Source organism: Candidatus Falkowbacteria bacterium, assembly GCA_026396835.1.
Lineage (GTDB): Bacteria > Patescibacteriota > Patescibacteriia > Patescibacteriales > Patescibacteriaceae > Patescibacterium.
The window spans coordinates 1-57,671 of sequence record JAPLWA010000005.1; the positions used below are offsets into that span (position 1 = coordinate 1).

General features: G+C 35.3%; 61 protein-coding genes, 3 tRNA genes and 2 pseudogenes (1 of these 66 running past the window's edge). 37 read left to right on the forward strand and 29 right to left on the reverse strand.

The annotated features are described in order from the left end of the window. Window positions 1-15: 15 nt before the first annotated feature. The 17 genes and pseudogenes from NTY12_04295 to NTY12_04375 form a co-directional block, all read right to left on the reverse strand. The gene (locus NTY12_04295; protein MCX6793220.1) at window positions 16-138 is read right to left on the reverse strand and encodes a hypothetical protein; all 123 of its coding nucleotides are present in this window, start codon (window positions 136-138) and stop codon (window positions 16-18) included. A gap of 8 nt (window positions 139-146) precedes the next feature. Then, complete coding sequence (locus NTY12_04300) at window positions 147-1,244, reverse strand: prepilin-type N-terminal cleavage/methylation domain-containing protein (protein MCX6793221.1); 1,098 nt, start codon at window positions 1,242-1,244, stop codon at window positions 147-149. Between the two features lie 25 nt (window positions 1,245-1,269). Further along, window positions 1,270-2,337, reverse strand: coding sequence for a prepilin-type N-terminal cleavage/methylation domain-containing protein (locus NTY12_04305; GenBank protein MCX6793222.1), 1,068 nt, complete (start codon window positions 2,335-2,337; stop codon window positions 1,270-1,272). Continuing rightward, window positions 2,324-3,463, reverse strand: a complete 1,140-nt coding sequence (locus NTY12_04310; GenBank protein ID MCX6793223.1) for a prepilin-type N-terminal cleavage/methylation domain-containing protein — start codon at window positions 3,461-3,463, stop codon at window positions 2,324-2,326. Before NTY12_04310 ends, NTY12_04305 begins: the two co-directional genes overlap by 14 nt. Then, the gene (locus NTY12_04315) at window positions 3,450-4,436 is read right to left on the reverse strand and encodes a hypothetical protein (GenBank protein ID MCX6793224.1); all 987 of its coding nucleotides are present in this window, start codon (window positions 4,434-4,436) and stop codon (window positions 3,450-3,452) included. The genes NTY12_04310 and NTY12_04315 overlap by 14 nt, the downstream gene beginning before the upstream one ends. Window positions 4,437-4,439: 3 nt before the next feature. Beyond that, window positions 4,440-4,505: pseudogene (locus NTY12_04320) on the reverse strand (prepilin-type N-terminal cleavage/methylation domain-containing protein). Between the two features lie 10 nt (window positions 4,506-4,515). Further along, entirely contained in the window at window positions 4,516-5,520 is a 1,005-nt protein-coding gene (locus NTY12_04325; protein ID MCX6793225.1) for a hypothetical protein, read from the reverse strand. A 502-nt stretch (window positions 5,521-6,022) separates the two neighbouring features. After that, window positions 6,023-6,364, reverse strand: a complete 342-nt coding sequence (locus NTY12_04330; GenBank protein MCX6793226.1) for a hypothetical protein — start codon at window positions 6,362-6,364, stop codon at window positions 6,023-6,025. Between the two features lie 192 nt (window positions 6,365-6,556). Next, complete coding sequence (gene ftsH, locus NTY12_04335) at window positions 6,557-8,401, reverse strand: ATP-dependent zinc metalloprotease FtsH (protein MCX6793227.1); 1,845 nt, start codon at window positions 8,399-8,401, stop codon at window positions 6,557-6,559. A gap of 30 nt (window positions 8,402-8,431) precedes the next feature. Next, a complete protein-coding gene (locus NTY12_04340) occupies window positions 8,432-8,644 on the reverse strand; it encodes a hypothetical protein (GenBank protein ID MCX6793228.1) in 213 nt (70 codons plus the stop codon). Between the two features lie 367 nt (window positions 8,645-9,011). Next, on the reverse strand, window positions 9,012-10,256 hold the full coding sequence (locus tag NTY12_04345; protein MCX6793229.1) for a S1 RNA-binding domain-containing protein: 1,245 nt from the start codon (window positions 10,254-10,256) through the stop codon (window positions 9,012-9,014). A gap of 237 nt (window positions 10,257-10,493) precedes the next feature. Beyond that, window positions 10,494-10,865: a hypothetical protein gene (locus NTY12_04350; protein ID MCX6793230.1), complete on the reverse strand. Its 372-nt coding sequence runs from the start codon at window positions 10,863-10,865 to the stop codon at window positions 10,494-10,496. A 61-nt stretch (window positions 10,866-10,926) separates the two neighbouring features. After that, window positions 10,927-11,382 carry a hypothetical protein gene (locus tag NTY12_04355; protein ID MCX6793231.1) on the reverse strand — a complete coding sequence of 152 codons (456 nt, stop codon included), beginning with the start codon at window positions 11,380-11,382 and terminating at the stop codon, window positions 10,927-10,929. Between the two features lie 203 nt (window positions 11,383-11,585). Then, the gene (locus NTY12_04360) at window positions 11,586-12,650 is read right to left on the reverse strand and encodes a hypothetical protein (protein MCX6793232.1); all 1,065 of its coding nucleotides are present in this window, start codon (window positions 12,648-12,650) and stop codon (window positions 11,586-11,588) included. Between the two features lie 180 nt (window positions 12,651-12,830). Further along, window positions 12,831-15,356 carry a DNA gyrase subunit A gene (gene gyrA / locus NTY12_04365; protein MCX6793233.1) on the reverse strand — a complete coding sequence of 842 codons (2,526 nt, stop codon included), beginning with the start codon at window positions 15,354-15,356 and terminating at the stop codon, window positions 12,831-12,833. 11 nt (window positions 15,357-15,367) lie between these two features. Beyond that, window positions 15,368-15,904, reverse strand: coding sequence for a hypothetical protein (locus NTY12_04370; GenBank protein MCX6793234.1), 537 nt, complete (start codon window positions 15,902-15,904; stop codon window positions 15,368-15,370). A gap of 3 nt (window positions 15,905-15,907) precedes the next feature. Further along, entirely contained in the window at window positions 15,908-16,555 is a 648-nt protein-coding gene (locus tag NTY12_04375) for an MBL fold metallo-hydrolase (GenBank protein MCX6793235.1), read from the reverse strand. Window positions 16,556-16,707: 152 nt separating this feature from the next. Here NTY12_04375 and NTY12_04380 point away from each other — a divergent pair, with 152 nt between their 5' ends. From NTY12_04380 to pth, 4 genes are all read left to right on the forward strand, one after another. Beyond that, the gene (locus NTY12_04380; protein MCX6793236.1) at window positions 16,708-18,195 is read left to right on the forward strand and encodes an LCP family protein; all 1,488 of its coding nucleotides are present in this window, start codon (window positions 16,708-16,710) and stop codon (window positions 18,193-18,195) included. A gap of 120 nt (window positions 18,196-18,315) precedes the next feature. Further along, a complete protein-coding gene (gene der, locus NTY12_04385) occupies window positions 18,316-19,719 on the forward strand; it encodes a ribosome biogenesis GTPase Der (protein MCX6793237.1) in 1,404 nt (467 codons plus the stop codon). A 143-nt stretch (window positions 19,720-19,862) separates the two neighbouring features. Then, window positions 19,863-21,530 carry an HD domain-containing protein gene (locus tag NTY12_04390; GenBank protein ID MCX6793238.1) on the forward strand — a complete coding sequence of 556 codons (1,668 nt, stop codon included), beginning with the start codon at window positions 19,863-19,865 and terminating at the stop codon, window positions 21,528-21,530. Continuing rightward, complete coding sequence (gene pth, locus NTY12_04395) at window positions 21,530-22,072, forward strand: aminoacyl-tRNA hydrolase (protein MCX6793239.1); 543 nt, start codon at window positions 21,530-21,532, stop codon at window positions 22,070-22,072. The genes NTY12_04390 and pth overlap by 1 nt, the downstream gene beginning before the upstream one ends. A 71-nt stretch (window positions 22,073-22,143) precedes the next feature. On the opposite strand, the gene NTY12_04400 is transcribed toward pth, so the two are convergent. From NTY12_04400 to rpsO, 7 genes and pseudogenes are all read right to left on the reverse strand, one after another. Further along, window positions 22,144-23,007, reverse strand: a complete 864-nt coding sequence (locus tag NTY12_04400) for a hypothetical protein (protein MCX6793240.1) — start codon at window positions 23,005-23,007, stop codon at window positions 22,144-22,146. 172 nt (window positions 23,008-23,179) lie between these two features. Then, window positions 23,180-23,869: a fibrobacter succinogenes major paralogous domain-containing protein gene (locus NTY12_04405; GenBank protein MCX6793241.1), complete on the reverse strand. Its 690-nt coding sequence runs from the start codon at window positions 23,867-23,869 to the stop codon at window positions 23,180-23,182. Window positions 23,870-23,903: 34 nt separating this feature from the next. Continuing rightward, entirely contained in the window at window positions 23,904-24,308 is a 405-nt protein-coding gene (locus NTY12_04410) for a type II secretion system protein (protein ID MCX6793242.1), read from the reverse strand. Between the two features lie 237 nt (window positions 24,309-24,545). Further along, window positions 24,546-25,598, reverse strand: coding sequence for an AI-2E family transporter (locus NTY12_04415; protein MCX6793243.1), 1,053 nt, complete (start codon window positions 25,596-25,598; stop codon window positions 24,546-24,548). Between the two features lie 129 nt (window positions 25,599-25,727). Then, window positions 25,728-27,962 carry a polyribonucleotide nucleotidyltransferase gene (locus NTY12_04420; GenBank protein MCX6793244.1) on the reverse strand — a complete coding sequence of 745 codons (2,235 nt, stop codon included), beginning with the start codon at window positions 27,960-27,962 and terminating at the stop codon, window positions 25,728-25,730. Between the two features lie 175 nt (window positions 27,963-28,137). Then, window positions 28,138-28,638: an NYN domain-containing protein gene (locus NTY12_04425; protein ID MCX6793245.1), complete on the reverse strand. Its 501-nt coding sequence runs from the start codon at window positions 28,636-28,638 to the stop codon at window positions 28,138-28,140. 148 nt (window positions 28,639-28,786) lie between these two features. Then, window positions 28,787-29,047, reverse strand: a pseudogene (gene rpsO / locus NTY12_04430) (30S ribosomal protein S15). Between the two features lie 211 nt (window positions 29,048-29,258). Here rpsO and NTY12_04435 point away from each other — a divergent pair. From NTY12_04435 to NTY12_04450, 4 genes are all read left to right on the forward strand, one after another. Further along, entirely contained in the window at window positions 29,259-30,212 is a 954-nt protein-coding gene (locus NTY12_04435) for a tyrosine-type recombinase/integrase (protein ID MCX6793246.1), read from the forward strand. Window positions 30,213-30,312: 100 nt separating this feature from the next. Then, window positions 30,313-30,384: transfer RNA gene (locus tag NTY12_04440), tRNA-Arg, on the forward strand. Between the two features lie 22 nt (window positions 30,385-30,406). Further along, a complete protein-coding gene (locus NTY12_04445) occupies window positions 30,407-30,946 on the forward strand; it encodes a hypothetical protein (GenBank protein ID MCX6793247.1) in 540 nt (179 codons plus the stop codon). Between the two features lie 6 nt (window positions 30,947-30,952). Continuing rightward, window positions 30,953-31,023 (forward strand) — tRNA-His (locus NTY12_04450). Between the two features lie 120 nt (window positions 31,024-31,143). Here NTY12_04450 and NTY12_04455 read toward each other — a convergent pair. Together NTY12_04455 and NTY12_04460 are read right to left on the reverse strand one after the other, a co-directional pair. Then, the gene (locus NTY12_04455) at window positions 31,144-31,725 is read right to left on the reverse strand and encodes a hypothetical protein (GenBank protein MCX6793248.1); all 582 of its coding nucleotides are present in this window, start codon (window positions 31,723-31,725) and stop codon (window positions 31,144-31,146) included. A 5-nt stretch (window positions 31,726-31,730) separates the two neighbouring features. Beyond that, the gene (locus NTY12_04460) at window positions 31,731-33,017 is read right to left on the reverse strand and encodes an AAA family ATPase (GenBank protein MCX6793249.1); all 1,287 of its coding nucleotides are present in this window, start codon (window positions 33,015-33,017) and stop codon (window positions 31,731-31,733) included. Between the two features lie 296 nt (window positions 33,018-33,313). On the opposite strand from NTY12_04460, the gene NTY12_04465 reads away from it, so the two are divergent. The 5 genes from NTY12_04465 (at window position 33,314) to NTY12_04485 (ending at window position 36,027) form a co-directional block, all read left to right on the forward strand. Next, on the forward strand, window positions 33,314-33,625 hold the full coding sequence (locus NTY12_04465) for a hypothetical protein (protein ID MCX6793250.1): 312 nt from the start codon (window positions 33,314-33,316) through the stop codon (window positions 33,623-33,625). Window positions 33,626-33,741: 116 nt separating this feature from the next. Continuing rightward, a complete protein-coding gene (locus tag NTY12_04470; GenBank protein MCX6793251.1) occupies window positions 33,742-34,002 on the forward strand; it encodes a SemiSWEET family transporter in 261 nt (86 codons plus the stop codon). Between the two features lie 52 nt (window positions 34,003-34,054). After that, window positions 34,055-34,372, forward strand: coding sequence for a hypothetical protein (locus NTY12_04475; protein ID MCX6793252.1), 318 nt, complete (start codon window positions 34,055-34,057; stop codon window positions 34,370-34,372). Window positions 34,373-34,493: 121 nt separating this feature from the next. Next, window positions 34,494-35,063, forward strand: coding sequence for a hypothetical protein (locus NTY12_04480; GenBank protein MCX6793253.1), 570 nt, complete (start codon window positions 34,494-34,496; stop codon window positions 35,061-35,063). A gap of 187 nt (window positions 35,064-35,250) precedes the next feature. Beyond that, window positions 35,251-36,027, forward strand: coding sequence for an HD domain-containing protein (locus NTY12_04485; GenBank protein MCX6793254.1), 777 nt, complete (start codon window positions 35,251-35,253; stop codon window positions 36,025-36,027). A 139-nt stretch (window positions 36,028-36,166) separates the two neighbouring features. Here NTY12_04485 and NTY12_04490 read toward each other — a convergent pair whose 3' ends face one another. Next, window positions 36,167-36,463, reverse strand: coding sequence for a hypothetical protein (locus NTY12_04490; protein MCX6793255.1), 297 nt, complete (start codon window positions 36,461-36,463; stop codon window positions 36,167-36,169). Window positions 36,464-36,722: 259 nt separating this feature from the next. Here NTY12_04490 and NTY12_04495 point away from each other — a divergent pair. The 8 genes from NTY12_04495 (at window position 36,723) to NTY12_04530 (ending at window position 42,597) form a co-directional block, all read left to right on the forward strand. Beyond that, window positions 36,723-36,794, forward strand: a tRNA-Cys gene (locus tag NTY12_04495). A 2-nt stretch (window positions 36,795-36,796) separates the two neighbouring features. After that, window positions 36,797-37,747, forward strand: a complete 951-nt coding sequence (locus tag NTY12_04500; GenBank protein MCX6793256.1) for a hypothetical protein — start codon at window positions 36,797-36,799, stop codon at window positions 37,745-37,747. Window positions 37,748-37,750: 3 nt separating this feature from the next. Beyond that, entirely contained in the window at window positions 37,751-38,506 is a 756-nt protein-coding gene (locus NTY12_04505) for a nucleotidyltransferase domain-containing protein (protein ID MCX6793257.1), read from the forward strand. A gap of 3 nt (window positions 38,507-38,509) precedes the next feature. Continuing rightward, on the forward strand, window positions 38,510-38,839 hold the full coding sequence (locus NTY12_04510; GenBank protein ID MCX6793258.1) for an HIT domain-containing protein: 330 nt from the start codon (window positions 38,510-38,512) through the stop codon (window positions 38,837-38,839). A 5-nt stretch (window positions 38,840-38,844) separates the two neighbouring features. Beyond that, a complete protein-coding gene (locus NTY12_04515; GenBank protein ID MCX6793259.1) occupies window positions 38,845-39,174 on the forward strand; it encodes a hypothetical protein in 330 nt (109 codons plus the stop codon). Window positions 39,175-39,187: 13 nt separating this feature from the next. Beyond that, complete coding sequence (locus tag NTY12_04520; GenBank protein ID MCX6793260.1) at window positions 39,188-39,442, forward strand: hypothetical protein; 255 nt, start codon at window positions 39,188-39,190, stop codon at window positions 39,440-39,442. 88 nt (window positions 39,443-39,530) lie between these two features. After that, window positions 39,531-40,949, forward strand: a complete 1,419-nt coding sequence (locus NTY12_04525; GenBank protein MCX6793261.1) for an FAD-binding protein — start codon at window positions 39,531-39,533, stop codon at window positions 40,947-40,949. A gap of 103 nt (window positions 40,950-41,052) precedes the next feature. After that, window positions 41,053-42,597 (forward strand): hypothetical protein, encoded by a 1,545-nt coding sequence (locus tag NTY12_04530; GenBank protein MCX6793262.1) that lies wholly within the window; start codon window positions 41,053-41,055, stop codon window positions 42,595-42,597. 74 nt (window positions 42,598-42,671) lie between these two features. Here NTY12_04530 and NTY12_04535 read toward each other — a convergent pair whose 3' ends face one another. Beyond that, window positions 42,672-43,382, reverse strand: a complete 711-nt coding sequence (locus tag NTY12_04535; protein MCX6793263.1) for a class I SAM-dependent methyltransferase — start codon at window positions 43,380-43,382, stop codon at window positions 42,672-42,674. A 104-nt stretch (window positions 43,383-43,486) separates the two neighbouring features. On the opposite strand from NTY12_04535, the gene NTY12_04540 reads away from it, so the two are divergent. From NTY12_04540 to NTY12_04595, 12 genes are all read left to right on the forward strand, one after another. Further along, the gene (locus NTY12_04540; GenBank protein MCX6793264.1) at window positions 43,487-43,972 is read left to right on the forward strand and encodes a peptidoglycan-binding domain-containing protein; all 486 of its coding nucleotides are present in this window, start codon (window positions 43,487-43,489) and stop codon (window positions 43,970-43,972) included. 63 nt (window positions 43,973-44,035) lie between these two features. Continuing rightward, window positions 44,036-44,947, forward strand: a complete 912-nt coding sequence (locus NTY12_04545) for a hypothetical protein (GenBank protein ID MCX6793265.1) — start codon at window positions 44,036-44,038, stop codon at window positions 44,945-44,947. Window positions 44,948-45,049: 102 nt separating this feature from the next. Next, a complete protein-coding gene (locus tag NTY12_04550; protein MCX6793266.1) occupies window positions 45,050-45,418 on the forward strand; it encodes a hypothetical protein in 369 nt (122 codons plus the stop codon). Window positions 45,419-45,566: 148 nt separating this feature from the next. After that, window positions 45,567-45,965 (forward strand): hypothetical protein, encoded by a 399-nt coding sequence (locus NTY12_04555; GenBank protein MCX6793267.1) that lies wholly within the window; start codon window positions 45,567-45,569, stop codon window positions 45,963-45,965. Then, a complete protein-coding gene (locus NTY12_04560; protein MCX6793268.1) occupies window positions 45,962-46,519 on the forward strand; it encodes a gamma-glutamyl-gamma-aminobutyrate hydrolase family protein in 558 nt (185 codons plus the stop codon). The genes NTY12_04555 and NTY12_04560 overlap by 4 nt, the downstream gene beginning before the upstream one ends. Further along, entirely contained in the window at window positions 46,516-46,836 is a 321-nt protein-coding gene (locus NTY12_04565) for an SMR family transporter (protein MCX6793269.1), read from the forward strand. Before NTY12_04560 ends, NTY12_04565 begins: the two co-directional genes overlap by 4 nt. A gap of 6 nt (window positions 46,837-46,842) precedes the next feature. Next, the gene (locus NTY12_04570; GenBank protein ID MCX6793270.1) at window positions 46,843-47,748 is read left to right on the forward strand and encodes an EamA family transporter; all 906 of its coding nucleotides are present in this window, start codon (window positions 46,843-46,845) and stop codon (window positions 47,746-47,748) included. A 133-nt stretch (window positions 47,749-47,881) separates the two neighbouring features. Then, window positions 47,882-48,706: a hypothetical protein gene (locus NTY12_04575; GenBank protein ID MCX6793271.1), complete on the forward strand. Its 825-nt coding sequence runs from the start codon at window positions 47,882-47,884 to the stop codon at window positions 48,704-48,706. Window positions 48,707-48,765: 59 nt separating this feature from the next. Beyond that, complete coding sequence (locus tag NTY12_04580) at window positions 48,766-49,359, forward strand: RNA polymerase sigma factor (protein ID MCX6793272.1); 594 nt, start codon at window positions 48,766-48,768, stop codon at window positions 49,357-49,359. Then, window positions 49,346-50,077: a hypothetical protein gene (locus NTY12_04585; GenBank protein MCX6793273.1), complete on the forward strand. Its 732-nt coding sequence runs from the start codon at window positions 49,346-49,348 to the stop codon at window positions 50,075-50,077. The genes NTY12_04580 and NTY12_04585 overlap by 14 nt, the downstream gene beginning before the upstream one ends. Before the next feature lie 75 nt (window positions 50,078-50,152). After that, entirely contained in the window at window positions 50,153-50,791 is a 639-nt protein-coding gene (locus NTY12_04590) for a phosphatase PAP2-related protein (GenBank protein MCX6793274.1), read from the forward strand. A gap of 4 nt (window positions 50,792-50,795) precedes the next feature. Next, window positions 50,796-51,323, forward strand: coding sequence for a hypothetical protein (locus NTY12_04595; GenBank protein MCX6793275.1), 528 nt, complete (start codon window positions 50,796-50,798; stop codon window positions 51,321-51,323). A gap of 59 nt (window positions 51,324-51,382) precedes the next feature. Here NTY12_04595 and NTY12_04600 read toward each other — a convergent pair whose 3' ends face one another. Beyond that, window positions 51,383-52,054: an HD domain-containing protein gene (locus NTY12_04600; protein ID MCX6793276.1), complete on the reverse strand. Its 672-nt coding sequence runs from the start codon at window positions 52,052-52,054 to the stop codon at window positions 51,383-51,385. 221 nt (window positions 52,055-52,275) lie between these two features. On the opposite strand from NTY12_04600, the gene NTY12_04605 reads away from it, so the two are divergent. From NTY12_04605 to mgtA, 4 genes are all read left to right on the forward strand, one after another. Continuing rightward, a complete protein-coding gene (locus NTY12_04605; GenBank protein MCX6793277.1) occupies window positions 52,276-52,821 on the forward strand; it encodes a leucine-rich repeat domain-containing protein in 546 nt (181 codons plus the stop codon). Between the two features lie 91 nt (window positions 52,822-52,912). Beyond that, the gene (locus tag NTY12_04610; GenBank protein ID MCX6793278.1) at window positions 52,913-53,851 is read left to right on the forward strand and encodes a DUF475 domain-containing protein; all 939 of its coding nucleotides are present in this window, start codon (window positions 52,913-52,915) and stop codon (window positions 53,849-53,851) included. A gap of 201 nt (window positions 53,852-54,052) precedes the next feature. Beyond that, window positions 54,053-55,090 (forward strand): polyprenol phosphomannose-dependent alpha 1,6 mannosyltransferase MptB, encoded by a 1,038-nt coding sequence (mptB, locus tag NTY12_04615; protein ID MCX6793279.1) that lies wholly within the window; start codon window positions 54,053-54,055, stop codon window positions 55,088-55,090. A 91-nt stretch (window positions 55,091-55,181) separates the two neighbouring features. Beyond that, a protein-coding gene (gene mgtA / locus NTY12_04620) for a magnesium-translocating P-type ATPase (protein MCX6793280.1) crosses the window boundary here: on the forward strand, window positions 55,182-57,671 show its 5' portion. The gene runs 39 nt beyond the window's last position; 2,490 of the gene's 2,529 nt are visible here — the first part of the coding sequence; it begins with the start codon at window positions 55,182-55,184; its stop codon lies off the right edge, out of view.

Consider the following 57,671-nt stretch of genomic DNA (forward strand, 5'->3'; position numbering starts at 1 on the left):
GTTTAGATGAAATGACTATTCAACGCTATGTTCTAAACCAACAACATCACCAAGTAGAAATGCCAAGACTTCCACTACCGACTTAGCCCGCGTAGCGGGCAAGAAAGAAACCGCCAGCTTATTGCTGGCGGTTTTCATTTTTTTAATTAATTTTTTATACAGCGGATAGACATCGCTGATAATTTACTATGGAGAGCTCGATAAACTAAGCCGGAGAAATACATCGTTGAAATTTCACGGTGATAGGCATTTGCGCCAGACTGAGTTGATGACCAATATATAACATGCGTTGTTCTAGCACCAAAGGTTGAACCGTCAACTAGTCGATAACCAGCTTTAATTGCTTCATACCCGCTTGTACCGCCAACTCCGAGCTTAGTTCCAGCGCCAAAACATCCATTTATAGAACTAGATCTATTTGCATCACACACCTGACCTGAGTCAGTCAAATATTGATCTAATGTATTATATTCCACATCGCTTGGCAAGTGCCATCCATTAGGACAAATACCCTGAGCGCCTGCTATAGTTGAACCATTCATTGCGGCCGTCCAGGTATATAAGGCTCCGTCAGTATCACAACCACCAGCCGAGAAAGGCGAAGGATTAACTTCGTTATTTCCGTAACAAGATCTGCCTAGACCATTATCAGATGCTGAAGCATTTGGGCAGCCAGAATTTATGCAAGATCCATCAGGGTATTTTTTTGTTCTAAGATTCTGTTTCATCCAACACTGTGAACCTACTTGGACAGTGTCATACTGAGTGCCCTCAACGTCCGACATCTTCTGACCACAATTAAAGCTTCCCTCAGGGGAGTACGATACCACACCGGCGTTAATATTACTTGAACTAGATCCTAGACAAGTAGAGACTGAAAATGATGAATTATTACTATTGCTTGAGTAAGAGTAATCTGAGTTAGAACAGTTACCATCATTTCTCGGAGTAGGGTTAGACGGAATAGCGCTCATATAAGTAATAGAGCCGGAGGGAGAAGTAAGACTATTGCCTGGAGTAATAATAGTAGGATAGCTATTATTATCAGCGTAATATAATTCTAACGCTGTGCTTATTTGTTTTATATCAGCAACTCTTTTTGCATCTCTAGCTTTAGCTCTAGCATTACCTAGAGCTATTATAGCCATAGTAGAGAGTACACCAATAATGGCTATTACGACGAGTAGTTCGATGAGAGTGAAGCCTTTCTTGCTATAAGATTTTTCCAATACACTATGAATCATAATAATCTCGTTAACTCTGCAATAATTAATTAACTATCGATAAATTATATTTATTGCCTAAATAGTTTTCTACCTGTTTTCTTTCTGAGTTACTCAGACTTATGTCATAAATAATAATCTCAGCAACATCGCCATTTAGATTTCTCGTTGGTATTGATCGATCCGATGATATATTATCAGTCCTTACGTCACTAGTTGTTTGAAATTCGATCAATTGAAAATTTGATCTATCTTTTGCTATAGATAATGGATCTATGCTTACTCCGTTATTCCAGGCTAACCCATTCTTTATATATGCCGAAGTATACAAGGAATCGAAAACATATACACTTGACGCAGTGCCGTGAAAATCATAATAAGACAAAGAACCTAAAAGTGGAACATATGACGTCATTTGACCATCCCACTTAATCAAAAAGAACACTGTTCTTGCGTTATTTATCGCTGAAGATAAAGTCAAAACATCGTCTATACCGTCAAAGCGAACAATCGGCTTAGAATTAATAACACCAGTTTTATATATCGGCCTAACAGTTGAAGAAATAGCCGTTGCTATTCTACTGGCTGGGCCAGAATCACTCCAGGCAGCAACCTGATCTCCATTATTAAGATTAATAGAGTCTGCCTTTAGCCACAGCGACAGATTTCTTGTAGGTACTGAACTAAAAAAGCCCTCATTAGTAGCCATATTAAAACCTGAGCTAAAATTTGAAAAACTACCACCCAAACAAAAGCCAAGGGAATATTTATTAGTAGTAGTACTATAGATATAGCTATAATCATTGCTAGGGCAGTCACCATCATTCCTTGGCGTAGGGTTAGATGGAATAGATCCCATATAAGTAACGCCTGATGGTGAAACTAAGGCACCACCAACTGTCATGGTAGTGGGATAATTACTATTGTCTGCATAATATAATTCTAGGGCTGTAGATATTTGTTTTATATCAGCAACTCTTTTACTATCCCTGGCTTTAGCTCTAGCGCTACCTAGCGCAATGATTGCCATGGTAGATAAAACACCGATTATTGCTATGACAACCAGAAGTTCAATTAAGGTAAATCCTAATTTTATTTTTTTACTTTGTAGCATTGTATAAAGCTATAACTTCGGCGGCCGATAATGCACGATTATAAATTCTAACATCATCAACCTTCCCACTAAAACACAAACTAGGACAAGAAACATAGGCCGTACCGATTGCTAGAGCATAAGAACTACTAGTCGCCCAACCGGTCTTTAAAGTGTTTGCATTGTAAGTTCCATATGATGTTCCATCATAATAGATTGTTCCTTTAGTATAGGTTGGTCCACTTGAAGCATCATAAACAATTACAATATGATGCCACAAACCATCATTTAAAGCAGGTATAGCCGGATTTCCAGTAGAATAGTTATTTCCAGGAGCACTATCAATGGTAAACCCAACTTTATTATCCATGCCAGAACCATTAACGTTGCCAACTGTAATTGCGTAGGCAGATGTTGCGCCAACAATGGCCTTACCTAGAATATCCGCTCCAGTAGTTCCTGCGCCAACGTAACTGCTTGTGGTATTAACATATAAGCTAATTGTCCAATAATTGCCCTCTTGAAAAACAAAATCTGAGTTAGCGCCAATCCTGACAAGATTGGTTCCAGTAAATTGTAAGGCATTGCCGCTTTTACCAGCAACATAAGTAGGGCTACCAACCAATGTTCCTGATTTATTATTTCCACTTGAATCAATCGCGGTTGTGCCAGATCCCTCATCAAATTTCCACCAGCCAATGAGACCCGGAGCAGTTCCAAAACCAGTGTTTGAAGCACTGTTGATACTAGCTGGTGTAGAGCTTACAGCATTACCGAGACAAAAATTTAAACTGTAATTTGTATTATCAGAAGTAGAGGCGTAAGAATAATTATTGTCTCCGCAAGTTCCATCATTCCGCGGCGTTGGGTTTGTTGGTATTTTACCCATATAGGTTTTAGTACCATCTGGTGAAGCTAGGCTGTTACCTGGAGTAATAATAGTAGGATAAGTATTATAGTCACTATAATATAGTTCTAGTGCCGTAGATATTTGTTTTATATCAGCAACTCTTTTACTATCTCTAGCTTTAGCTCTAGCATTACCTAGAGCTATTATAGCCATGGTAGAGAGTACGCCAATAATTGCTATTACCACGAGTAGTTCGATGAGAGTGAAGCCAAGTTTTAATCTTTTATTTTGTAGCATTGTAGAGAGCTGAAATTTCAGCAGCTGATAGTGCGCGATTATAAATACGCAGATCATCAATATAATTAACGCTCCCGCCTGGCCATCCTATATAACAACCGGTCTTTGCAACTGGCGCTGTACCATTAGCTGGACCAGAGCCGGTTTCTTCTTGCCCATCAACATACATTTTTGAATTCACAATATCATTTACACCGTTTCCAGTAATAACAAAAGCCACATGATGCCAGTTACCATCTAAATAATTAACAGGAGTTGTTGTAAAATATTCATAGTTAGCACCTGCTAAATAAATAATAGCTGAATCATAGTAATGTTTAACCTCTACACCAGGAAGACCTGGGCTCCAGTTAAAAAGATAAAAATAAGTTCCACCAAGAGTAAATTTTTCCCAGGCAGTAATAGTCCCAGTACTAATCATAACCGAAGCTGATATTCCGCAATTTATATAGTCACTAGTACCATTAAAACTTCCTGCATAGGCTCCGACTCTACCTGCTATATAATGAGTGCCACCCGTAGCCCATGTTCCGGTATTTCCGTTGCCACTACTGTCATAAGCCGTTGTACCAGAACCTTCATCAAGCTTCCACCAAGCAACTAGACCGGATAAAGGCTCATTGGTGATCGGACTATCTGGTTTAACAGTAACAGCACCGGCCGTTAAACTACCGACAGTGGAGTTAGTACAAGAATAAAGATAATAGCTATTTGTATTAGTAATATACATGTAGCCGTAGTTAGCGTCAGGACAATTTCCATCATTTCTGGGGCTAGGGTTATTAGGAATGCTAGCCATATATGTCTTAGTACCATCTGGTGATGTTATGCTATTACCTGGAGTAATAATAGTAGGATAGCTATTATTATCTGCGTAATATAATTCTAGAGCAGTAGATATCTGTTTTATATCAGCAACTCTTTTACTATCTCTAGCTTTAGCTCTAGCGTTGCCTAGGGCTATTATAGCCATGGTAGATAAAACTCCGATTATCGCGATGACAACCAGAAGCTCTATTAGAGTAAAGCCTTTATTTTTAATAAATTACAATCTAGAGAACATCAGAGAAAACTCTTTCTAGCTTGCTTTCTGGAGCCTTACCGGCGTTAAGCTGAGTAAACAAATGAACCCAAGCTGTTGTCTGAACTACTGTTACGAAAGCACCTCCAATAACAATGATTGCCAAAGAGATTATTATGCCAAAAATTAACATTGTTAAAAAGAGCGGGAAAGAATTTAATAACAAGCCAATTATGTATACAAAGGTAACGGGAATAGCTACCACCATAACACCCAAAATTAAAGCTAGGCTGAAAAGGATACTAATTGCAAAAAGTATAAAAGTCATTTCTAGACTAACCAGCCAATTGTCCATGAATAATTTATAAGCTGATTTAATGGCTTTACCTAGAGATTGATTTTTCAAAACAATATAAGCAATAGCATACTTAGTAATAAAAGCTAAGACCAAAGCTACGGCCAATAGAACAATGAAAACTACAAAATAAACAATTGCTAAAGTAAGACTGACGGTCGAACCATTGAAAATAGGGACAAGTGTAACTAGGGCCAAAATATAGACAGCTACTCTTACTAAAACATTAACCCACAACACTGGCCAAAAGCTTTTACGTCCCTGTTTAAAGCCAACAGCAGTATCGTGTTTTCTTTCAGCTGCTGTAGAAGTTTTACTACCTTCAGCTAAAGCCTTTAGCGAATTATTAACTAGTGCACCCTGAGAAGTAACTGACAACCAAAGCATTGCCAATAACAAAATTATTAAAACAATAAAGACAACAAGTAGTGAGATGAAAGCCGTTGTATCAGCCTTGGCTAAGTCAATAAAACTATACCAAGCTCGTGAACTAAAAATACCAGTATCTGCCCAACGCTTCCAGTCATACATGGTTGAGTTGTCGCGATTAATAAAACGATTAACTAATTCAATTTCAAAATTGCTAGCTAATAAAGTAGCAAACAAACCAAAGAGCCAAAGATATTTATGCTTCCAGGCAACTACGAAAGATTGCCTGATAATAGAACGATATAGTGACATAGGGATTTGTTAAGATAATATGCTTTTATTATAACATTAAAGCGGATATTAAAAAAGCCCCATGTAAGTTTATACATGTGGCTTTCCTGGAATTATTATATTAAAGGAACGAAAACGGCTACTATTAATAGTAAAATATATACTATATATACTATTATCATTACAAATATAGTAACAGCTTCGAGACAGGCAAATATTTTTAGCAGCCATATAGGAAAATGCATTATTTCATTATAATACATTTGATCATGGTGTAATTCATTTGCCTCACGATTGATACTTTCTTTTACGGACCAGTTGGTGCTTTTAAGATAATCATAAATGATAAAAAGCCCCTTAACTGGAAATGCAAGCCATAGTAAACCGAGTATTACGGCAAATACAAATGATGGTATCAAGTACTGATGATGAATAACTACGAGAACACTGTAAATCTCTTCCACTGTAGATTCCTTTTCTCCCTTATTTAGGGTAAATTTTATTAATTTTAGTTTTAATTAATTTATATAATATTACATTTATCGACTTTCTTATTGCTACCATCAAACCAATTGAGAATATCAAAAAGTTTCGAAAATGCTCTAGAAAGCGGATGTGTTTTTTCTATTGGTACTCCAACAAAAATCATTATACAATTAAACACTATAAAAAGAGACACAACCCAAATGAGTGCAAGCATTGCAAAAATTGCAGATGATCCACCGAAGGTATACAGTACACTTATTTTTAAAGGAAAACCCATTACAAAAAAAGTGAACAAAAAAATAATTAAAGCCTGTGCTGCAAAATAAACAAAAATTGGTGTTTTTATTTTTTGCGCGATGAATGCTACTAATTTTTTCATTATTTTATTTAAGGTTAATATTTATTAGATTAATTAATAGGCTGACCTGGAACAGGCAAACTTATTAATTAATCCAATAAAACCCTATTTTCAATGAACTATTTTAATAATGATATTATATCATATATTATAGATTTTGTCAATAATAACTAAAAAGACCCCGTATTTGGGGCCTTTTTAACAGCTTTTTGATTAATCTTTTGTTGTCTCAACCAACTTCTCTTTTTCTCCTACTAAGACATTAAATTCATCTTGCTCAATAGTCTCCTGCTTTAGTAATAGTTGAGCCACCTTCTCAATCACGGCTCTTTGTTCTTTAATTATCTTTTCAGCCTTAACTCTTCCTTGACTAATGAAATTATTAATTTCAACATCAATTTCTTCGGCGACCTTTTCACTATAATCTCTTTGTTCATGAATTTCACGACCAAGGAAAACCATTTCTTCTTTTTCACCAAATGTTCTTGGACCAAGTTTATCAGACATACCAAAATCAGTTACCATACGACGGGCTAAAGCTGTAGCACGGCGCAGATCAGAGGTTGCACCAGTTGTCACTTCGTGGAAAATCATTTCTTCAGTTAGGTAACCACCGAGCAATACCGCAATCTCGTCAATGAAATAAGCTTTAGTGTGCATGTGACGATCCTCGGTTGGGACTTTAATTGTATAACCACCAGCCATGCCGCGTGAGATAATAGAAATCTTATGAATCGGATCTGAGTTAGGAGAAAAGTGCCCAACAATAGCGTGACCTGCTTCATGATAAGCCGTAACTTCTTTTTCACGCACATTTAGAACACGAGATTTTCGCTCCGGTCCTAGTAAAACTTTTTCAATGGCTTCAAAAAGTTCAGCCATAGAAATAATTTTTTTATCATGTCGCGCTGCTAAAATCGCACCTTCATTTAAAACATTAGCTAAATCCGCACCAGAAAAACCAGGTGTGCGTTCAGCAATCTTGCGCAAAGACACATCTTTAGTTAAAGGCTTTTTACGAGCGTGAATTTCTAAGATTGCTTCGCGGTCAGCAATATCTGGTTCATCTAAAATAACCTGACGATCAAAACGTCCAGGACGCATTAAAGCAGGATCTAGCACATCGGGACGATTAGTTGCTGCCATGACAATAACGCCGTCGTTAATTTCAAAGCCATCCATTTCTACTAAAATTTGGTTTAGGGTTTGTTCGCGTTCATCGTGTGAGCCACCGATACCGGCGCCGCGCTTACGACCAACCGCATCAATTTCGTCAATAAAGACAATGCAAGGAGCACTCTTTTTCGCGCGCTTAAATAAATCACGAACACGAGAAGCACCAACACCAACAAACATTTCAACAAATTCAGAACCGGAAATGCTAAAGAAAGGTACATTAGCTTCACCCGCGACGGCACGAGCCAAAAGCGTTTTACCGGTTCCAGGACTACCTAATAATAAAACTCCGCGCGGAATACGCGCACCAAGGGCAGTAAACTTTTGCGGTTCTCGTAAAAAATCAACCACTTCTGATAATTCTTCTTTAGCCTCCTTAACACCAGCTACATCTTTAAAGGTAACGCGATCCTTAGCTTGAGTATTTGTTTCTCTGGCTTGTGATTGGCCAAAAGTCATAGCTTTATTATTAGCCCCTTGAACTGAACGCATCATGAAGAAAATAAAGACACCAATCAAAAGTAATGGGACAAGAAAGGGAACTAAAATTGCTACCCAATTATCAAAACTAGATGGCGTATCAACTTTAATTTGTACAGCTGATATTTTATCTGAGGGAACACCAAAACCAGCTAATAATTCTGTTAATGGTTGACCAGTTTCTTTGGTGGCAATTTGCTTACTACCATCTTTTAAAGAGATATTTAGCTCATCTTTATTAATATCAATTTTATCAACCTTACCATCTTTAATTTCGCTAGCAACCTGGCCCAATGCAATTGAATCAGGCTTCTTAGTATTTCCGTTCCATAGCGAAAGCAGCGCTCCTAAGAAAAGGAACGCTACCAAGAGAATAAGAAAATTTTTAACTAAAGGTTTCATAGTGGGAACATTTTACAGCCTTTAGCTTGCCTAGTCAAGTATCTTGCGAATCGCATGGACCTTGTAGGCCACGTAAAATAAGCTGTAAGAAATTAGAAGAATAACCAAGCCAACAAGTAGTTTTAATAAAGCATCGGTCCAAACAATTAGCACAGCTAAAATCAACATGATAATACCTGTGACAATGAAGAAACGCTGAATATCGCTTAACTTGCGACGAGACACCTCAAGTAAATTGGCCATATAATATAAATTAAATTCAATTAATGTACTTATACTATAGCAAAATTAATCTCCTTTAACAAACCATAAAAGGTAACTGCCTATAATTTTAGATTAACTCACCCCTGACCCCTCTCTACCCGCCAGTCGGCGGGCAAAGAGGGGAAATTATAAATAATAGTTTTATTATCTAATAACATTTTGCACTCTTATCCACCTGGTGATTGCTCATAATTTATTTTGACACTATTACTAAAAATTTTTTAATATAAAAACTTAATATTAAGATTTCCCCTCTTTACGCGTCAGCGTAGAGAGGGGCCAGGGGTGAGTTAATTTACAAAAAATCACCCACCAAGTTGGCGGGTGATTTTTATCAGCATCTAAATTACTCTGTAACTGTTTCTTCTTTATTATCTTCTTTTACTTCTTCCACAACCTCCTTGCCTTCTGTAGCTTCAGCGGAGGATGATTCTTTCTCATCTTTGTCTTCGCTGGTCTTATCCTTAGACTTAGATTTCTTACCAGCTTTTTTATCTTTAGCTTTTCCAGGAATAGCTAAACCAAGACGATGCTCATTGCTATCAAGTGAGATAATAGAAAAGTCCATTACTTGACCAGACTTATAGATATCATCAATCTTTTCACCAGTCGTAACGCCTAGTTGGCTAACGTGAGCTAGACCATGAATATCTTTGTCTAATTCAACAAATAAACCAAATGGATTTACTTTTAGAATTGTACCTTGGACAGTTTGACCAACAGCATATTTCTTTTCAACACCTTCCCAAGGATCAGCCATGAGTTTTTTGGCTGACAAGAAAATCTTAGCGCCTTCGATGGCAATAATTTGTGCATTAACCATGTCACCTACTTTATAAACTTCAGATGGATCTTCAATTCTCTGCCAAGCTAATTCACTAATGTGAATCAAGCCTTCGAGATTGCCGCCGAAGTTAACGAAGACACCAAAGCTAGTAACAGCAATAATGCGGCCTTCAACAGAATCACCAACCTTAAACTGAGAAATAACATCTTTCTGTTTTTCTTGCCAAGCATCTTTTTCACTAACAACCAACTTACCTTCTTTTTTGTCAAAAGTAATAATCTTAACTTCACACTCTGTACCAACTAAAGATTTTAATTTTTCTAAAATCTTTGTTTTATCTCCGCCGGAAACACGAGGATAATTTTCTGGTGATAATTGTGAGACTGGCAAGAAAGCAGGAATTTGAGCGTAGCTAACTAACAAACCACCACGGTTGGCCGCATTGATGCGTACCATGATAGGCTTTTTCTTTTCAAATGATTCTTCCAATAACTGCCAAGTCTTTTCTTCGCCAGCATGACGGAAGGAAAGTTCTAATTCTCCATTTTCATTTTCAACGTCAATAATAGTAGCATCGATTTTGTCGCCGGGTTTAAGCTTGGCGTATTCACCAGCTTCAAAATATAATTCACGACCGCGGACAACACCAATTAAACGACCACCAATATCAAGACGAACCTCAGCTTTTGAAGAAGCTAAAATTGTGCCAGTGACAGTATCACCAACCTGAGGAATCTTAAATTCATCATCTTTAATTAAATTTGCAAAATCACTCATGGAATTTGCGTTTGTTTTATCTGACATAGATATAAAAAAAGACTGCTTTAACCAACTTGATCTCTAATTGAGAGCTGGTCTTCTAGTCGCCTTAGCTAGAAGTTTAATTACAGGCGATATTCAGTTACTTTTTAGTACGCTATTTATATCATAAAGCTTAATAAAAATCAAGAGTAGCTGAAAATAAGCGGTACATCTAATGATTCTAGAAAAAAGTAAAAAGAGCTGTTGAAAATTAATTCAACAGCTCCTAAAATTTTATAACTATTCAAAGCCCATAGATTTTTTCCATTCTATAAACTCTTTTTGTTTCATTTCCCACTCTACCGCACTTACAAAAACTGGTACATGATTAGGAACAATTTTCCCAGAACTCATATAAGCTACGTCGCCGACTCTTTTAGTTGTATAATCAATTTTACAAAAATTATAGAAAAGAGCATCTTCACTATAAACCATCGAAAACATAAGAAGTCCGCTACTATTTGGGCAGTATGCTACATCCGGCAAAAATTCAGTAGATATAATTCTCAGAAAAACTTCACCCTCTTTAACTCCAGGGTAATTTTTACTTCCTTCATTATAGTCGATTGATTTTTGCTCCAAAGAACAACCGGATAGTAGAACAAGCAACACAAAAATAAATGCTAAATTTTTCAATTTAATTACCTTTCTTTAAAATTAATATTTTAGTTTTTTAATAGTGTATTATTTTCTTGCAGATAAGTCTTTCCCCCGCAACCAAACATTCTTTGAAATTTTTTTCCCATTCAGTTGGAGTTGAAAAGACTACTAAGTCATGATCTTCTAAAGGAACCGTCCTTGAATTGCAGCTATCAAGAGCATAAAGTCGTTTTTTACAATCAACAGTTTTACCGGGTAATGTAGTAGTACCATTTACCTCTGTAAATGGCTCATCTGTTACTAACCATCCACCCCAGGAATACCAAAAACTACTTGATGTTAATTTTGCAGCTAAGCTACTGTCAGCTTCGTTCTGAATTTTATGTTCTTGAACCATCGGAGTAAATTTAATTATTGTCAGAGATTGTTCTTCGATAATATTAGATTGATTCCATATGGTATACAAGGAACACGGCAACCCCACTACCATGAAAATATTCACTAAAATACCTAGGTTTTTAAAGTTCATTTTTCCCCTTCAAGTTAAGTTTATTATTAAGTAATTTATTAAAACCCTGAAACTCAGGAATTCAATAAATTACTTAATACTTTTTAATGAACTTTCTATATTATATCATATATATGATAAATTGTCAATATATACCCCCCAGAAATGGCTAATATAACAAAAAACCCCGCACCATATAGGGCGCGGGGTTTAAAATCTAAACCTTAATTGGCTGGCGCGCAATTAGCAGCTGAGCCACTGGTATCAGTTCCTTCGCCAAAACCGGCTGAAGGAGAGGCGCTAGCTAACTTAGTATCACACTCAGCTGGCTTCTTATTAAAGCCCGCGCAGACGGCTGCTAATAAATTAGCGCTATCTCGACCAACCTCAACTTGTTTACCGTTAATAACTAGAGTTGGAGAACCTTGAACGCCGTAAGCCTTGTTCTCAGCTTCGTTAATCGAAAACGGAGGGAAGCTTCCGTTCCAAGTTGATTTATCATTAAAGCTCTTCAATAGATTATATTTAGAGTCAGTTGCCTTAAAACATGAGTCTAGTTTACCTTGATCTATGCCAGTACTTGAAATGCAACCCTTATAATCACCGGCCTTAAGAAAACATGACAAGTATTTTGTATATTTATCATTCTGTTCCTTACTGATACAGTACTGACGAATATTATCTTCAACTTCAACTTGGCCATGCATAGCATAGTTAACAAATTTAATTTGAATATCAGCCTTGTTACCAAGAGTTTCCATAACAGGAACAATACCCTTTTCAATCTGAGTACCATATGGGCAATGACTCATAACAAAGACTTCAACTTTTGGCTTATCTGATTTAACAATATCGGCAGGAGTTACTGGAGTCTGTGTGTTAGTGGCGGCCGTATCGGTCTTAGTGCCGGTTGATGCAGCAATATCATCGATCTTCATTGACTGTGGGAAAAATTCTTTACCATCCTTTGAGATGTAAGAATCAATTTCGTTTGTACCAACTTTAACTTTTAGTTTATACAAACTACCACTATAGTCTGTTACTTCAGTAACAGAAGCAGTTGTACCTTGAACAAGATTCTTATTAATAAATTCTTCAGCCTTGGCTTTAGCCTGGTCTGGCGAAAGATTTTTATTAAACTTGAAGATGCCGCCGCCAAAATTAATACCTGCGACAACAACTAAAATAACAACCACGGCGCCTAAGGCAATAATTAGGTTTGACTTACCATCAAACTTTTTCTTAAGACTGCCTCCAGCATGGTGGACGACTGGTGTCTCGTGTTCCATATAAAATAATTAATAATAATTAAAACAATTATAAATTTTAAATTCTAAATTTCAAAACAATTTTTAATGCTTAAATTTAAAAAATTGAAAATTAAAGCATTATTTAAAAATTTGAAATTGAAAATTTGAAATTATTATAGTTTCCCTATTATACGCTAGTTGTATTTTAGGGTCAATTTACTAACTCCAGGTTACACAAGCTACGGCGTCCCCCTCCTCTTTAAAGCGCATCAAACGGATACCTTGCGTGTCACGTCCAAGCTCATTAACCGTCTTAAATGGTAGTCTAATAACCTGTCCTTTATTGGAAATAATAATAATATCTTTGTCAGTCATCATTTCACTACTAATCACGAAGGCGTTAGTTAGCTGTCCGGTTTTATCGGTTATCTTGGCTGTTTTAATACCAGAACCACCACGAGCCTGAACCTTATAAAGTCCAATTGGAGTTCGCTTTCCAAAGCCGTTAGCCATGACTGAAAGCACCTGATATTTTTTAACTTTTTCTTTGTCGCTAGGAATAATTCCCATACCAACTACAGTATCACCCTTCTTTAAACGCATACCCCAAACACCAGAAGCATTACGTCCCATTGGTCTAACATCGCTTTCCTTAAAACGAATCGCTTGACCATGTGCTGTAATTAACTGAACTTCATCTTTGCCTGAAGTTGGTTTAGCCCAAATTAATTTATCATCAGGACGCATTTTAATAGCAATCAAACCAGTGCGTCTAACTTTTGAAAACTCATCTAAAGGAACTTTTTTAACTACACCTTTTTCAGTGGCGAAGAATAAGAAAGCGCTCTTAGAAATTTTATCTAATGGCAAAACTGAAGTAACTTTTTCATCACTTGGTAATTGCAAGAAGTTAACAATGGCTTGTCCTTTAGTCGTACGAGATGAAGCAGGAATTTCATAAGCTTTGAGTTGGAAGACACGACCACGAGTCGTAAAGAAAAGAATATCATTATGAGTCATGGTAGTGAACAAAAATTCAACCATGTCTTCTTCTTTGGTAGTTAAGCCGATAACGCCTTTGCCGCCGCGAGCTTGAACTTTGAAAGTATCAGGTGGCAAGCGCTTAATATAACCATCGCGGGTCATTAAGACCATTGATTCTTCATTTGGTACTAAATCTTCAGTACTGAATTCGCCGATACCATGCTCCATAACAGTAGTCTTTCGATCGTCGCCGAATTTTTCAGTTGATTCGGCCAATTCTTTTTTAACAATACTTAAAATCTTAACGCGTGATTTCAAAATGGTTTCTAATTCTTTAATCAAGGCTTGTTTTTCTTTTAATTCTTTTTCAATATTTAATCTTTCTAAGTTAGCCAAAGAACCAAGCTTCATTTCTACAATGGCAAAGGCTTGACGATCTGATAACTTAAACTTTTTCATTAAGTTAAGCTTGGCGGTTTCGCGATCTGGAGAAGCTTTAATAACTTTAATAACCTCATCAATATGAGTCAAAGCAATCATTAAACCTTCTAAGATATGAGCGCGATCGCGAGCTTTTTCTAATTCAAATTCTGTGCGGCGTCGGATAATCTCTTCACGATGTTTAATGTATTCCTCTAAAACCGCCTTAAGGTTAAGTACCTTAGGCTGAATACCATCGACCAAAGCTAGCAAGTTAAGGTGGAAGGTTTCTTGTAATTGAGTTTGCTTATACAAACTATTCAAAATCTTTTTAGGGAAGGCGTCTTTCTTTAATTCAATCACAACGCGGACACCGTCTTTGTCAGATTCATCACGCAAATCTCTAATGCCTTCTAATTTTTTCTCTTTAACTAAATCAGCGATCTTTTCTACTAAAGTTGCTTTGTTAACTTGATATGGCACCTCAGAAATAATAATGGAAAAACTACCGGTTTTAGTTTCTTCAACTTCGGCTCGGCCGCGCATAACAATGCCGCCCTTGCCAGTTGCATAAGCTCGAATTATTTCAGCGCGATTATAAATAATACCACCGGTTGGGAAATCTGGTCCTTTAACAAAATTCATTAAATCTTCAACTGTCGCTTCTGGATTTTCAATCAAATGAGAAATAGCGGCGGAAACTTCACGTAAGTTATGTGGTGGAATATTTGTGGCCATACCAACCGCAATACCCATGCTTCCGTTCAAAAGCAAGTTTGGTAAGCGGGCTGGTAAAACTCTTGGTTCTTGGTGTGAGCCGTCAAAGTTAGGCAAAAAATCAACTGTCTTTTTATCGATGTCAGAAAGTAGTTCTTCAGAAATTGAAGCTAATTTAGCTTCGGTATAACGCATAGCCGCGGCGTTGTCACCGTCCATGGAACCAAAGTTTCCTTGGCCCCTTACCAGGGGATAGCGCATAGCAAAATCCTGTGCCATACGAACCATGGAATCATAAACAGCCGTATCACCGTGAGGGTGATATTTACCAAGCACTTCTCCGACCACTGTAGCCGATTTACGGAACTTAGCATTTGGTCTTAGCCCAATGTTCCACATAGCATATAAAATACGGCGGTGGACCGGTTTTAAGCCGTCACGCACATCTGGCAAAGCACGAGCCACAATAACGCTCATGGCATAATCCAAATAAGAGCGACGCATTTCGTCGACGATTGGCTGATCTTCAATATGACCAACATTGTTGACCATTGATTCATCAATAATATTTTCTTCTGGCTTGTCTTTTTTAGACGGAAGTTTTGTTTGCTTGCCTTTGGGCATAAAAATTAAAATTAATTGGGCAAAGTGTTTGGTAAAATTGGGCTAGCCGTACCGGAGACCGTGGCAGGGTTAGCAGTTGAAGTTGGCACAGCTTCTTTTTGCTTAGCTATCTCCTCTAGGCTATTAATCTGACCTTTAACTTCAGATATTGAATTACTTAAATCATTCTTGAGATTTTCAAAATCGGCTGTCGTCTCTTTCTTTGTGCCATTAACGCTAGTGATAGAAAATGCGTCTGGCCCTAAGCTACTCTTCAAATTTATAATCCAGAAAACAACAATTACAACCATAATCAAACTAACACCGATATACATAATTAAACGCTGACTTCGATCATCAATTTTTTTGGTTTTTTTATCAAGTTCTTCTAACTGAAAAGGAGAATGACCATGAGCAATAGAGCGACCATGCATCTCACCTGACAATAAAACCGCGCTCTCTTTAGTGACAACATGATCCTTCGATCGTGAAGTTTTTTTAGAGCGTGGCTTAACCGTTTTTTTAGAAACTTTTTTTACTTTTATTTTTTCAATTTTTTTTCGTGGCATATTTTAGAAAGAAAGCACCACTAATTCCATATTATCTTGTGGCAAATCTTTCTTAGAAATTTTTAATTTCTCTTCTTGGCGAGGTTTAATCGCGATTGCCTTCAAAAACTTTTCAACTGCGTCTAAGTCAAACTTTAAACCAGGCACTTTATAATGCATTGGAATAATAATGCGTGGTTCAATTTGATTAATCACTGAAACAGCTTTCTGAGCATCTAAGGTAAAGTTGCCGCCAACTGGAATTAACAAAATATCTGTACCCTCTAATCTTTCTAATTGCTTATCATCAAGCTCGGCGCCTAAATCACCCAAATGAGTAACAACAATATCTTCAATTTCAAAACGGAAAATAATATTTTCGCCGCGCTTAGCTCCTTTTTCATTATCATGATAGGAACTTATGCCATCAATATAAACTCCTTTAGATTCATATTCACCAGGACCGCGTAGAACAAATGGTTCACCTTTAATGGCTTCTAAATTATTATGATCATCATGATCATGACTAATCGTCACGATGTCAGCTTCAACACGAGGCATTTTTAAACCAGTAAATTCACTTTTGTATGGGTCAGTTACCACAGAAACAATGTCTGAGGCTGTCTTGCCTTGGAGGCGAAAAGCTGAATGACCAAGCCAGGTTATTTGCATTGAATTAGGTCTTAAAGTTAATGAATATACCTCTTAAATATACGTTAGAATGGCTTATGTGTCAAACAAAAACTACTTGATTTTTTCTCTAATTTCTGCTTTATTTATAAATGTGGATTAATACGCTATAATGACTTAGCTTATACTTTTCTATGTACGATAACGAACGAATGCTACAAGATTTAGAGAACCTACATTCAGGATCAGCGCCTGCGCCACGCCGCAGACGTTTTCTTAAATTTGTCATCGGCATAATTTCTTTTCTAGTTCTGCTATATGGTTTCTTTTATGTTAAAAGTTATTTTGCTCCGAGCGGAAAAACTACCTGGGTAGATAAGCTACCAATCATCGGCCAGATCAAGCACTTAGCTGAAAGCTCAGAAAGAGCGCTTAAGGGAGAAAACGTCGATAGAATAAATATTCTCTTGCTCGGCATCGGAGGCAAAGGGCATGACGGAGCTCAGCTAACCGACACCATTATGGTTGGCAGTATTAAGCCATCAACTAAACAGGTTTCTTTATTATCAATACCACGTGACTTGGCCGTACCAATCGAAGGTTCTGGCTGGAGGAAAGTAAATAGCGTTAATGCTTTAGCTGAAGGCAGTGAACCTGGCAGCGGTGGCCTAGCTTCGTCTCAAGCAATTGGTGATTTACTACAAGCGCCAATTGATTATTATGTTCGCGTTGACTTTGAAGGATTTGAAAAAATAATTGATCAAGTTGGCGGCGTTGATGTTTACGTGGATAATACTCTAGATGATTATGCTTATCCAATTTTAGGCCAAGAAGACAATCCAGATTATTATAGTAGATATGAACACTTACATATTGATACAGGCTGGCAAAAAATGGACGGAAAGATGGCTTTGAAATATGCTCGCTCACGTCATGGTGTTGGCGGCGAAGGAACTGACTTTGCTCGTGCCAAAAGACAACAGAAAATATTAGAAGCTGTAAAAGACAAAGTTATATCAGCTAATTTCTTACTGAATCCATCAAAAGTTTCAAGCATGATTGATACTTTGAAAGACAATATTTCAACCAACTTAAAAGTTTGGGAAATTATTAAACTTTGGTCATTTGTTAAAGATGTTAAATCAGACAGTATAATTAATAAGGTACTTGATAATAGCCCAAGTGGTTTATTAATTGATGCTCGCGGCGACAATGGCGCCTACATATTAAATCCTCGCAGCGGCGACTTTTCAGAAATTCAATATTTATTTAATAGCATCTTTGGCGAAGTCAGCACTAGCAACGAACAAGCTGCAGCAGCCAGCAAGCTCAAAACCGAGATCACCATCTCAATTCTTAATGGTACTTGGGTAAATGGCCTTGGTAGCCGCAAAGCAGTTGAGCTTGAAAGGCTCGGCGCCAATGTATTAGAAATCAGCAATTCCAGCCGACACAACTTTGAACGTTCTGTAATCTATGATTTAACCTTTGGCGCTAAACGAGAAGAATTAGAGCTCTTAAAAGAGAAAACCGGGGCAAATATTGCTCCAACCCTGCCGGACTGGCTAAAAGAAGAATTAGCTGCTAAGGTTGGTCAATCTCCTCGCCCTCAACCAGACTTTATCTTAGTCTTAGGAACCGACGCTGATACCAGCTCATCAGGCACAGAGAACACTAACTAGAAAATTTTATAATTTTTAATTTTGTAATTTTATAATTAATGCTAAAATTTTATATTTTTTGAATTAGAGCATTAAAAATTAATTAAAAATTAAAAATTACAAAATTATAAAATTAAACATATGTCCTTAACTAAACCTCTTGTTGTAATATTTGGCAGAACCAATGTTGGTAAATCAACCTTGTTTAATTGTTTAGTAGAAAAAAAACAAGCTCTAGTCTCTAATACACCAGGCACAACTCGCGACTCGAATCTAGCAACCGTAGGCTGGCAAGGAAAAACTTTTTCCATTGTTGATACCGGCGGTTTTATGGACTTTGATTTTTTACGTCTTAAAAAAATTAAAGCCGAAACAATTGATGAACTAGTTCAAAAACAAGCCCGTGATTATTTAAAAAAAGCTGATTTAATTTTATTCTTAGTTGACGCACGCGATGGTCTCTTACCTCAAGACATGACCATGGCCATGATTATCAAAAAAATCATTCCTGATAAAAAGAAGATTGTCTTGGTCGCCAACAAAGTAGAGAAATTATCAATCGCTCCGGCGGCCGGAGATTTTTATCGCCTTGGCTTGGGTGATGTTTCTTCAATTTCGGCTTTAACTGGCGCTGGAACCGGCGACTTACTAGATATTATTTTGAAAAAAATCAAAGCTCCTAAAGATAAAGTTGAAGTTGTTAAAAAAGAAATTGATAAAACCAAATCGCCAAGCGTAGTTAGAGTAGCTATCATTGGGAAGCCTAACGTTGGTAAATCAAGTTTGATAAATGCTATCTTGGGTTATTCTCGAGTTATCGTTAGTCCAATTCCTCACACGACACGTGAACCACAATCCGCTAGATTTACCTACAAAAAAAGTGACTTTGAATTTGTTGATACGGCTGGTATTACTAAGCATGGTCACAAAGTAGATAACTTAGAAAAATACAGCATGGATAAAAGCTTAGCTGCAGTTCAAAAAGCTAATGTCGCAATTTTAGTTATGGATATTTCCGAACCTTTAACCAAACAAGACGCTAGATTGGTTGAAGAAATTTTTGATCGCCACAAGAGTTTAATTTTGGTGGCTAACAAATGGGATTTAGCCGTTGATCGTGATCCAAAAAAATATACTCACTATATAAACAGTGAATTACCTTTTGCAACTCACGCACCAATTCAATTTTTATCAGCTAAAAATAAAGTTCGTATTAACCAGTTACTTGATTTAATTATTGAAGTTAATAACCAAAGATATATTAGTATTCCAGATAGCGCCTTAGACAGACTTTTGAAAAGTGCAGTTAAAAAACATCGTCCAACTAAGGGCCGCGGTACAAAATATCCTCGTGTTTATGAATTCAAACAAGCTGGTGTTAATCCACCAAGTTTCATGGTTCAGATCGGACCACGCGAAAGCTTGGCTGAATCTTATCTTCGTTTCCTAGAGAACCAATTACGCGCCAAATTCGGCTTTATTGGTACGCCCATTTCTATGTGGGTTAAAAAGGGACGTGATATCCACGGACTACACAATAGTTAAAATAGAAAAACTCGCTGTTAACCAGCGAGTTTTTTAGTTTCTGTATAATTAGCGGCAAATTGGCAATACCTTCTAGACAAAAAGTCTGTTCAGAAATTTGTCTTTAAATATGATATAGTAATAACGTATATTATTAAAACCATATGAAAGAAGTCTTTCACGACATAGCTAACAATTCCAATAAACCAAATAGCGTTTCTGAGGACGCTCGGGTCTTTAGTATTTTTGAGAATCATGAAGATGGCTCTGGAAAAATTATTGTAAAAAAATTCAAACCATTAGAAGAAATTTTATCTGATTTGGAGAAAGTTAATGGCCAAGACGAATTTCCTCATGTTCAAAATATTATTGATATTTTTAATAATCATCGCGCTGAAAAAATTGTAGCTAACGGCGAGGCAGTTGCCGACAAACCCCATCTTTTAATCGTTGGCGGTTTTATTAGAGACTTGCTTCTACACAAAAAACCCAAAGACATTGATTTTACTACTGACCTAGAATTAAAAGAGGTTGAAAAATTATTGAGCGATAATTTTTCTGAAGAGATAGCTAATAAAGAAATTTCAATTGATGAAACCGGCAAGTCCCAAGGGGTTATAAGAATTAAATTTAAAGACGACACAAGAGAAGTTGCCGAAGAGTACGAAATTGCTTCTTTCCGCAAAGACAGTGATACGGGTGACGGTCGCCGACCTGACTCTGTCGAATTAATTAAAGTTCCAGGAATTGACGCTCAAAGACGTGACTTCACGATTAACGCCGTAATGTATAATCCAAAGTCTCACAATATTATTGATTATACTGGCGGATTAAAAGACTTGGACGATAAAAAACTACGCTTTGTTGGCGACCCTAAAAAAAGAATTACCGAGGACAGATCAAGGGCTTTACGCTATATTAGATTTTTATTTAAAACAAACTTTTCTGAAGATAAAGAAGCAAAAATTGCTATCCAAGAAATGAGCCAAGAGATTAGTCAATTACCAGCCGAAATGATTCTGAAAGAATTAAAAGGGATGCTTGAAGTTGCAGGTGATAAACCAGGAAAAATTTTAGAATACTTTAAAGAGTTTGGGCTTTTGGAAAAAATTCTACCTGAAATATCTGACTTAGAGAAATGCCCCCAAGGTCCTCCTTATCACATGGAAGGAGATGTTTTTAAACACACAGTTATGGTGCTTAATAATCTACCAGCCAATTCATCACTAGAATTATTTCTAGCCGCCACCATGCACGACATTGCCAAACCTGACACCAGGAAAGAAGGCGTCGACAAGAAAGTAAGTTTTCATAGTCATGACCTAAAAGGCTCTGAAAAAGTAGCTCCTATTTTAAAAAGACTAAAACTACCAAATAAATCACAAGACAAAATAACCAAATTGATAGCTAACCATATTAAGATTTTTTCATTTTTACAAATGAAAAATAGCAAAGCTATTGAAATGGCGAAAAGTCCCGACTTCAAAGACCAAATAACTTTATTAAAGGCAGATAACGCCGGCACTGAACCAGCTGATAAAAAAGTTCAAGCTGAAACCAATGAAATGATAGAAAAAATCATTGAACGTTATGAAAAAATTATAGATGATCAAGCAAAATTCTCTGTTGAAAGAGAGGTGGTTAGAAACGCTACTAATGGAAATAAAATTATTCAACTTTATTCCAGTATTCACGGTCGCAAGCCATTAGGTAAAAATATTGGTATAATAGAAGCGCAAATCAAAGAGCTGATTGATGACGAAAATATAGTTGACAAAACATTGGCTCAAGAAAAATTAAAAGATATAATTACTAACTTTAAGGAACAATAATGCAAATCATCGTCGGCCTTGGTAACCCAGGCACAAAATACGAGAATACCCGACATAACATTGGCTTTATTGTGATTGACGAATTAGCACGTCAAAGAAATTTAGTTTGGAAAGAAAATAAAAAGTTTAAAGCCATGTTAGCCGAAGATTCAGCTACGATCTTAGTGAAGCCACAAACTTTTATGAACAAATCAGGCGAGACCGTCGCCGCTATAATGCGTTACTATAAATTAATTCCACGTTCAATTTTAGGAATTAAAAAAGCAGCTGACTTAAGTAGCTGCTTAACAGTAATTCATGATGAACTAGACTTACCTTTTGGAAAAAATAAATTATCAATTGATAGCTCAAGCGCTGGACACAACGGTGTACAATCAATTATTGATTATCTTAAAACTAAAAATTTTAAAAGACTGCGCATTGGTATAGACTCTGAGCAAAGAAAAAAGATGCCAACCGAAAATTATGTTTTACAAAAGTTTAACGATGAGGAGAAAAACACTATAAAAGAACTACTGCCTGACTTAACTAGAAATTTGTAAATATCAAAAAATTTTATTAAAAAGACAAAACCGTAGGGATATTTTCCTACGGTTTGTTTTTAAATGAACTTTTAACTTTCTAACTCCGGTATAGCGATTATTTCTAATGACTTACTGATTTGTCCGAGCCTGTAAGTAACCGCAACAACTCGACCAACAGCAAATTTGTCATAGACTTCTTCGCTCACATACCGCCAAAACGTTTTGTCTCCGGCGGAAGTGACAATTTTTATTTCAAAGGAAAAATCATAATTATTCCCCTCTCCATTGTCTTCAGTAGTCTCTTCAGATTCATTTTGCTCAGCATCTTCAACGTTGTCAGTATCCTCTTCATCAGTTTGTTCTCTTTCATCGTTTTCAAATTCTTTTTTAACAATTGTACCGATGCCATGGATTTCGATAGAGTTTCCGTAGTCAAGAAAGTGCCAGGTTGATGAAACAGCTTTAGTTACTGAAAAGATTAGAATAACGCCTACTAGCACTATTATTACAATGCCAGCTAAATTTAATAATCCGACCCTGGGTGTAAAAAATATTCCATAATACCAGTACCAAGCTTTTTGATACCAGGGCAGAACAATAGATTCTTCAGACTCCTGATGAGTTCTAAAGAGAGTGCCATCTTTTCCTACAAAGACAACGAGGCCTTTGGATACATAAGCGGAGTCTACATCGCTGGGCGAATCACTAACTCTAATGTAAATTGTTCCAGCGCTATCAAGATTATCGATTGGCACGTTTACTAACTGCCACTTATAACTTCCTCCGTTTTTGGCTGACCACCGATCTGTTCTATAAACTAAATATGAACCACTATAACTAAGGCCATATTCAACAGCTTCTTTATGCTTGGCAGCACGATCTTTATTTGGTGAAGAAAAGGCAAAGTTGGAAAATAACGAAACAATGCAAATCACAAATATTAATTTTTTCAAAGTACACCTTTCTTTTAATTTATATTAATTTTTAATTGTTCATATTATAGCATTTTAACATAAAACTGTCAATATACGTATAAAAATGCAAAAAAACGCCATAATATTGCTAATATTGGCATTTTTGTAGCTTAATCCTCTAAATATAAACCCACGAAGAGATAAACTTAAGCTAATCCTTAAGGCAGCGGACCGAAAAAGCAAAAGTTAGGCCATTTCGAGCTCGTATTACACCAGCATTCCCAGAATATAATTCACGATGCCAAGCAGTAGAGCTATCATAACGAGATGATGACCAAATCACAGCATAAGAATCTCGGTAAGCAAAGTAGTTTCCAACAACCCATCTATCACCGCCAAATTCACCATTATAACCACTAGAGCCGCCTGGTTTTAACTTTGTACCAGCCGCAGTACAATCATATGAACCAATACGATTAGCGTCACATGTTTGTCCATTGTCTTTTAAATAATTTTCAAGAACATACCACTCAGCATCGCTTGGTATATGCCAACCAAGCGGACAAATCCCTTGCGCACCTTCTAAGATTGATCCGTTCATGGCAACCGCCCACTCATACAAAGCACCATAAGTCGTACAATCCGCTTCAGTTCCAGGGACCGTTGTACCAACCCCATTTCCTGGACAAGACCTTTCAGAATGAGTTACAGAATTATCAGCAGTTGAATTTGTCATAGCTGTTCCATTTGGTTTAGATCTTGTACGAAGACTTGATTTCATCCAGCACTGTGTGCCGATCTGCACGGTGTTGTAAGTGTTGCCGTCTATATCTATAACAGTTGCTTGGCCACAAGCTAAAGGACCACTGTTATTACTAGTGAAGAAAGCACCAGCGCTCATGTTGCCAGAGCCAGAACCAAGACAAGAGCCTAAGCTATAGTTTGTGCCAGCTCATGTTGCCAGAGCCAGAACCAAGACAAGAGCCTAAGCTATAGTTTGTGCCAGTTAAAGAAGATTGATAACTATAATCTACGTTACCGCAGTTACCATCGTTTCTTGGTGTTGGGTTAGATGGAATAGATCCCATATAAGTAGTATTACCATCTGGTGATCTTAGTGATTGACCTGGTGTTATTATGGTTGGATAACTACTGTTGTCGTTATAGTATAGTTCTAGGGCGGTAGATATTTGTTTTAGATCTGCTACTCTCCTAGCATCTCTAGCTTTAGTTCTAGCATTACCTAAGGCTATTATTGCCATGGTAGAGAGTACGCCAATAATTGCTATTACTACGAGTAGCTCAATCAGTGTGAAAGCTTTTTTGTTTCTTAAAAACATACAACTCCATTATACAGCAATGCTTAAACAAACTCACCCCTAACCCCTCTCTACCCCTGCGGGGTAAAGAGGGGAAATTTATTTTTTTAGCTTAAATATTATTAACAATGATTTTCAAATCTAAAAAATTATTACTTAGATTTCCCCTCTTTACGCGTTAGCGTAGAGAGGGGCTAGGGGTGAGTTAACCTAAAACAAAACACGCCCCGCAAAAACGAGGCGTGTTATTAAGACAAATTAAACTGGCTCTTTACCTTTAGTATTTTTCTTGTGAATGATGTCATCAAAAATTACCAAGGCAGCAGTAGCAACCGGGATTGATAATAAAGCCCCCATAAATCCACCAACAGAAAAACCAATCATCAAAACTACGATACTAACAATTGGATTCATGCCAATCGCTTTTTCCATAACCTTTGGTACTAAGAAATTATTTTCAACTTGCTGAACAATAATATATAGTACAGCAACAAAAATAGCTAAAGTCGGCGACTGACTAAAGGCTAAGAAAACTGCAGGTACGGCGCCAAGCAAAGGTCCTAGATAGGGAATAAACTCAGTGAAGCCTGCAATCAAAGCTAGAATCAAGGCGTACTTAACGCCAAGAATCAACAATCCAATATATGTTAAAGCAAAAATAACCAAACAAAGAATAAGCTGACCGCGGAACCAAAGTCCCATTTTCAATTCTATGCGCTTAAATAATTCCATGACATGGTCCTGCTTATCTTCTGGTGTTAATGACCAAACTAATTTACGAATCATATTCTCTTCAACCACCATATAAAAAGTAATGACCAAGATAATCACCAGTGAGAAAAATCCTCCAACGATATTATAGATAGTTGAGAAAACTCCGCCGGCTGCACCTTGAAAATTAGTTGCGGCGTTCCCCACCGAAGATTCAATTTGATCTAGCCAACCATGAGACGCGGTATATGATTTGAAGCTAGAAATAAATCCATTAAAGCGTTCAACATAGCTTGGGAAGTCAGCCAACAATTGATTAAACTGATTAACCATTGGTGGAATAATAAGATAAACCGTTAAACCAAGAATGGATAATAATATTACATAAATAAATGAAATCCCCAATGACCTTGGTATACCTTTTTTTTGCATCCAATCAACCCATGGATCCATTGAAGAAGACAAGACAATGGATACAAAAAGTATAGCCAAGATGTCTTGAATTAAATAAGCAAAATATAAGCAAAACAAAACGACGATTATTTTAATTAAGGTACCGGTCGTTAGAGTAATGCGCATGGAACTCTTCTCTTCCGACATATGTTTTATATAAATTTTATAATTTTTAATTTTGCAATTTTATAATTAATGATTAAATTTTTAATTTTAAATTAGAACTTAAAAAATTAACTAAAAATTAAAAACTACAAAATTATAAAATTCTTATTATTATCTTCCACCAAAACGTGGGCGTCTTGGACGATCTGAATAACCACTAGATCCGCTATTAAAATCACCTGTCTGTTTACCTTTTTCATCTTTCCATAAAGCTTCATTTTCAACTAAGCCTTTCATACTTAGGTTAACGCGGCCCTGGTCATCAATTTCTTTTATTCTAACATTAACGGTGTCACCAACGCTAATTAGATCAGATGGCTTACCTACACGGTAAGGTGCCATTTCGCTAACGTGAACCATACCATCGCGACCCGCAACTAGTTCAACAAAAGCTCCGAAATCTAACATACGCACAACCTTACCAACAAAAGTTTCACCAACTTCAAATTTTCTAACGATGTTATTAACCCATTCCATAGCTTTCTTAACGCCTTCGGGTTCAACACCGCAAATCATAACTAAGCCTGAGTCTTCAATATCAATTGAAACACCACAAGCATCAATAATTTCATTAATAACTTTTCCGCCTGAACCAATAACTTCACCAATTCTTTCTGGATCAATTTGTAGAGTTGAAATACGTGGTGCGTACTTAGATAGTTCAGCACGAGGAGCGCTTATTGCGCTATTCATAACTTCCAAAACTTTCAAACGAGCGGCTTTACCATCAACCAAGGCTTGTTCCATAATGGCTTTATCCAAACCAATGGTTTTTGTATCAAGTTGAATAGCAGTAATACCGTCGGCAGTTCCTGTAATCTTAAAGTCCATACCACCTTCACCATCTTCTAAATCTTGTAAGTCAGTTAGGACTTCCCATTTACTCATATCAGGAATAGAAGCCAAACCCATAGCCACACCAGCGACAGCTTTTTTAATTGGTACACCAGCATCATACAAAGCAAGGGATGCCGCACAGGTTGAAGCCATGGAAGATGAACCATTGGATGATAAAGTTTCAGCCACCACGCGAATAGTGTATGGGAATTCTTCTTTTGAAGGAATCATCGAAGCAATAGCTTTTTCAGCTAAAGCACCGTGACCGATCTCACGACGACCGGTGCCGCGCATTGGTTTAGCTTCGCCAACGGAAAATGGAGCAAAGTTATAATGAAGCATAAAACGCTTCTTGCTTTCGCCTTCCAAACCTTCTAATGATTGTTCATCACCAGGAGCGCCGAGTGTAACAATGGACATAACTTGAGTTTCACCGCGAGAAAAGACGGCGGCGCCGTGATTTCTTGGTAACATATCAACGTCAGCTTCTAAATTTCTAATTTCATTCAAAGCGCGTCCGTCAACACGTTTTTTATCTTCAATAATAGCGCGTGTTACTTCAGCTTCAATTGCTGTGTAGACTAATTCCTTAATCGCTAAATAACGATAATCTTTGTCATAACCTTTTTCAACCAAATGATCTTCTAATTGTTCTTTAATAGCATTCACGGCAGCCTTACGTTCACCCTTTGTGTAATAAACTTGATCAAATAAAATATGTTTAACTGATTTATCTAACCACTCAGCTGAATCTTTTAAGACTGCGACTTTTATTTCATCAATTTTTTCTTCTGTCTTTCTGATTTTTCTTTCATGTGGCACAACTTTTAATTCTTTGGCCATTTCTTCAATCAATTCAATAGCTGGTTGCATAGCTTTTTGTCCGGCTAATAAAGCATTCAACATATCAGCTTCATTAACTTCTTTAGCACCAGCTTCAATCATAACCACACGTTCTTTGGTAGCAGCTACGATTAAATCTAAATCACTTTCCAGACGATCCTTATAGGTTGGGTTGAAAACAAACTGATTGTTAACACGACCAACTCTAACGCCGCCGATTGGACCTTTCCAATCAACACCAGAAACCGATAAAGCAGCTGAAGCAGCAACTAAAGACACAATGTCATAGTCGTTTTCTTTATCAACTGATAAAACAGTTAGCACAACTTGAACGTCGCGGCGTGAAGCCTGATCAAACAATGGTCTAACGCTGCGATCAATCATGCGGCCGGTTAGAACAGCTTCATCAGTTGGGCGGCCTTCGCGCTTAACCCAACGAGAACCTTTAATAATACCAGCGGCATAAAGTCTTTCTTCAAACTCAACCATGAGTGGAAAAAAATCTGTTCCAGCTCGTTCTTCTTTAGATTGTACAACCGTGGCTAAAATAACTGTTTCGCCATATTGTACTGTCACAGCGGCGTCAGCTTGTTTAGCTAAAACGCCAGTTCTGAAAGTTAAGGGTCTACCTTCCCAATCACGGGTAAAAACTTTTTCTTTGTTCATAAAAGAATTTAGTCTGCCCGACAAACTAGAGAACTATGGATCTAACCACAGTACTGTGTGTTTATCGAGCAAAACATTAATTAGTTAATAGTGGTTAGTTGCTAGTTGATGGTTGCTAGATGAAAAAAATATTCCACCACCCAACAACTAACAACTGACAACCAACAACCAGCAACTATCTTCCAATCAAAAACTTACGGTTATCGCTTAAGGTTATAAAGTCATCAACCTCTTCGATTAATTTAGTTGAAGCAGTTTGGCGGAAAGCCATAACTTCAACGCGGCAACCTTTAGCGGCTTGTAAGTATTCAACTAATGGCAAATAATCACCATCACCGGATACCAAAACAATCACATCAACCTTGTCAGCTAATTTAATTGCATCAATCGCAATACCAACATCCCAATCAGCCTTACGCGCACCACCTGAAAAAATTTGTAAATCCTTAATTACGACTTCAAATCCCTGGCTATCAAGCGCTTCAAAAAAAGATGCTTCATCTTCACCAGCACCATGAATAACATAAGCGACAGCTCTAATTAATTGTCGATCCGCTACCGCGGCTTTTAAGACCTCCTTAAAGTTAACGCGGCGCTTATACAAATTTTTCGCGGAGTGATACATGTTAGCAGCGTCAACCAAGACAGCGACGCGCTGATTTTTGTGTTTTGTCATAGATACTAAGGGAAGCGAACCAGTGGCCCGCTTCCTGTTGGTGTTAGTCATTTTTATCTGGTTCTACTTCGTCGCTAATATCGTCTTCTAATAATTCAGCTTCAAGACGCTTGCGCTCATCTTCTTCTTCGATCATTTTCTTAGCGATCTTTAATTTAAGTTTGGCTGCCAATTCCATGAAAGACTTTTCATCTTCGCGCTGTAGGTATTTTAGTAAACGGCGACGTTCACCAACCTTACGCAACAAACCGCGACGAGAAGAGTAGTCATGCTTGTGCATCTTTAAGTGCTCAGTCAACTGATTGATTTCCTCGGTCAAAATAGCAATTTGGACTTGAGGAGAACCAGTATCGGTCTCATGAACCTTAAATTTGTTAATAATCCGTTGTTTGGCTTTTTTATCCAACATAGATTTCTTTGCCATGTCCTAGAAAAAGTCCGCCAGGGGCTATTTCCAAGATATGGTAAATTAATTATAAGCGGCACTCCTTAATTTATGTAATTTGTGCCGTTCTCCAGCTTGTCTGGAGAATCTTGCCTAAACTCCGCAAAAAGAGGAAAGCAAGGTAAATCATACAACAAATTGAAAATAAAATCAATACGTCGTACAATGTTAAGATATGCCTAAAGCTCCCCTAAAAAAGTCTCCGCTCGACCAAGCAATTATTGATTTTTTAGAGTACCTAGAAGTCGATCGCGGCCTAGCTATGCTAACTCTAAGAAATTATGATTTTTTCTTAAAACGCTTTGCCGCTTTTGCTCGTGAGCGCGGCGTTCTAAAACCTGAGAACATCAGTAAAATTTTAGTACATCAATTTAGACTTTACCTTAATCGCCTACCTTCACGCGGACCGGACAACATAAAAAAGAATACACAAAATTATCATTTAATTGCTTTGCGCACATTTTTGAAATACTTAATTAAGAATGATGTTAAAACCTTAGAGCCAGAAAAAATTGAATTAGCTAAACAAATGCCGCGCCAAGTTGATTTTCTCGAAGGTTCTGATTTAGAAAAAATATTAGAAGCTCCTTTGCATGACAAAAAGGACAGTCTCGCCGGCTTACGCGATAAAGCTTTATTAGAAACTTTATTTTCAACTGGCTTGCGTGTTAGTGAATTATCAAAATTAAAAATTGAAGAAATAAATTTAGCCAAACCAGAATTTACGGTCCGCGGAAAAGGTTCAAAAGTTCGTTTAGTTTTTCTATCAGAAAATTCTCGGCATTGGATTAAGAAATATTTAGCCGAGCGCACTGATCTAAATCCTTATTTGTTTATTAGTCATGGCAAAATAAATATAATTGAAACAGAAAGTTGTTTAACGCCGCGCTCGATCGAAAGATTAGTAGCGCGCTATGCTCGTCTATCAGGTATCATGAAAAAGGTAACGCCACATACAATGCGCCATAGCTATGCCACAGATTTACTGATGAACGGCGCCGATATTAGATCGGTCCAAGCCATGCTAGGTCATGCTTCAATCACCACCACTCAAGTTTATACTCACATAACAGATCAACAGTTGCGCGATGTTTATCAAGCATTTCATGGTAAGAAGAGAAGAAAGTGACACGCAGTGTCATCCTGAACTTGTTTCAGGAGCCACTCCATGTCATTGACAATAAACAATTTTATTGTTATTTTAACACCAGCCCAGGGGGCTGAAATTAGTCCTCGTAGTTCAATGGATAGAACAGGAGACTTCTAATCTCTAGATCTAGGTCCGATTCCTAGCGAGGGCACACGAAGATAAGTGAAAAATATATGACCTGGCTTCTGTATATACTTGTTGTTATTTTCACTGTTAGTATTATCTTCTTAGCGGTTCAGTTTTTTAACATTCTCTTTCGCGGTCAAGCGCCATTCATTTCAACAAAAAAGCGCATTCTACTTCAAATCTCAAAAGGAATTAAGATTAAACCTAATGAGGTATTCTATGAGCTAGGGGCTGGTCGAGCCTGCCTTTTGGGTCTTATGTCTAAAGAGCAGCCGCAAGCTCAATTTGTCGCTTTGGAGTATGCAATTTTACCCTATCTTTTAGCTTGTCTTCGCTATGCTTTTTCAAAAAGCGATATCCGCATTAAGCGACAAAACATGTTTTTAGCAAACTTGAACAATGCTAATTATATCTATTGCTATCTTAACAGAGAGATGATGATAAAGCTTGAAAAGAAGTTTACGAATGAATGTAAACCTGATACGGTTATTATTAGTTATCAATTTGTGATGCCACATTTTCGTCCATATAAAATAATTACGGCTAGCAAAAGTGAGAAAATTTATTTCTACCGCCTTGAGCGGTAACATATGGTGCCTATAGTTTAATGGTAGAACATCGGGTTGTGGTCCCGTCAGCGAGGGTTCGATTCCCTCTAGGCACCCATTTTACAGGAGTTTATAAACTCATTTCCATCAGTGTTTACAGGGCTTTCTTAATAGAAGGCCTTTGCAATTTTAAAAACAAATATAAAAAATGACATCTATTTTATATGGGGTCAAAATCATAACTGCTCAGATAATGTGGCAAACAATTCGATAAAACTACTCCTTATTTTTCTCTCAGTAACCCCGTTAAAGATCGCATCAAAATCATGATCTTTTAATTCAGATGCCTTCTTATTGAACTGTCTTTGAAACTCATCTTTGCAATAAGCTCTAAAGTTGACCAAGCTACTGAATTCGGCTGGATTCCGAGGATCCTTGCCTGCAAAATTCAACATCAAGTGCTCAGAGTTAAACTCTATAAACTGAACTATATCACCGCTTTGCCTTACAAGATCTTCTATAGCAGGAGAATCATCAAGATCTTTGTCTAAAACAAAAAATAATTTTTGACCCTTATATCTTCCATCGTTTTTTATCAAACGAAATTTGTTTTCAAAATCAGATAAATTTCCAGCACCATCTAATTTACCCCTTGATATTCCAGCGCTTGCAATATCAACTTTGTCACTAAACTTAATATTTGATTTAGCAAAAAGTTCTCTATATCTATTCTTTGTTAAGTAGCTAAAAAGATTATATTCCGTTGTTCCTTCGCTAACTAATAAATAATATACATCAAAACTTTTCTTGACGCTCATAAGTCTTAAAGTAAGTTATTTATTATTCTATTAAAATCAATCGTGTCAGGAACTCCCCCGAGAGACCCGAAGCGGTATATTCTTTTAATGTTGTCTCGTTCTTTTACATCATAATCCGACACCTTTGATACTATGATATTATCATCTTTTTTTTCTAATATATGAGCTTGATCATTTTGAAGAATATCAAAGGTTTCATGATTGTGTGACGAGAAAAATATTTGTGCATTATTTTTGTTAATATCCTTATCTTTAAAGAGATTGAGTAGCGCGATCTCCATGTCTGGATGATAATATTTACTTGTTTCGTCATATACGACAATACCACCCACTTTTATTATTCTAAGAACCTCACTTATATAAGAAATAAGCTCTCGTGTTCCTGCAGAAAGCTCCATTACACCAAGCTCTTTATAAAAGTTATTATACTTTGCGTCGTATTTAATACTAAAAGAACCATTAGTAGGATTACTATTAGAATAATTATCACCAATTTTTTCTATATTGAGTTTCTCGAAGGATGGTTCAAAATATTTAACAACAGAATTAACGGCGTTAATTTTTTCGCCAGCTATTTTTGAATCGCTATTAAGATAGTTAATCGCAAAAGCCATTAATCCGCTTATATTATTTTGTCCCATTTGAACAGATCGTTTATCAGTAATAAAACAAACCTCAGTCTTTATTTTCTTAAGTCCGGAGACTCCAATTTCTTCCTTTAGGTTGCCGAATACAGATATATCAGAGCTATCATCTAAGAGAATAGAAAGAAATGATGATTTTTTAGGCGCCACAATATTTTCAGCTAATGACGCTATCTTCCTTTTTATGCTTGCCTCAAATGAAATATTGTGATTTTCTCTCGTAAATACCTTTTTATTATTTTTAAATAAAATTTCTCGAGAAATCTCTTTGCCTTCATTTGTGATTGAAAATGAATAGCAATACTTATCTTCATCAATTATAAAATCCATCTCCATCTCAATAGGCTTTAATTGCATTGAGATGTGATAATTGGGTAGAGCTAGTACAATATCCTGTTTTATGCCATTTGGAGCAATCACAAAATCTTGCTGTCTTGTAAACATAACTCTGATTATCGTATCTATGAGGTTTAATATTGTGCTTTTCCCTGATGCGTTTGCACCATAAAAACCAGATATAAGAGAGACTCTCTCTTTCCCCGCATTTACATATCCGATTTTTTCTTTCTCTCCGCCCTCAATAAAACTAACCTCTACAGTATCTTTAACCCCATAAAAATTGCTTGCCTTAATTCTTGTGATTAACATATTTTTTATATAAATGACATTATTTTGTAATAATATAATATATATTATCACAGATATATTTATAAGTCAAGTATTTTGACAAAAAAGTGTCATTTTCCTATAAGTTCAGTAAAAATAGTTCTAATTTTTGCTAAAAATCATTGCCATTTTAGAAAGTAGATAGCCCGAGAAAATAATATTATAAGATAAGTTCATCAACGACCCATTTCAAAATTCAGCTCTTTTCGGGCTGTTTTTTGTTATAAAATTGTTAGACCCTAGTGGGAGTTGAATATAAAAGATATAATAGTATTAATATGTTTAATTCTAAAAAAGTAAAAATTATTTTAACCAGTATTTTAATTACCTTAATATTAATTAGTATTTTAATCATTATTAATCTAGATAGACTCAGAATATATCCAGTTGAACCAGCTGTAAGCCCTGAGGCTCAAAATAAATTTAATGCGTGCTTAGTTGATGTTGCTAGTCGTTATGGGGAGCAAAGACAATTAATAAAGCATGACCCAAAAAATACTTATGGATTAGACACCTTATTAAAAGAATTAGATGAACGTGAGAATAAAGCTGAAATAGATTGTTATAAATTTATTTCTCCGTCGTTGTAATAAACTTGTTTACCAAACAATCCATCAAAATAGTTTTCTCCGTCAAAGACGGACAGGTAACTTTCTTGATTGCTTGCCCTAAAACGTGTAAAAAATTGAGATGCTAAAATATAAATATGAATAAAGAAACTACAATAAAACTACTAGGCTATACAGGAACAATTGTTGCTATTATAATGTTTTTATCTTTAATCGAAATTGCTAGGGCAAACATGAGTGGTCAGACTCATATTATTATCCAGCCATTGGCTACTATTCTTAATTGTTCGATTTGGTCAACATACGCCATTCTCAATAAAGACAAATTTGTCTTTATGGCAAATATGCCAGGGGTCTTACTTGGTGTCTTTACTGTTATTACTGCTTTGGTAAAATAGAATCATTAACTAAGTAATCAATAAAAAGATAAAAAATAAATACTATTTTAATATGGAATTCAAGAAATTACAAAATAACGTTGCAAAAGTATTTTTAAATAATTTAAAAAGAGATAACATCAAACTAAGTGATGATTATTTAATTTTAAAATTAACGGAAGAGCTTGGTGAATTTGTTCAATCATATCTAATGCATAAAAAAAGATGTAGACCAGAAAAACATGTATCCGAAAAAGAATCAAAAAGACTAACATCCAAAGAATTAGCCGACGTACTTGGCTTAGTACTGGTTATCTCTAAAAATTTAAAAATCGATGTAGAAGAGGCTTTAGTCAAAAAATGGATAACTAGAGAGTGGATTAAAAAATAAATCGAAGTATAAGATAAGTTCATAAACGACCCTTGTGATACAATAAAAACACCTTCTTTTTGGAGGTGTTTTTTGTTTGGTGCTATAATTTAACTATAAACTAATTAATATTTTATTTTATATGGGTAACAATCAATCTACTGAGGCAAGCACCATGCCAGCAGAACAAGCTAATAATATTCAAGAGCGTGATAAAATTGATTTCTACTTTATAGTTTTCATGATACTTGGAGTTCCTTTTTTAAGCTTTTATTTTGTTTTTGGATCTCCTATCTTTACTGGTTATTTTTCTGAAATAAGAGACGAAGGATATGGGGCGATACTCCCGGCTATTTTTATGACATTTGTTTTGCCGTATATAATAAACATTGTGCTAAATAGCATATTAAGCCTATATGTTTCTACTAAAAAGGGGGTATATATTATAAATTTTATAAGCCTTGTTATTCTTGCTTTTATAGAATTTTTTATTTTAAGTAATTATTATCTATCGTCAAGTGGACTTATGAGCTCCGTAAAATATTTTTTAGATACTTTTTTAATGGTGATTTCTTTTTGTCTGATGTTGTTGTTATATATTAGATTAAGAAGTGTCCCGAGAAGCGATACTACAAGAAATAAAAAAATACTTACTGGTCTGGTCATCTCTGCATACTTAGCTTTTTTAGTTTTAATTAGCGGTGCTATATAATTAGCTTTTAAAAATCTTAACCCATCACATAGTTATAACTTTTTTAATAATTTTTTTAACCATCCCTCCCACTACCGCCCCATTTGATACTATATTTATAACCAAACCCCAACTTGGACCCAAATACAAAATAGCCCTTTTTGGGCTGTTTTTATTTATTATCAAAGTTAGCTATACTTAATAATATATGAACAACAAAGAAGGTCTGCTAGCTCAAGATCCCAACAACGAAAAGGGCTATTTTGAGCAGGAACTATGGCAAAAGAAAACGCATTTCTTGGACGTGGTCCGAAAAAGTCTTGAGGCAAACACCGATGATTCTCTTGAAGAGAAAGAAAATCACTTAGAAAAAATCGGTGAAGCATTAGCCTTGTCCTTAGAAATACACAAGGATCAAGCACCGCGCGAAGACGGTCCATACGTCTTTCATGTTCTGCGCGTCGCCACTCGCTTAGTAGAAGAATTTGGTATTACTAATCAAGAAAATATTATTGCCGCTTTGTTGCATGATTCAATTGAAGATCAGTCCGAAGCCTTAGCAAAGCTTTCTCAAGGAGACGGGTCCGTAAAAAATAAGGCCTTATCATATCTAGAACATACTTTTGGTAAACGTGTTCGCGATATTGTTCTAAAGTTGTGTAATCCTGATATTGATAAATCCCAGCCAAAACAGGTTTATCTAGATGACTATGCGCAGCATATTCGTGAAGCGACCGAAGACCTGGCAGTACTATCAATTAAACTTTCTGACTTTATGGATAATGGCTTGAATCTAGACTCTATCAAGGATAACAGCAAGCGTCTCTGGTATAGTCAAAAATATTTACCAGTAATGGAAATATTTACTGAGCGACTCAATGAACATCCCTCTGTTTTCAGTCTTGAAAAAACCAACGAGATTAAAGCTATTTTGGTGGCAGAAGCAGACAAAACAAAAGATTTTATTGCTAGCTTTCTAGACTAAATAAAAATATAAAATAAGTTCATAAACGACCATTTAAAAATCAGTCCCGTATAGCGCAAGCTTTTACGGGACTATTTTTATTTTTTACAAAAAGAGCCACCCGCTAAAAACCTTGCGGGTGGCTAAATATATTGGAGATCTAAAGGCTTTCGTCATTGCCGTCAAATTCGCTCTTCGCATCTGGATGATTTTTCTTCCATCGGTCGATTACAAATTGCGGAATTTTAAGATTTTTAACGACCTTACCGCAAATCGGGCATTTTACAGAAAAATACTCGTGCTTAGCGTGCGTTCCAAAATAATGAAACAAATTCACATCAACATCGGAAATTTCAAACTCGGTATCACAATTATCTATCTTAAGAGTTTTATCGCCCGTGCACTTTGCCTTGGATTCCCAAGGTTTTTCTAAATCTGACTTTTTAACAAGTGTCATAATACTTCTCCTTAGATTATTTTTTTATTTAGTTAATTATTTCTGGCGCCATAACCAAAAACAATTAACCAAATATTTATTAATGAACGATAGGCTAGAATATCATTTATTTTGATTTTTGTCAATGATATCTCTCGCTATAAGATTAACTCCCAGTATGTCTATTGAAAAGCTCGTCAGCGACCCGCTTTAAAACCAGCCCCTCTTGGGCTGTTTTTATTTTATTGAACAATAATCATTTATATATTAAGATGACAATGATGTGGTAGCCAAGTGGTTAAGGCGTTTGTCCGCAAGATAAATATCGTAGGTTCGACTCCTACCCACATCTCTATGACAGCACAACAATACATTGAGCAAAGACTAAACGGGATAAAAGATAAAAAAATAGAGCAAGATGGAAATCTTGTTGATTTTATTTTTACAACCATAATGTCTAAAAAGTTTAGAAAATACAGTGTAAGTCCCGTGGCTAATGACATAGTCCGTAAAGCAATAGAATTAAGTATTCAAAATAACGAACCAATAAAAATTGCTATTCCCTATGGTTCATATAAATTATGGAGATTAGAAGAAAGTCCCGAACCTGATTGGGCTGAATTATTTGCCATGATTTATTATGCTTACTGGCTAAAACCCATAACAGATGTCTATGAGCCGGGAGTTTGGTTTGATTTTTGCGGCGACGATGCAATTTTAGAATTAATGAATAATATTCCTGAAGAAGACACTAAGCAATATAAAAAAGTATTTCGAGATTTAATAGCTTTTATACAAAATTATTTGCCTAATAATTTTAAATTTACGTTTAGCCCTGTTGGCGAGCGCTATGACTCGAAACAAGATTTCCTTGACGACCTTAATCAAAAAATAGATGAGCTCAAACAGAAAGGTCTACCGCCTTTAACTGAAAGACAAATCGAGATGATAGATTTCAATGTAAAATTAAAACCAGGGGAAAAAATTAATTATCAAGACAATCAACTTTTACACGATGCCTACATGGCGGTAAGCAAAAGAAGACCTCGCCACAAACAAGCTGATAAAATAGTTATATGTTGTACTCCTTTTGGCGATAGAACTAGCTTACCAATGGGAACCACTAAAACTTCGGTTGTTAAATTTCAAACAGGTGCCGGCGTACTTCATAAAGAAAAGGATGCTTTTATGGAATATATTTATTCGCCCTCACAATTGCAAAACAAAAAATACATCTTTGAGCCTATTAGTATTGTAGGTCTGTCTGGTAAAAATTTTAAAACCATACGAATAATTAGCAATTAACACGTGAATAATTTAGAACTAGAATTTAATAGCATAGTGAGTGAGGCCGAAAATGATTCTAACGTTTTAGGAATGATTTTAGTTGGCTCGCGTGGTAAAGGATTTGAAAATGAGCACTCTGATTTTGACGCCATAATAATTTTAAGCGACAAAGCGAGCGAAGAAATTATGCAACAGTATAAAAATAAAAAATCCGTTGACATGGATTTAAATATTTTCACGCTGACTGATTTTAAAAATTACGCTACCTGGGATAGTTCTATGGCTTGGGATAGATATACTTTTGCTCATGTAAAAATATTGATAAACAAAATAGAAAATCTAGAAGAGCTTATTAAAGATAAGGGCTATATACCAAGTGATAAACAAAAACAATTTATTGAATGGTGGATTGATGGTTATATTAACGGCGTGTTTCGTTCTATTAAAGCCTTGCGCAATAAAAACGAATTCGGCGCCCGTCTCGAAGCTACTAATTCAATCCTTGATCTATTAACTTTGGTTTTTGGAATTAACGGTCGACATCGACCTTTTCTTGGTTATACTGAAAAAGAATTACTAAAATATCCTTTAGAAAAACTACCCTGGGAACATAATGATTTTATTAAATTGATTTCTATTGTTTTAGAAACGAGCGATTTAAAAACTCAACAAAAACTTTTGCAAGACACTGAAAATTGGTGTATTGAATTAGGCTATGGTCATATCATTGATGCCTGGGAAGGCAAAGATAAATGGGCTATCAACTTAACCTTATAAATTATGGAAGCTAAATACGATTTTTATTGTGAAGAAGTTTTATCAAATAAAACAAAAGTAGAAGTAGTTTTTGAATCTGAGAATATTTTAGCCTTTAATCATACAAAGCCCTCTTATAAAACTCACATCGTTATTATTCCTAAGAAGCATATTATAGATTTAATATCCTTAGCTGATGATGAAATCAGCATAGTAACCGAGATCTTAAAAACAGCTCGTGATATTTCTAAAAGTTTAGATAAAGATCAAGGAATTAAATTAATTACTAACCTAGGGAAATTTCAAGACACGCCGCATCTTCATTTTCATTTAATTGTTGGTGATAAATTATAAAACATATGACAAACGAACAAATTATTTTGCCTGAAATACCACAAGAACATGTTCCAACACCAGAAGAAGTTAATTCTGTATTCAAAGAATTAATCAAAAAAGAGTACACAGAAATTCGTAAACTCGAGGATGAAAAAGGCCTATATATATTAGAAGTTACTGTACCCGGTGAATTAGAGGGCGAACTTCTTGAATATGCTTACATGAGAAAAGGCAGACACCCAGAAGGCGAAAGTTCGACCGATGAAATTCATGTTACCTATTATAAAAATAATATTCCCTACGGCGGAACTTCAGCAGCAAGATGTATCGAAGGGCAATGGAAAATATTATAACTTATAAATAAGCATGAAAAAATTCATCTACCCCTTCTTATTCGCCATTGTCGGAGCTTTAATTTTTGCTTCAATTGGCTTTTTTAGATTTGTTAGTTTTGGCGCAAACGATTGTGATATGCCAGGAAAAAGCTGCAACTGCTTTTGCTGCAATTCATTTGGTTTGCGCGGCTACGAAGCCTGCGGTAATTATGGCTTGCTGCTTGGAGCAGGCGCAGGAATATTATTCGGTTTAATTATCTATTTAATAGTAAAACATAAAAATTAACTTAAGTTAGTTTGTATTGACATGCCTTAGCTTCGAGCAAAAGTTGGGTGTGAGTATTTGTGATATAATTAAATTGAAATAATCACACATGGACAAGCATCTAGAACACAAAAACAAAACAAAACGAATATCTAGTTTGATTAAAAAATATTCCCTAGCTACTAAGCAAGGGCAGCTTAATTTTTATCATAAAAGCACTAATTCTACTCGACCTAACAACAAACAAGATCAGTTAATTGATATTTCTGATTTGAATGAAATTATTGAGATTAATGTTAAAGAAAAATATGTACTAGTTGAACCAAATGTTTCCATGGAGAAACTAGTAGCAGCTACTGTTAAATATAATTTAATACCTCCAGTTGTTATGGAGTTCCCAAAAATTACTTGTGGTGGCGCTGTCAATGGCGCAAGTCTAGAAAGCTCATCTTTTAAATACGGGCAGCTCAGTGACACTTGCGAGGAATATGAAATTATATTAGGCAATGGGAAAATAATACGCGCTTCAAAAAAAATAAACTCTGATTTATTCTACGGCATTTCCGGATCTTATGGCACCCTGGGCTTTATTTCTCTGCTAAAAATTAAACTGCTTAAAGCTAAAAAATACGTTAAACTTAACTACTACCCAACAGGATCATTTAAGGAAACGATTGAGTTAATTAAGACCAAAGCTACTGAAAATAAAAATGACTACATAGATGCTATTATCTACGATAAGTCTCATGGGGTGGTTATGACCGGAAAAAATACTGACTCAGAAAATCTACCCATCAAATCTTATTCTAAAATATCTGAACCCTGGTTTCACAGAAGAGTAAAATTGATTACCAGAAGAAAGCAACCGCAAGAGGAGCTTATACCATTAGCTGATTATTGCTTTCGCTACGATCGCGGTGCGTATTGGATGGGAGAATTTGCCTTCCCGCTGCTTGGCGTTCCTGACAATAAGTTAACTAGATTTATTTTTAATGATTATGCTAAAACTCATAAATTATTTGAAGCCCTGCAAACATTAAATGTCTCACAGAATTATTTTGTTCAAGATATATACCTACCATTTAATAAAACACTAAACAGTTTAAAATATAACGAACAAAATGAAAAAATTTATCCTGTCTGGTTATGCCCAATAAAAGCAACTGATAAAGAGCAAAAATTATCACCTCATTATATTAAAGACAAATTACTAATCGATATTGGTATATACGGACAAACAAATAAATATCTACTAGACCCAATTAAATCAAACAGAAAATTAGAAGCTTTTGCAAAAAGAAATGGTGGAAGAAAAATGTTATATGCTCATGCTTATTACACGGAAAATGAATTCTGGTCCATCTATAATAAGGACTGGTATAACAAACTAAGAATCAAATATCATGCCCAGAATGTCTTTCCTGATGTTTGGAAAAAAACTCACGTTTCAGGACATATCAAAGGAACAAGGTGGTGTGGATTTTTCAAATATTTCTTTATTAATCCAATAAAAAGATTAATACAGTAAGTATAATTCCGGTTTACAAGATAAGCTCATCGGCGACCTATTTATAATTCAGCCCTTTTTGGGCTGTTTTTTATTTTTTAGAAAAAGGCTATAATTACTTTATATGAAAAATCAGGAAATAATTTCAAATATCAACAAAAAAGACTCTGCCCTTGGTGATATTTTAGTAGAAGAGAATGAAGAAAGCATAGAAAACCTAGCCATAGGAAAAAGACTAGAGGAGCTTTTAGACGAATATGACCCAGAGGAATACTATGATAGAGCGACTTTTACTAGCTCACAATTAGACTTAAAAAATTATCTGAAAGAGCATAAAAACTCACACCAGTTTATAGCAAATAAACTTATCGAGTTATGGGCGGGCGGTACTGTGGCTGAACATTTAGAAGATTTTAACAATCTCAATCACATCGAGCTTGCCAATAGATTGATTGATGAAGGAGATGGAGAATATGTCATAGATAATTTTGAAAAATTCCAAAATTTAGATCAAACTGTCATTGATAAACTCATTGAGAAAGGTCACGATTGGGAGCTAGCTTACTCTCTAGAAAAATTTCCAACAATCGATCAAGAGTCGCTAATAGCTAGGTTAATAGCTAGGCAGCATTGGAGTCCTATTATCAGTAATTGGGAAAAATTCAAAGATATTAATAAAGAAAAAATACTTGATGAATTAATGCAAAATGGAGCAGCTGAAGAAATATTAGAAAATATAAAAAAATTTCCAAATGTTGATCATGCCATCTTGGCAAATAAACTAATTGATGAGAACAAAGAAGGCTTAGTTGTTAATAAAATTGAAAAACTTCAAAAATTAAATCAAGCAGTAGCCGACAAGCTCGTCGCCAAAGGTAAAGGAGAATCTGTTTTCGACAACATAGATAGATTTGAAAACTTAAACAAAGAAACAAAGGACAAAGAACATATAAAGCTTCGAGAAATAAAACAACTGGAGAATCCTATAAAAGAGATTATAAAGCAAATGGATCTAGAAAATACTAACTACGACGCTATTATTGGCGATGACGCCTCAGGAAGAATACCAGCATTAATTTTTAATGAAATAATCAGTAAAATAAACAAGGATAAAAAAATCGAAAAACCAAAATTGCTTTTCATTGCTGGGCAGTTTGCCGGGACTTCATACAATGACGCAGATCCTAATGCTTTTAGAAAAATTCTATATGACACCAATAAACATATTTCAAAAAACATTAAAGATAAAAAAAGAGCACTAATCGTTACCGATACAATAAATACCGGGAATAGTCTGTCGGCTATGACAAAAGGACTTCAAGGCAACAAGATAGAATACGACATAGCTTCTATATCTTTTCTGGGAGAGTATAAACAAAACTTAGAAGAAAAAATAAAGGAAACAGAAAAAAAACTAGGGGCTAAAATTTTTTCCAATCTTACCACGGTTACACCTAGAATTTACCGTCACTACAGTATTGCTGGTGTAAGAAAAGAAAACGCTAGCAAATACTCAGCTGACATTATGTCAAAAAGAGCGGATGACTTTGCCCCCGCCAGTGTTGCCAGGGCGCGCAAAGATATTCATATCTTGTCTAAACAATTACTTAGCTGGTACAATAATAAGAATAGCGACGAAGAAATAAAGACAAAAAATAGCAAGAAATAAGTTCATCAACGACCCAAATATAAAATAGCCCTTTCGGGCTGTTTTTTAAATAAAAAAAGAGGATCCGCGACATATTAGCCACGCGATCCTCCTAAATTTCCAAACTTAATTCTTAAAAAGAAGAATAAACCAAATAATGTGCGGAAACTTAAAAAGCCTACATTATAAAGTCTATTAGCAAAAGTATTTTTACCAACTTTTTCAAAAACCGTAATTGTATCAATCAATTTCGGGTTTCTGATTTCCTTAGAAAATAAAAGTAGTTTTGCTGAAGCAATGTTTGGTCCTAACAAATGCCAAGAATCATGAAAAGCAATGCTTCCACCATCAATAACTTTGGCAAACCAAGAATCAACATCAGCCTGAACGTATGAATATTTGTGTTCTCCGTCAATAAAAATTAAACCAACGAGTCCATTAAATTTTTTAGACGCTTCAACTGATGTTTTTTGAACCAACCTAACCCTTTCACTAAGCCCTGCCTCAAGAATATTCTTTTGAAAATCTTGCAGCGTACTTATATCTTCACCAAACATTATTTTATGTTCTGATGAGCCAGTATGAGGGTCGATCGCATAAACCATTGCTTTTTTGCCGTCACGAGTACCGCTACCTAAACAAACAGTAGAGCGCCCTTTCCAGCTACCAATCTCAACAATGGCTTGATAGTCTGGAACTTTTTTCGCTAAAGAATATAAAACTTTAGCTTCTCTGCCTGTTAACCAGCCATCTATTTTAGAGACTGTTTCAAGGACTTTTTTAAAAGTACTGTTTGTTTTTTTCAATTGTAAATTTATGTTTGTTTGATTCATCAATCTACAATGATATTTGAATCATGTCAATATTTGTTATAAAACTAGGCATATTTCGTTTATGGTATAATTAAATCATGAATAAAATATCGTTAATTAGAATAATAATTTTGTCTAGCATTTTATTTCTCGGCTCAAGTTTAAACATGGCCGTGGCTAGCGGTTTTGTATTTAACAAAAACCTGGCTTTAGGCAATGTTAATAGTGAAGTCAAGGAGCTGCAAAAATATCTTAATACCAATGGTTTCATTGTCGCTAAATCTGGTCCTGGCTCTAAAAATAAAGAAACAAACAATTTCGGCCCAGCCACTAAAAATGCTTTGGTTAAATTTCAAAAAACTAACAAAATTATTCCTAGCAATGGTTACTTTGGTCCTGCTACTAGAAATTTTGTAAACAAAAAATTTAACAAAATAGAATTAAGCCCAAATACAAACAATTTAATTAAAACACCTGAAGCTAACTTTACTATTAGTGGCGCAGTAACCGGGATTACTCTGCCTATCACCATATTTATAAATAATAACGAAGACATAACAATTAACCCAGGAGAAAGTAGTTAGTTTACTCTTAAGAGCAAACTAACTAACAATACAAGCTTTAATATTGAAATTAAGCAAAAATACTTGGGACAAAATTGTTATCTAGAAAACAGCACTGGATTAATTAATAACTCAAATATCAATAATCTTAAAATCGCTTGCGGCGTAAATCTTTATTTTAACCCTTTTAAATTTACTCTCAGTAATGGCTACGCCGGGCCAGCGCCATTTTCCTGTGGCGACAATCTATCTTACGAAAATGAATCATACCCAACAACTTTAATCGGCTCTCAATGCTGGATGGCTAAAAATTTAAACATAGGAACCAAAATAGATAGCAACAACTCTGAGCCCCTATGTCACAACCCCTCAGCGCCCCTCTATCTGAATTGGTCGTGCCAAACTGACAATAATTTAATAGAAAAATATTGTTATAGTAATAACAATGCAAATTGTTTAAATAATGGTGGCCTTTATGAATGGGCGGAAGCCTTGGGTTTGCCATATGACTGTAATAGTGCAGGTTCGGTCAATAACGGCAATGGCACCTACACCATAAGCTGCCCAACTAGTGGTAGTTATACTATTGGCAATCAAACACGGGGAATTTGTCCTACCGGTTGGCATATACCAAGTATTAGTGAGTGGCAATCACTAGCCCAGTTAAGCCAATCTAGCTGCGAAATTAGATGTGACCTTGGCAATATTTGTAGCTGTACTGAAGCAGGAGAAAAGCTAAAAGCAAAAGCTGACCAAACACCTATTGCCTGGGATGGAACCGATATTTACAATTTCACCTTACTACCATCCGGATTTCGCAATGGTGATGGATCATTTTACGACTACGGTAGCTACGCAGTTTTATGGACCTCAGCCCCGTCATCAGAAAATGCTGGGCTTGGTATGTTTACCGGGGTTAAATCCACTCTAAAAAATATTAAAACCGACCGCGACGTTAGAACTGATGGACTTTCTGTGCGCTGCATAAAAGACTAATTTTAAAATACCTTAGCAAAAAAATCTAATAAAACAGCCCTAAATTGGGGTTATTTTTTTTGGTGATATAATTTAGCTAGATAAACATTAACATCTATCTTTATGGATAATAAAAAAATCTTTCTAAATACTGTTTTTTGGGGATTTATTCTTTGGCTCTTTGGCTATGTTCTAGGTTTTGTATTTTTTGCCCTGGTACCAAAAGAATTACTTGGTTGGTATATCATGCCATTTGGCATAGCTCTAACTCTTTGGGTCTTACTTAAAAAAATTAAAAGAGATTCATTTACTTGTTATTTTGGCCTAGCTATTATCTGGACAATCATGGCAATAATTCTAGACTATATATTTTTAGTTAAACTTTTAAAAACCGTTGATGGCTATTATAAATTAGATGTTTATCTATATTATATAATCACCTTTATTCTACCTATTATTGTTGGTTGGTTTAAGTTTAAAAATAAAAAATAGACTACATTATGAAAATTGGAGTATTTGGCAGAACTAAAGCTGACAACAAAAAAATAATTAAACTAGCCAAAGAAATTGGCGAGGCCATTGCTTCAATGGCAATATTGTAGTTACCGGGGGCACCGAAGGCTACCCTCATCTTGTAGCTATGTCAGCTCTTAAAAATAAGGGCAAAGCAGTTTCTTGTGCTACCGGTCTTAAATTAGCTGACCACTTAAAGTTTCATAAAGTAGACTTGTCAAAATACACAAAAGTTATTTTTCAGAAAAAATATTTTAATAAGAAGTTATTAGTAATCGATAATTATTTACGATCATTAGATATGTGCTTAAATGTTGATTGCGCCATAATTATTGGCGGCCGAGTTGGGACAATGTTTGAGGTAACAATACTTAGCGGAATAAGCAAGGATATATTTATTTTAAAAGGTAGCGGCGGCATAACTGGCAAAACTATGAAAAATTTTATTAAAGAAGGTCATAAAGAGAGATCTAAAATAAAATATTTTAATAACTCGAGAGCACTAAAAGAAATGCTAAGTAAATGAAAATTTTAATTATCGACAACCATAGCGAACATCTTTTAGAGCTAACTAATTGCTTTAGTAATCTTCCAAAGATAATTAATAAAGAAACCTTTGATAAAGGTTTTGCTATAGAAAATTTTGATTCAATAATTTTGTCAGGCAGTTTTAATATGCCAACAGCTTTGCGTCATCCAAATTTTTACAAACAAGAAATTGATTTAATAAAAAATAGTAAAACACCAATTATCGGAATCTGTCTTGGCGCCGAACTTATAATAAAGTCTTTTGATGGCAAGCTTGAGGAACTATCTCATAGCTTAGACGGAGAAGTTAAGCTCAATGTCTCAGACAAAAATCTTAAAACAATAATTGAGAGTAATCATATAAAAGTAATTGAGCATCATAAAATCGGAGCAAAAAATTTACCTAAAGATTTACTTGAATTAGCTAGCTCACCTGATTGCGTAGAAATATTTAAACATGCCTCAAAACCAATCATAGGTATTCAATTTCATCCTGAGATTGGTAAACATAAGGAAATTTTTGATTGGGCAATTAAAGAATTAAAAATATGATCAGCTGGATTATCCCATTATCGCTGCTAATAATTTTTGAAATAGTCGCTGATATTTTTGCTAAAAATTGGTCCTTACAAAGGACAACCTGGATTGCCGTCACTAGTCTAGCTTCATATTTAATTGCTAACTCCTTTTGGTTATTTGCTTTAAAAAATGGTTCTGGTCTAGGTCGCGGCGCTATCATATTTTCTGTAGCTACGGCGATCATCGCCGTCATTCTAGGAATACTATTTTACAAAGAACCAGTTAATAAATTTCAAATAATTGGTTTGGTTTTAGGAGTTATCGCTATAGTTTTATTATTCTGGGAATAAAATATTATGAACTGGATTATATTTGCTTTAGCTGGGCCATTAATTTGGGCGCTAGTTAACCACATCGACAAATTCATTATTACTAAATATTTCCACGGCAAAGGCATTGGTTCTTTAGTTATGTTCACAGGCCTCTCAGGTTTTGTGGTTTCTATTTTTATAATCGCACTAAAATATAGTTCTATAAATCTCGGCGCTGCCCCAGCTTTTTTTATTGCTATAAATGGTGCTTTGTTAGTGGCTTCTTTTATTCCCTATTTGCATGCCATGGAAAAAGAAGAGGCTTCAACCGTTTCAACACTCTATCAACTGATTCCGGTTTTCGGCTATTTCTTAGGTCTAATATTTTTACATGAACAACTTTCCTTCTGGCAACTTATTGGCTCATCATTAATAATTATTGGTGCAGTCAGTATATCTCTAGATTTCTCTTCTAAGATAAGGATTAAATTAAAGCCGCTCCTCTTAATGGCGCTATCATCGCTCATGATTGCCACTAATGGTTTAGTCTTTAAAATCATTGCTTTAGAAGAAAACTTTTGGGGAACAGCTTTCTGGGAATACATTGGTGGAACTATTTTTGTTTTATTTTTATTTTTTTGTATACCATTGTATCGCCGTCAATTTGTTGGCATGATTAAAAAAAATAAATCCGTCATTAGTGTAAACTTCTTGGCTGAAATATTAAATATTATTGCTAAACTATTTGCTAATTTCGCTAGCTTGCTAGCTCCTTTGGTTTTAGTTTGGGTAGTAAATAGCTTCCAGCCATTTTTTGTTTTATTATATGGTCTCATACTAACCCTACTGGTGCCTAAGTTCTATAGAGAAAATATCAGTAAAACAATACTTATTCAAAAAGTATCAGCCATTGCTATTATAGTGTTGGGCACTTACTTCTTATTTAAATAAACAACATAAAAGCCAAAAAAATAGCCTTATTTAAGGCTTTTTTGCTATTGCAAGAAAACTACCACCAGGGACGTAATAAGAGTAGAAAGGTCGAAAGACTTTCAAAAGATAACTAACTATTAATTATAAATATATGAAGAAAAATCTAGCTCTTATAATCGCTATTATAACGATTTCCTCTTTAGCTGGTTTTGGAGTAGTCCAAGCTAAAGGACAAGATAATGATAACTTCAAAGGCAAGGCTCATTCACAAAAAATAAATATTGAAACACCAAAGGATTTTAATGAAAACTTTCCAATGGCTTCAAGAGAAGATGAAACTGCACTTAAAAATGAGAGTAACTTAAAAACTGTTATTACTAAGGGTAGCAACATGATTGATATGAGGCTCAATGCTCTAAATAGAGCTAAGACCTCGATCAACAAATCAAAACTAAGCGCTAATCAAAAAACATCATTAATCGCAATGATTGATGAAAATATTAACGGTCTAACTAATTTGAAAACAAAACTAGTAGCTGAAACAGACTTAGCTCTAGCTAAAGCTGACCTAAGTTCAATGTTTACTGACTATCGTATTTATGGAGTCTTTATGCCAAAGCTAAATGCTCTAAGAATAATCGACATGAACAGTAACAACCTTGATAAAATACAAACTACTACTTTTACTAATTACCAAACTAAGATCGACGCTCTTAAAGCCAGTAACGGAGATGCTGCTTTAATCGCAAAGATGGAGGCCGGTCTAGCTAAAGCAAAAACTGATGCTTCAAAAACTAGCAGCCTTATTAGTTCAACTATGATTAAAGCACAAAACCTAAAGCCAGCTGATTATCCAACACAAAGCAAAACTATATTAAAGGACATTAAAAATAACTTAAAGACAATACACAATGACTTTAAGTTGATCAGAACCGATTTAGGAATAAAGGGTAGGGTTAATGTAATGACCAAATAAATAAAGCCCCAACAAAACGCAGCTTACCCCTCTAGCTGCGTTTTGTTATACTGAAAGCTATGACTACGGACAACGCAGAAAAACAGAATAATCTACCATCAAACTCTGATGAGATATTGGCTAAGCTTGCGCTTAAAGACCAGGCAGCCTTTGCTGAGCTAGTTAATCGTTATCAAGCTCCTTTGCGGCGTTATGTCAGTCGTTTAGCCAGATTAGACGAAACAGATATTGATGATGTTCTACAAGAAGCCTTTATCAAACTTTATTTAAACTTAAATGACTTTGATCCTAAGTTGAAGTTTTCATCTTGGCTCTATCGTATCGTGCATAACGAAACAATTAACCACTTCCGTAAACGCTCGGTTAAATATGAAGTTGGATTAGACATTGAAGGTGATGAAAAATGGAATGAGTTTTGGGAAGATGAAGGTATTAATAGAATTGACCAAACATTAGCCAATGAAAAAATTCAAGAAACTTTAAACAAGCTATCACCCAACTATCGTGACGTACTAATCCTAAAATATTTAGAACAAAAAAACTACGATGAAATCTCTGATATCTTACAAAAACCGCCGGGCACCGTAGCCAGCTGGCTCAATCGAGCCAAAACTCAATTCCGCAGCCTATACCAAACATATGACCAATCCTAATTTAGCACAATCAATCTTGCACCGCGTGACAGATGATAAGTTAAAACCAAAACCACGCTGGCAATTTATAACAAAGCAAATATTAATTTGGTTTGGTGTCTTGCTATCTGTCGTGGTTGGCAGCATTTCGAGTTCTATATTATTTTTTCTTATAATAAATAATGACTGGGAGGCTTATGATTTGGTTACGAAAAATTTAGCTTACTTTATATTATTAACCCTGCCTTATTTTTGGTTAGTCATATTAGCTGGCTTCATCGTACTAGCATACTTTTACATGCGAAAAACAAAGCATGGCTATCGCTATAGCTTATTAAGACTATCTATTATCTATCTAGTGCTTTGTTCTATAATCGGCGGCACGGCTTATGCTTATGGCGGGAGCGAGGAAATTGATCGTTTATTAACGGTTAATGTTCCGATTTATAAAAAAATTGTTAACCAACAAACTAATCGCTGGTCACAGCCAAAAGCGGGTTTAATATCCGGCGAATTAAAAAAGGTAGACACTGAGAAAAAGGAGCTAATTTTAGAGGATGCTGATGACAATGTCTGGCGTATTGATTATTCCAAATCCAAACTCAATGAAAAAATTAAATTAAATAAAGGTGAAAGAATACGAATTATTGGGGACGAGGAAGACAAAGAAAACTTTAAAGCTAAAGATATTTTAGTAAATAAACCGACAATTCACAAGCGAAACAAGAAAAAAGACTAGGCGATTAGCCTCCTAATGGCTTAAAAAACCTGGCTATTATATAATAAATAGTATTATAGAGACTGACAGAAAATTATGTGGCGAGAGCATAAAGTTTATTGGTTAAAAAAAAGCTTCATTTTTAACGTTGCCTTAAGCATAGTATTTTTAATTATCGCTTTCTTTATAAATCATTACGCCAATTCATACGTTGCTAACAACGCTAGTAACTATGTTACTGATATTATTTTAGACAACATTCCGGTAATTGATGTTCATCTAATTTTTTCCGAAGGAGCTATACTTTTCATAATTGCTCTAATTGCTATTTTTTCGTACGAACCAAAACACCTACCCTTTGCTGTAAAAAGTATTGCGGTTTTTATTTTAGTGAGATCTTTTTTTATGGTTCTAACTCATCTAGCGCCACCTTTGGGAGAAATTTACATAAACCCGGGTGATCTTATTTCACAAATCAGCTCGGGCAATGATTTATTTTTTTCGGCTCACACTGGCCTGCCATTTTTAATGGCTTTTATATTTTGGGAGCAAAAGAAATTACGCTATTTTTTCTTTAGCTGTTCTTTAGTTGGTGGCATTGCGGTATTACTAGGTCATCTACACTATTCGATTGACGTTTTTTCAGCAACCTTCATTGCTTTTGGTATTTTCCACATTTGTAAAAATATTTTTCCTAAGGATTTTGAGTTAACAATACAAGATCCTAAAATTTAAATTTATGAAAAAATTTTTAAAGAAGTTACTTCACCAGCGAAATGTTAATAAAATTAATTTCTGGGAGTTTTTTAGATACTTTATTTTTGCTTTAGCGCTTGAAAGTATCCTAATTTGGTTTTTGGGTCTACACCCTGATTATGAAGACCTAAGACTAGCCACCATAATTATTTTTGGAATATTGTCATCCTTTGGTATTTTGTTCTTGGCGGTTGAAGTTATCAGAGACATTGATGAATCCACCAACATGATCATTGGTTTAATTTCAATTGTTTTTCTATTTGTCGCTTATTTTGCTTTCCAGTATTGGTTTTTATTGGTTACCGAACCGCATAGCTTTACAGAACTTATTAAACTAGATCCGATAAATCTATTTTTTCACAGCACCATGATATTTTTATTTAACCCTTTAATGTTCCCGGTGACTAAATCGGCTCAATTACTTGTCTTAACCAATGCCTTTGGCGGCTTTGTTCTAGTCGCCTTTATCTTACAAAACATTTGGCAGTTTAAGCATAAAATTAATTATTAGCCCAAATATGATAAAAGCCCTGTTGCGCTATTGCAACAGGGCTTTTTAATTAAAAAAAATTAGGCTATTAACTTGGTTGTAAAAATACCTGATTGATAGAACTTTTCTATCAAGGTTTTCGCGTCAGGATTAAAATTAATTAATCTTTTTTTCATTTCCTCGCCGCTTAAATCTGCCTGATCTGCAAATTTTTTGTTTGAACGATGAAGAGCATCATAAAAATCAACCAAAGAAATCAATCGACCATAAAACGGGATCTTAACCTCTGTTCCCCTGCTATAATCATGTAGTCTTGATGGCATTTCTTTAGGATATTCATTGGCCTGAAACTTATGATGCCAAATAATTATCTCCGCAGCAAAATCAAAACAGCCTTGAAGCATTTTATAGCCATCTAGTACGTGATCTTTAATTGCTTCATAGTCCTTTTCATTGTAAGCCTCGGTTTTTTTCAAGGTATTTGAATTAGTTAGGGCTTTACCAATATCATGCAGCAACCCAGAATAGAGCAAGGCTTTCTGATCTAGGTGCATAAGCTGACCAATTTCAGCTGCTAATATACCGACCCTGAGGCTGTGCTTATAAGTCTGGATGTCTTTAATTTTTAGCGGAGCTAAAAAACTAAATATCTCTAACTGTTTTTTCTTCTCAATATTCAAGCGCTTAAAAGCGGAGTCTAAACGTGCAGCCAGAGATGGTGGTTGTGCAAGATATTCTTTAAATGTACTCATTGTTTATGATTATTTTTATTTGTAATTAAGTTAGTTTTCCCTGGGCTTAAATAGACCAAAGAAAACCAACCTAAAAATTTAATAAAATAGTATTTTTCAAAGATCTTAATCATAAAAAATATCATTTTTACTACACCTTGTCAACCATTAGCTTAATGGCGCTTAACCCATTAATGGACTATACTATAAACACTAAATAACAAGTAAAATAAGAAAATTATATGAAAAAAATTATACTGCCAGTGCTATTAATGTGCGTTGTGGCAATAAGTGGTTGTTCACTTGTCTCGAATTTTGTTGATGAAAAAAAGCAGGAGATTAATAATGTAGCTCAAGAACAAAAGGATAAATTAGTAGAAACAGCTAAAACAAAGCTGGACGACATAGCTACGGGGGCAACCATAAATCTTAGTGGTCAGAAATTAACTAAAGTGCCGATGTCGACCTTTGATAAAACAAATACAGAAACGTTGGATTTATCAAACAATCAATTGACTGGCGCTTTGCCATCTCAAATCGGCAATCTAAAAAACCTAAAAGTACTTAAAGCGAACAATAACTTAATGACCGGTGTACCAGCTGAAATTGGCCGACTTACAAATTTGCAAACACTAGATTTATCAAACAACCAACTAACGGGCTTACCTAGCGAATTAGGAAATCTAAAAAATCTTAAAACCATGAACCTCGCGGGAAACAAATATTCAGAGCAAGACCTAGCTTTAATAAAACAAAAGCTCACAAGCACCACTTTTATCCTTAAATAAGCTCAAAAAAGCAGTCCTAAAAATCGGGGCTGTTTTTTAATACTAAAAAACTGATGTATAATTAAGAAGTAAAATAACACAAACTAAGCCCATTATGTTCTGGTCAATTTTCATCACAATTTTCGGTCTATGCTTATTTGAAATTATCAGCAGCATTGATAATGCTGTAGTAAACGCGCATGTTTTAAAAACCATGCCAGAAAAATATCGAAAGATATTTCTTTTCTGGGGACTTTTATTTGCCATTGTCTTAGTGCGCGGATTACTGCCATTTTTAATTGTTTGGTTTGCTAATCCTGCTTTTAACATCATTGAAGTTTTTACGGCTGTCTGGTCTAATGATCCAAGAATAATTGGCTATTTAGAGGCTTCTAAAGGCTTGTTGCTTCTTGGTGGTGGCGTTTATCTTTGGCTAACTTTTTTAAGTTGGCTTTTTTTAGAAGAAAAGAAATATGCTTTTTTAGTAGAAAGCTTTATTCATAAACAAGGGCTCTGGTTTTATTCTATAACTTCGCTCTGTACGGTTTTAATTGTCTGGCTGTCCTTAAAAATAGACCCAATGTTAGCTCTAGCGGCGACGATCGGACTAACTGCCTTCTTCATAACTGATGGATTTAGAAAAAATGCCGAGAAAGCTGAAAACAGCCTAATAAAGAATACCCGGATGAGTGCCTGGAGTAAAATTCTATACTTAGAAATCTTAGATGCGTCATTCTCAATCGATGGCGTTATTGGTGCCTTTGCTTTTACTATGAGCGTTCCTTTGATTATTATTGGTAACGGCATAGGTGCAATTGTAGTTCGTGAATTTACTGTTCGCGGTATGAATATTATTTCTAAGTATGCTTATTTAAAAAATGGAGCGATGTATTCAATCGGCATGTTAGGTGGATTAATGATTGCGGAAAGTTTAGGGCAGGTTTTTCCTTTTTGGTTAGCACCATTAAATACAGCAATTCTAATAGTTGTTTTCTTTTTCCTGTCAATTAAAGAAATTGAAGAGAAAAAAGCTTTAAGTCAAAAAAGTTAAAATCTTATTAAACTACCAAAGAACATTTTAGAACTATCCTTAAAGCTATTAACCTTGCTTATTGTTTTAATATATTTATTTTTAGAGATTATATCTTTTTTTAGAAGCAACTTTTTAGCCATAACACTGGAGACCTTCTCTCATTACCAATTCGAGACAACAGAGCTATTATTTATTTTTCTACTTTTAACTTGGCTAATATTGCTTATAGCCAAGACAACGCTAGACAAAAAATTTAAAATTGCTATATTCATTGTTTTATTTCTCTGCTTTATATCGCCTCCACTATTAGCGGTTGATACTACGGCTTACGCCTTGAACGCCGAAGTAATTTACACCAACATTCAAAATCCCTACACTACGCCACTAAATGCGGCAACGGTCCCGAAAGAACTAAGTGACGTTTGGTGGATGGCACTACCTTCGCCTTATGGCCCGGCTTTTTTATTAATTACTTTTATTCCCTGGCTAATTAGTTTTTCTAGCTTATTTGCTTTTATTTACGCCTACAAACTATTTGCCCTAGTTGCCTTTTTAGCTTCTGCTTGGCTTTTTTCTAAACTAAGACAAAGAGAAAATGCTCCGGCCTATCTTGATCTACTATTTATACTAAATCCAGCTTTGATCATTAACCTGGTTCTTGAGGGACATAATGAGGTATTTATAATATTATTCTTATTATTATTCTTATATACTTCTGACAAGCCGCTAAAAAAACTTGGCTACATGACTATGGCAGTGCTAATAAAATTCAGCACATTTTTAGCTTGGCCCTTGATTTGGTTTAAAAACTCTAAATTCAATCTAAAATCTTTTGTAAAATCAAATATTTTTTTGTTAATTATTGGCCTAATATTTTTTAAAGTCATAAATCTACTGCCTCAGGATTTTCTAAAGCAAAACGTACTCTTTATAAACAACGCCTGTTTCTATAAATGCTCTCCAATCTATAGCCTGGGTAATCACTTGCCAAATTTGTTTGGAGATTATTTTAAAATTATTACTTTTTTGTTGGCCTACTTGTTCATACTATATTGGTTCCTGATTAAGAGATACGAGCCGCTTAAATTTATAGTCTGGTCTTTTGTTGCCTTGTTTTTTATTACCACAAAATGGCTAACTCCCTGGTATCCAACCATAATCATTCCTTTTAGTTTATTGCTAAATAATAAAAAATACTTGCTTATCAGTGCATTAATTACTGCATATTGCCTTCTGCACTATATATTACTAATATAATTCTAGTTAATAAGACAAAATAGCCCAAAAAGGGCTATTTTTTTATTGTCTGAGATGCTAATATTTAATTAGTTAATCACTAAAGCAAACTATGGCTGAAGCTAAAAAATATCAGGGCCTAAGCAGTTCTGAGGCGATCCTAAAGCTAAAACAATTTGGACCAAACATCATTACAAAACAAAAAAGATTTAGTTCCTTTGTCATGTTCTTCAAAAAACTAACCAGCCCACTATTCCTCTTAATGATAAGTATTTCAGTGGTATCTTTTGTTATTGGACAAAGAACCAGCGCCATCTTTGTTATTATGATGGTAATTTTATCAGCCGTCTTTGATTTCATTAACTCGTATAAATCACAAAAAGTCGTAGAAAAACTAGCCACTCGCGTTAGTACAAAAGTTACTATTTTACGTGATGGTAAAAAACAAGAGCTTCCTCTCGCCGACGTTGTGCCTGATGATATTTTATTTCTATCAGCCGGAAACATAATTCCAGCTGATTGCCAGTTAGTTGAAAGCGATGACTTTTTCGTTGATCAATCAGCCCTAACTGGCGAATCAATGCCTTGTGAGAAAGTGGCTTCAAATAAAAGAATAAACAAAAATAATACGGCCGAAGATGAAAATGTAATATTCATGGGAACTAGCGTGGTTAGTGGATTTGGTACTGCTTTAGTTTTAAAAACCGGCAAAGAAACCAAGTTTGGTAAAATTGCTGGCGAACTAGATAAAGCGGAGCCAAAAACAAATTTTGAAATTAGCATAACCAAGTTCAGTTTATTTATCATGCGCTTAGTTTTTTATATGGTGAGCTTCGTTTTAATGGTTTACCTCATAAAAAATTTCCAGCATTTAAATAAAAATTCCATCCTAGAAGCTATAACTTTTTCACTGGCGGTTACGCTTGGTGTTACACCTGACATGCTACCAGCAATTATTACTTTTTGTTTAAGCCGCGGTTCAAAAATGATGGCCAAGAAAAAAGTTATCGTAAAACACTTATCTTCAATTGAAAACTTCGGTAGCATGGATATTCTATGTACTGACAAGACCGGAACTTTAACTCAAAATCACATCAGCTTGGTTAAATACACTGACTATGAAGGCAAGGATTCTGCTAAGGTCCTAGAGTTTGGTCGGGCTAGTAGCTATTTCCACACAGGAATTCAAAACCCAATGGATAATGCTATTAACGAATATCAAGCTGGAGAAGTTGTAGGATTTGAGAAAATTGATGAAATTCCTTATGACTTTGAACGTCGCCGCAGCTCAATGGTTGTTAAGAAGGATGATAAGAAATTTCTAATCACCAAAGGAGCGCCCGAAGCGGTTATTAGTATTTGTAATCAATATGAGCTGGACAATAAAATAGTTAAGGACAAATCAGCCAGCAATATAATTCAAGAAAAATTTGAAAACTTAAGCAAAGACGGCTTTAGAGTACTAGCTCTTTGCTACAAAGAAATCATAGCCGATGATAGTCAAAAATCTTTTGATAAAAATGAGGAAAACAATATGACCTTCATTGGTTTTCTTAGCTTCCTCGATCCGGCCAAGGAAACAGTAAAACAAACAATTGTTGAATTAGAACAGCTCGGTGTAGAAATTAAAATTTTAACCGGTGATAACGAATTACTATCAGAAAAGATTTGTCGCGACATCGGTCTTGATATTAAAGGAACAATCACTGGTGAAGAAATGGAGAAGTTAAATGATGACCAGCTAAGTAACAAATTGCCAAATCTAAGTATTTTTGCGCGCATTGACCCAATACAGAAAGAAAGAATTATTTTAATTCTAAAAAAGGCTGGTAAAACCGTCGGCTTTTTAGGTGATGGAATTAATGATGCGCCCGCTTTACGCGCCGCCGATGTTGGCGTTTCAGTTAATAACGCCGTCGATATTGCCAAAGAAACTGCAGATATTATTTTATTAGAAAAAAATCTTGAAACATTGAAAGACGGTGTCATCGAAGGTCGCAAAACTTTTCACAATACTTTGAAATATATTTTGATGGGTCTATCATCTAATTTTGGCAATATGTTTTCGATGATGGGCGCCGCAACCTTCTTGCCTTTCTTGCCGATGCTGCCTGGTCAAATATTATTTAACAATTTTATTTACGATGCTTCACAGTTTTCACTACCAACCGACACGGTCGATGAAGATGAGTTATTAAAACCAACTCACTGGGATCTCGGTTTTGTTAAAAAATACATGCTGGTCTTTGGTTGGATTAGTTCTTTATTTGATTTCCTAACTTTCTTCTTATTATTCTCGGTTTACCATTTAGGAGAAAGCCAATTCCAAACTGGTTGGTTTATTGAATCTATCGCAACACAAATTCTAGTTATCTATATAATAAGAACCAAAAAAATTCCGTTCATAAAGAGTCGCCCAAGCAAGGCCTTACTAATTACTACCTTGTCAGCTGTGGCAATTGCCTGGATAATTCCATTCACTTTCCTTGGAAGAATTATGGGTTTTGGAACACTACCAATTTCACTAATGGCCTTTATCTTCGGCTATGTCCTCATATACCTAGGCATAGTTGAAATAGCTAAAAGAATCTTTTATCATCAA

What these genes read in the sequence shown, in the direction of transcription:
- NTY12_04295 (MCX6793220.1), bottom strand. Translation starts at nt 138, where the DNA reads ATGAAAACCGCCAGCAATAAGCTGGCGGTTTCTTTCTTGCCCGCTACG.
- NTY12_04300 (MCX6793221.1), bottom strand. Translation starts at nt 1,244, where the DNA reads ATGATTCATAGTGTATTGGAAAAATCTTATAGCAAGAAAGGCTTCACT.
- NTY12_04305 (MCX6793222.1), bottom strand. Translation starts at nt 2,337, where the DNA reads ATGCTACAAAGTAAAAAAATAAAATTAGGATTTACCTTAATTGAACTT.
- NTY12_04310 (MCX6793223.1), bottom strand. Translation starts at nt 3,463, where the DNA reads ATGCTACAAAATAAAAGATTAAAACTTGGCTTCACTCTCATCGAACTA.
- NTY12_04315 (MCX6793224.1), bottom strand. Translation starts at nt 4,436, where the DNA reads ATGGCTATAATAGCCCTAGGCAACGCTAGAGCTAAAGCTAGAGATAGT.
- NTY12_04325 (MCX6793225.1), bottom strand. Translation starts at nt 5,520, where the DNA reads ATGTCACTATATCGTTCTATTATCAGGCAATCTTTCGTAGTTGCCTGG.
- NTY12_04330 (MCX6793226.1), bottom strand. Translation starts at nt 6,364, where the DNA reads ATGAAAAAATTAGTAGCATTCATCGCGCAAAAAATAAAAACACCAATT.
- ftsH (MCX6793227.1), bottom strand. Translation starts at nt 8,401, where the DNA reads ATGAAACCTTTAGTTAAAAATTTTCTTATTCTCTTGGTAGCGTTCCTT.
- NTY12_04340 (MCX6793228.1), bottom strand. Translation starts at nt 8,644, where the DNA reads ATGGCCAATTTACTTGAGGTGTCTCGTCGCAAGTTAAGCGATATTCAG.
- NTY12_04345 (MCX6793229.1), bottom strand. Translation starts at nt 10,256, where the DNA reads ATGTCAGATAAAACAAACGCAAATTCCATGAGTGATTTTGCAAATTTA.
- NTY12_04355 (MCX6793231.1), bottom strand. Translation starts at nt 11,382, where the DNA reads ATGAACTTTAAAAACCTAGGTATTTTAGTGAATATTTTCATGGTAGTG.
- NTY12_04360 (MCX6793232.1), bottom strand. Translation starts at nt 12,650, where the DNA reads ATGGAACACGAGACACCAGTCGTCCACCATGCTGGAGGCAGTCTTAAG.
- gyrA (MCX6793233.1), bottom strand. Translation starts at nt 15,356, where the DNA reads ATGCCCAAAGGCAAGCAAACAAAACTTCCGTCTAAAAAAGACAAGCCA.
- NTY12_04370 (MCX6793234.1), bottom strand. Translation starts at nt 15,904, where the DNA reads ATGCCACGAAAAAAAATTGAAAAAATAAAAGTAAAAAAAGTTTCTAAA.
- NTY12_04375 (MCX6793235.1), bottom strand. Translation starts at nt 16,555, where the DNA reads ATGCAAATAACCTGGCTTGGTCATTCAGCTTTTCGCCTCCAAGGCAAG.
- NTY12_04380 (MCX6793236.1), top strand. Translation starts at nt 16,708, where the DNA reads ATGTACGATAACGAACGAATGCTACAAGATTTAGAGAACCTACATTCA.
- der (MCX6793237.1), top strand. Translation starts at nt 18,316, where the DNA reads ATGTCCTTAACTAAACCTCTTGTTGTAATATTTGGCAGAACCAATGTT.
- NTY12_04390 (MCX6793238.1), top strand. Translation starts at nt 19,863, where the DNA reads ATGAAAGAAGTCTTTCACGACATAGCTAACAATTCCAATAAACCAAAT.
- pth (MCX6793239.1), top strand. Translation starts at nt 21,530, where the DNA reads ATGCAAATCATCGTCGGCCTTGGTAACCCAGGCACAAAATACGAGAAT.
- NTY12_04405 (MCX6793241.1), bottom strand. Translation starts at nt 23,869, where the DNA reads ATGAGCGCTGGTGCTTTCTTCACTAGTAATAACAGTGGTCCTTTAGCT.
- NTY12_04410 (MCX6793242.1), bottom strand. Translation starts at nt 24,308, where the DNA reads ATGTTTTTAAGAAACAAAAAAGCTTTCACACTGATTGAGCTACTCGTA.
- NTY12_04415 (MCX6793243.1), bottom strand. Translation starts at nt 25,598, where the DNA reads ATGTCGGAAGAGAAGAGTTCCATGCGCATTACTCTAACGACCGGTACC.
- NTY12_04420 (MCX6793244.1), bottom strand. Translation starts at nt 27,962, where the DNA reads ATGAACAAAGAAAAAGTTTTTACCCGTGATTGGGAAGGTAGACCCTTA.
- NTY12_04425 (MCX6793245.1), bottom strand. Translation starts at nt 28,638, where the DNA reads ATGACAAAACACAAAAATCAGCGCGTCGCTGTCTTGGTTGACGCTGCT.
- NTY12_04435 (MCX6793246.1), top strand. Translation starts at nt 29,259, where the DNA reads ATGCCTAAAGCTCCCCTAAAAAAGTCTCCGCTCGACCAAGCAATTATT.
- NTY12_04445 (MCX6793247.1), top strand. Translation starts at nt 30,407, where the DNA reads ATGACCTGGCTTCTGTATATACTTGTTGTTATTTTCACTGTTAGTATT.
- NTY12_04455 (MCX6793248.1), bottom strand. Translation starts at nt 31,725, where the DNA reads ATGAGCGTCAAGAAAAGTTTTGATGTATATTATTTATTAGTTAGCGAA.
- NTY12_04460 (MCX6793249.1), bottom strand. Translation starts at nt 33,017, where the DNA reads ATGTTAATCACAAGAATTAAGGCAAGCAATTTTTATGGGGTTAAAGAT.
- NTY12_04465 (MCX6793250.1), top strand. Translation starts at nt 33,314, where the DNA reads ATGTTTAATTCTAAAAAAGTAAAAATTATTTTAACCAGTATTTTAATT.
- NTY12_04470 (MCX6793251.1), top strand. Translation starts at nt 33,742, where the DNA reads ATGAATAAAGAAACTACAATAAAACTACTAGGCTATACAGGAACAATT.
- NTY12_04475 (MCX6793252.1), top strand. Translation starts at nt 34,055, where the DNA reads ATGGAATTCAAGAAATTACAAAATAACGTTGCAAAAGTATTTTTAAAT.
- NTY12_04480 (MCX6793253.1), top strand. Translation starts at nt 34,494, where the DNA reads ATGGGTAACAATCAATCTACTGAGGCAAGCACCATGCCAGCAGAACAA.
- NTY12_04485 (MCX6793254.1), top strand. Translation starts at nt 35,251, where the DNA reads ATGAACAACAAAGAAGGTCTGCTAGCTCAAGATCCCAACAACGAAAAG.
- NTY12_04490 (MCX6793255.1), bottom strand. Translation starts at nt 36,463, where the DNA reads ATGACACTTGTTAAAAAGTCAGATTTAGAAAAACCTTGGGAATCCAAG.
- NTY12_04500 (MCX6793256.1), top strand. Translation starts at nt 36,797, where the DNA reads ATGACAGCACAACAATACATTGAGCAAAGACTAAACGGGATAAAAGAT.
- NTY12_04510 (MCX6793258.1), top strand. Translation starts at nt 38,510, where the DNA reads ATGGAAGCTAAATACGATTTTTATTGTGAAGAAGTTTTATCAAATAAA.
- NTY12_04515 (MCX6793259.1), top strand. Translation starts at nt 38,845, where the DNA reads ATGACAAACGAACAAATTATTTTGCCTGAAATACCACAAGAACATGTT.
- NTY12_04520 (MCX6793260.1), top strand. Translation starts at nt 39,188, where the DNA reads ATGAAAAAATTCATCTACCCCTTCTTATTCGCCATTGTCGGAGCTTTA.
- NTY12_04525 (MCX6793261.1), top strand. Translation starts at nt 39,531, where the DNA reads ATGGACAAGCATCTAGAACACAAAAACAAAACAAAACGAATATCTAGT.
- NTY12_04530 (MCX6793262.1), top strand. Translation starts at nt 41,053, where the DNA reads ATGAAAAATCAGGAAATAATTTCAAATATCAACAAAAAAGACTCTGCC.
- NTY12_04540 (MCX6793264.1), top strand. Translation starts at nt 43,487, where the DNA reads ATGAATAAAATATCGTTAATTAGAATAATAATTTTGTCTAGCATTTTA.
- NTY12_04550 (MCX6793266.1), top strand. Translation starts at nt 45,050, where the DNA reads ATGGATAATAAAAAAATCTTTCTAAATACTGTTTTTTGGGGATTTATT.
- NTY12_04555 (MCX6793267.1), top strand. Translation starts at nt 45,567, where the DNA reads ATGTCAGCTCTTAAAAATAAGGGCAAAGCAGTTTCTTGTGCTACCGGT.
- NTY12_04560 (MCX6793268.1), top strand. Translation starts at nt 45,962, where the DNA reads ATGAAAATTTTAATTATCGACAACCATAGCGAACATCTTTTAGAGCTA.
- NTY12_04565 (MCX6793269.1), top strand. Translation starts at nt 46,516, where the DNA reads ATGATCAGCTGGATTATCCCATTATCGCTGCTAATAATTTTTGAAATA.
- NTY12_04570 (MCX6793270.1), top strand. Translation starts at nt 46,843, where the DNA reads ATGAACTGGATTATATTTGCTTTAGCTGGGCCATTAATTTGGGCGCTA.
- NTY12_04575 (MCX6793271.1), top strand. Translation starts at nt 47,882, where the DNA reads ATGAAGAAAAATCTAGCTCTTATAATCGCTATTATAACGATTTCCTCT.
- NTY12_04580 (MCX6793272.1), top strand. Translation starts at nt 48,766, where the DNA reads ATGACTACGGACAACGCAGAAAAACAGAATAATCTACCATCAAACTCT.
- NTY12_04585 (MCX6793273.1), top strand. Translation starts at nt 49,346, where the DNA reads ATGACCAATCCTAATTTAGCACAATCAATCTTGCACCGCGTGACAGAT.
- NTY12_04590 (MCX6793274.1), top strand. Translation starts at nt 50,153, where the DNA reads ATGTGGCGAGAGCATAAAGTTTATTGGTTAAAAAAAAGCTTCATTTTT.
- NTY12_04595 (MCX6793275.1), top strand. Translation starts at nt 50,796, where the DNA reads ATGAAAAAATTTTTAAAGAAGTTACTTCACCAGCGAAATGTTAATAAA.
- NTY12_04600 (MCX6793276.1), bottom strand. Translation starts at nt 52,054, where the DNA reads ATGAGTACATTTAAAGAATATCTTGCACAACCACCATCTCTGGCTGCA.
- NTY12_04605 (MCX6793277.1), top strand. Translation starts at nt 52,276, where the DNA reads ATGAAAAAAATTATACTGCCAGTGCTATTAATGTGCGTTGTGGCAATA.